The organism is Oceanobacillus sp. CFH 90083, from assembly GCF_009389585.1.
Taxonomy (GTDB): Bacteria; Bacillota; Bacilli; order Bacillales; family Amphibacillaceae; genus Oceanobacillus.
The window spans coordinates 1-57,671 of record NZ_VIYG01000013.1; the positions used below are offsets into that span (position 1 = coordinate 1).

Consider the following 57,671-nt stretch of genomic DNA (forward strand, 5'->3'; position numbering starts at 1 on the left):
GTACGATTGATTTTTATATTTTAATTATTGCTGGTGTGATTGGTTTATTGATGTGTATTCTGTCGTATCGTTGATTCTTACATTGATTGTAGGCGGAGATATGGAGCAGAATTTCCAGAGAGCCATGATTGTTTATGGTTCTCCAATGGATATTTTATTTGCTTCACCGATTGCTATTGTTCTGGTACTGGTATGATGTATTGATAAGTCCAGTTTTGTTTCGTTTAGATGCTAAAGTCAATTCATCTGCTTTCTTATCTAGAGGAAACATCGAAAAAAGCAGATCAAACAATCTGCTTTTTTCCTCATTAACCCTGAATAAATAATTCTATTTCATATCCTTCTACTTTATATGGTTTCATATCAACCTTTTTCTCAAAGTGGATAGAATCAAGGAGGAGATGCTTATGCACCAGCTTATCAAATTTTGTTAAAATGCTTTGCAAAGCTATATCCGAATGCACGAACAACTGCACACGCTGTTCAACGGGCAAATTCAATTCTTTGCGATAGGTCTGAACAGCACGGACAAATTCTCTGACAAAGCCTTCTTCTTTTAATTCCTCTGTTAAGCGGATATCCAACAGCGTCATAAATGTATTTCCTTCTGCTAATGCAAATCCATTTGTTCCTTGCTTTTCGATAAACACATCCTCTGTTGCCAAAGTGATGGTTTCTCCAGATTGCAGGGAAAATGAATATTGTTTGTCTGTCATAAATTTTTCTTTTTCAGCGTGAGATAGTGCCTCTACTTTATTTTTTAATTCATTGACAGCTTTGCCGATCTTTGGACCAGCAACAGAAAAGTTTAATTTAAAGACGAAATGTACGAGCTTATTATCTGTCCACTTGAATAGCACATCTTTGATATTTAGCTCTTCCTTGATAATCGATTTGTAGTTTGTTAATGCAGACAAATCGATATCTTCTTTTGATATTACAATCAGCTGAGATAATGGTTGTTTTGTTTTTATTCCAACCGTATTTCGCAGGGAACGCCCTTGCTCAATAATCTGTAATACAGCATCCATATCCTTTTCGAGGTCTGTATCAATTTGTGTTTGATCAGATGCCGGATAATCAGACAGGTGGACACTCACACCAGTTAAATCAGAGTATATTTCCTCTGTCACAAATGGTGTATAAGGCGCCATGATTTGCGTGAGCCTGGTCAGCACTTCAAATAAGGTATGGAATGCAGCCCGTTTATCCTCCGTCATTCCTTCACTCCAAAAACGCTGCCTGGAACGTCTGACATACCAGTTGCTGAGTTCATCGATAAATAACGAAATCGCTCTGGCACCTTTGGTAATATCATAGGCATCCAAGCTTTGAGTAACCTCTTGAATAACGGTATGCAAACGGGAAAGAATCCATCTGTCAAGCATGGTTGGATTGCCATCTGATTCTTTTTCAGGCTGAAAGTCATCGATTTTCGCATACATCTGGTAGAAGGAATACACGTTTAGCAATGTATCCAGCACTTTTGATTTAGCCTGACTGACTGTCTTTTTGGAAAAACGTTTATTATTCCATGGGGAGCTGTCAGCAAGCAAAGCCCATCTGAGTGCATCCGCGCCAAATTCATTGATTAGGTCGATCGGTGATAGGGCATTTCCTTTACTCTTGGACATTTTCTGTCCGTTTTCATCTAAGATATGTCCTAGTGACAGCACACGTTTGTAAGGTGCTTTACTAGTGAATAAGGTGGAAACGGCCAATAAACTGTAAAACCAGCCTCTTGTCTGATCAACACCTTCGATAACAACATCAGCAGGGTATTGGCTCTGGAATAACGCTTCATTTTCAAAAGGATAATGATACTGGGCAAAAGGCATGGATCCACTGTCAAACCAGACATCAATCACTTCACTCGTACGGTACATTTTTCCTCCGCAGTCACAGGCAAAATGGATGTTATCTACATAAGGCTTATGCAATTCAATATCCTCAGGGAGCGGATCGACAGAAAGCTCCCGTAATTCTTTGATAGAGCCTGGGGATTTTTGAGCGCCGCAGTCATCACAGACCCAGACGTTAAGCGGCGTTCCCCAGTAGCGGTTTCGCCCGATATTCCAATCGACCATATTCTCTAGGAAGTTGCCGAATCTGCCTTCTTTCATATGAGCAGGGAACCACTCGACGCCTTGGTTGTTCTCTATCATCTTTTCTTTTACTGCTGTTGTCTTAATAAACCATCCTTCCATTGCATAATAGAGAAGGGGAGTGTCACAACGCCAGCAATGCGGGTAGCTGTGTTCATATTTTTCTTTATCAAATAGAAGGTCTTTTTCAGCAAGCATTTTTATAATGTCTACGTCACAGTCCTTGACAAATTTTCCTGCAAGCGGCGCAATCACATCTTTATAGCGTCCTTTTGTATCGACAACCTGGATAAAATCAAGGTTATTTTCCTGAATTGCTTTATAGTCATCTTCACCGTGCGCCGGAGCTAAATGAACAATGCCAGTTCCGCTTGTATCTGTAACAAAATCAGCACCAAGCACCACATGACCATTAGAAACTGTTATAAAATCAAATGGCGGATGATAGGAGAGGCCAATTAAATCCTGCCCTTTGATAACTTCCAAAATATGATAACCTTCCTTCATAACATCCCGGGCTAACGGTTTCGCCACGATATATACGTCGTTTTCCTGTTGCACACGCACATACTCCATTTCCGGATTCACAGCAAGAGCCACATTGGCTGGCAGTGTCCAAGGTGTTGTGGTCCAGCCTAACAGATACTCATTATCTTTCCCCGCAATCTGAAACTTGGCAGTAGCAGATAAATCTGTAACAGCTTTATACCCTTGAGCCACCTCATGGGAGCTTAAGGACGTCTCACAATGCGGGCAATAGGGAACAACACGATGCCCTTGATATAAATAATCCCTCTTATGAATATGGGAAAGGATATGCCAGACCGATTCAATATAGTCATTATTCAGTGTGACATAAGGGTTTTTCATATCGACCCAATACCCGAGCGCCTCGGTGAATTGCTTCCATTCATTTTCATAGGTAAAGACACTTTTTTTACATTGCGCGATAAAATTTTCGATACCGTATTCCTCAATCTGTTCCTTGCCGCGGATGTTTAATTGCTTTTCAACCTCCAGCTCAACCGGCAAGCCATGGGTATCCCATCCTGCTTTTCGTAAAACCTGATAGCCGGACATGGTTTTGTATCTTGCTACAAAGTCCTTTATAGTTCTGCCAAGTGCGTGACCCGCATGAGGCAGTCCGTTTGCTGTCGGCGGCCCCTCGTAAAAGACAAAGGTTTCTCTGCCTTCTCTGTTGGAAATAGAACGCTGGAAAGTATGATCTTTCTTCCAATGATCTCGAATTTTTAATTCACGTTCTGAACTTGATTCCTTCAATTTTCTCACCTCTTCATAAATTTAAAAAAATCCCGATTCTGCGCAGGGAGAATCGGGATGCATCATTCTTGATAAAAATAAAAAACCATCATAAGCAGTGGTTTTCGGAATGGATTTTCACTACGTACTATCATACGCGTTCCGGATATCGGTAGAATGCCGTCAAAGTTTAATTTACTGTCTAGTTCCAAGCGCCAAAAACGAGGAGATTTCACGTCACGCCGTACGATAAGTCAACATCGGTTCGTCACCTCACCGTGTTTCCTTTATCTCAGTTGTGCCGCTCCAATCTCTACGTTTTTAAACGGACACTTTCCACTTTTCTCTTCAACTTTGCTTCTCAGGGAGGATTTTCATTATCTTTCTTAACGTTGACTTTCAGCACAGGGTCAACTCTCTGTAGATAAGAGGGAGATAACTACTCTGTCCCATCATTGAATTTGATTTTAAATTAATCACAATAGTAAACGATTGAAAATAAAAAGTCAACCTGTTTCAAAGACTGGCTTTTTAGTGAATCGGTAAGTAGACTGTATAATATGAAGTAGAAGTAAAGGAGGCAGACTAAATGGATATTCAAAAAATAATTATTGTCAGTCCTATGATAAAGGAACTGGCAGCATACTTAGAACATTATAATCTGGATAAAGAATTCCGTTACTTAACAGAAGACACTTTAACAGAAGATGATTTGGAATGGGCCGATGCTTTCTGCGGCTTTCAAATCAAGAAAAACACAGACTACAGCAAAGTAAAGTGGGTACATTCTTTAGGTGCCGGTGTGGATGGATTTTTGTATAGTCAGGATTGGGATGAAAATGTACTGCTAACACGGACCGTTTGCTCGTTTGGACAGCGTATTGGAGAATATTGTTTAAGCTATATTTTAAAAGATGTCCAAGCCCATCAGAAGTTTGCAGAGCAGCAGAGCGAGAAAGTATGGCGCCCAATTACCCCTGAATTATTGGGTGGGAAGCAGGCGGTTATTTATGGAACAGGTGAAATTGGGCAAAAGGTGGCTGGAATTCTATCGGCATTTGGAATGAAGGTTCAAGGTATTTCTTTAAGCGGGAAACCGAAGGCAGAATTTCATCAAGTAGCAGCTATTGATTCGCATGGATCGGTTATTAAAGAGGCAGATTATGTGATTAATACTCTGCCATTGACAGACAATACAGCAGATTTCTTTGATAAAAACCTTTTTGAGCAGGTGAGGAGGATTGGATTTATCAATGCTGGCAGGGGAAATTCGCTGGTTGATACGGATTTAATGGACGCGCTAGAAAAAGAACAGGTGCGGTTCGCTGTGCTGGATGTTTTTCGTGAAGAGCCATTACCTGCATCGCATCCTTTTTGGAAGCATCCTGACATCACAATAACACCGCATATATCAGCTGTGACGACAGCAAAGGAAGCGGTGGATTGTTTTGTTGATACGCTAAGAAGGGTTGAATCGGAGCAGGTATTAGAAAATAAGGTAGATATTCGAAAAGGATATTGAGGATAATGTTATAGTTGAAAAGCTGAATGAAAAACTTAATCCCTCAGCTATGCCGGGAGAATAGAGTAAGCAGTAGTGGTACACCGAACATAAAAAAAGCCTCCTATGCTAGAATGATAATGGTGTCGCAAGCCAATATCAGATGAATAGGAGGCGGTAATATCAATAGTTCAAGTTTATCACATACAAAATGGAAATGCCGATCTCATATTGTCTTTATCCCGAAGTACACTATTTGAAATAGTGGTTGCTGAACTATTCTCATTACGATATGCCTGCATTTTAATATCCAAATGAAGGAACTGCCAGCTCGCTTTAAGCCAACTGCTGAAATAGAACGGCGTATCAACGGCTGTTTGGTTGATACGCCTTTTGACTTTGAAATCACTTATAGCTACGGAAGTCATGTATAAGTTGAGTTATTTCATCAATAACTAGCTGAGGCTGATCTAAATGGATATCATGACCGGCATTCAAAGCAAAAATCAGCTTAGCATTTTTATAAATATCTGCCTGCTCCATAATCAATTGATGCCAGGTATCTTCCAAAAGTTCAGCTTCCTCTTTTGGAACTCCGTCAGCAATATGATTTGATAGACATTTTTTCTTATCTCGACCAATAATGGTTACTGGAAATTCTCCTTTAAATGATAAAGATTTAATGATGGAAGCATCCTGTTCCCAGCTTGTGATTTCCTGAAGCATTGTTTTATATAATGAAGGATTTGTATAGAATGCAATTAATTTCTCTTGTATATAGTGTGGCAGCTGTTTTTGTTCTTCTGTTAAAATAGGATCTAACTGTTTAGAAAGCTCCTTGGGAGATAAGGCGGCATATTCTTTACACTTTTCAATCCAGGCAGCATCCGAATCATTTTCATCGAGATAGGGTAAATCTAATTGGTCCAGCCTGTGTAAATCAACAGAAGTCGAATCCAGGAGTAATAAACCTCTTATTCTGGCTGGATATAATTTTGAAAAATGCTGTGCACACAGTCCGCCATAGGAGTGACCAATAAGAATGATAGGCTCTGTTATATTCAATTTGGTTACTATTTGCATAATTTCATTTGTAACATTTTCGGTGGCTCTTGTAACATCTATGTATTCGCTGCCGCCTAATCCCGGACGATGATACATGATAATTTGATATTTTCTTGCCAACGCAGACGATATTTCCTCCCATTCATAAAAGGGAGACCCCATTCCAGAGAGTATACATATTGTCGGTTTACTTGTCCCTTTACATAGAATTTCCAGATTCTGATCGTTTATATTAATCAAATTCATAAATGCACCTTCCTTGAAAAAAGTCGGAATATTCATTTTTTATATAATACCAGTTTAACACATAATAAAGCAATATTTACGAATACAGCTATGTAAAATTAAGAAGGTATTCACCCTCTTAATAGTCTTTGGTTTAAATTTACATTTGATACATCATTAGAATTTTCGATCCAATGGCTGTTCCCATGTTGAATCAAATCTTCAAGCTGTTTGATAGATCTCTTAAATTCACTGTTCGTAATTTGTTTTGTGGACAGAAGTGTGCAGAGCATAGCGTAGGCTATAGGGGTGGTATCAACTATTACCTTTACATCTACATCTGAATTACCACTATGGCTGACATGGGAAGTGGTTTCAATAGAATCAGCAAGAGATAAATTTCTAATCTTTTTCTTCAAATCATCACCGCCTTGAATACATGCTGAGGAACTAAGAAATCCCTCAGCATATAGTCTTAATACTTTCTTTTGCGATCATCCGAATCGGATTTAACATCTACATAAGAATTGCCGCTGTTACTTATTTTTGCAATAGCAAAATTTCGGTTTTTGTTTCTAAGGTCGTTGTCATTATCGTTATCGTTGTCATTGTCTACATAAATATCACTATCAAAATCGACATCCGCGTCGGCATTAGCTCGAGAAATACTCCAGCTTTGGTTTCCATTCTCATCAAAATTTCTTGAGTTATATTTTCTCCACATTTTAATTTCCTCCTTTAATGTAAGTTCTAGATATCTATATTCAAAAAGGGATTTAATGGATTGGCGGTTGTCTTGAGTGAAATGTTGATTTTATTAATTGTTGGCTTGAAAGCAGCTTATCTTGATATCTTTGTATGTATTTGCACTTTAGCCTGCTTCATAGTAAAGTGTTGATATAACAACTGTTATCGCATATATAGATGATAGTTAAAGTGAATAAGAGGCGTGATAAGATGACAGATAAGGAACCTAAATTAACGAAAAAACAAATAGCAATATTAGAAGCTGCTACGGAATTATTTGCAGAGCAGGGGTATGCGGGAACTTCAACAAGTGAAATTGCAAATAAAGCAGAGGTCGCAGAAGGAACCATTTTTAAGCATTTTAAATCGAAAAAAGGACTGCTGCTGGCCATTGTTTCGCCAATGATGGTGAAATTGATTGCACCGATGATAAAAAAAGACCTGAATAAGGTGCTTGATCAGGAATTTGAATATTTTCAGGATTTTATTCGGGCAATGATTGAAAATCGAAAAGAATTTATCCAAAAGAATCTGCCAATGCTGCGTATATTAGTGCAGGAAATTCCTTTTCACACCGATTTGAAAGAACAGTTTATTGAATATGTTGGTAAAGAAATTTTTGCCAAGCTGCGGGAGATTGTCAAATATTATCAAGACAAAGGTCAGCTGGTTGATATGGAGGCAGATACGATTATACGAACTGTTGCTACATCTATTCTATCGTATATTGTGGCACGTTATGTGTTTCTTCCGGAAGCCAATTGGGATGAGGAAGAGATTGAGACAGAGAGAATTATTCAAATATTGGAAAGTGGTATTATACGGAAAAAATAATGGGAAATATCTTTGTTTTTCTACTGCAAATATCCCCGGACCTCGATGTGGATGTGAAGGTTTGGGGATAGTTAGATTTTATCAAAAGAAAAAATCTTAACTTCTTTTTCTGCGATTTTCCTTTATTGGATATATAATGAAATAAAAGATAATCCCTGTTAAGAAGGAAAGAATGCCTCCAAATAAAGATAGCTGAGAGTAAAGTCCGTCTTGACTTGCCTCCGTTGTAAATAAACCAATTCCAAAGATATTGGTAAGCTGAGTTATACTTAATATATCAATTAATTTCAGGATTAATGGTGAAGAAAGGATAATCAAAATATAAATCAAAACAAAGCAGAAACCATATAACACACTCTGTAGTATTTTCATTTTGATTCGCCTTCTTTCAATAAATAATTTAACGCTATTTATTGGATGCTTCACCATTTATATACCCTGAAATGATTTATGCTACACATACATGAAGCGTTCTTCAAGCTGTTTTTCTCATACATGAAGAGAAGTTACAGATTTTCCAAGCAAGCAGATATGATATGGTTTCCTGTACCGTAAGAAAGCCCTTTAGGGGGATTGGAGAATGTGCGTCACTTAGATAAAACTTCTCTTAATTATTCTTTTAACATATACCATGTATAAAAATCCTTACACCATTCAACTGGAAGATGATTTATTTTTGTATACATGACAGGCTTTGCATGATTACTTACCATAACAGAAGCCAGTCCAAGCTTTTGTTGTACGATATTGCTTGTCAGCTGTAATTCTGCTATCTTATCTTTCTTTGACAGGAAAAGTCTTGTGTTAAACCCGCCGGTCTTAAACTGTACAAATTGATTGTTCACCGTATAGCGAGTCTGATAGAAATGAAGCAATCCTGACACCATTATCAATATGAAAATAAGGGTTGAAAGTATCCACCAGGGTATTTCAAATCCTAAAAAGTCAGGTCTGAAATAATATAAAAATCCTGTAGCAATCATCCAAAGCCAGCTAGGTTTTAATATCTGAATCCATACAGCTTTTTTAGGCAAGCGATTCATTACCGGAGTTACCTGATAAGATGGTAATATCTCATGAATCATCGTATAAGCACGTTGTACGGGAAGAAATGGATAAAGTCTGTTAGCTTCTAAATCATCACTGCCTGTATCTCCAGCACAAATCAATTTTACTTCCGCAAGACCAAGGATTCTTTTTATTAATGACTGATGTACACTGACAGCTTGAACATTTGCTTTGAACAGGCTGAAAGTGGTTCTCTCCGAAAATCCTTGCGTAATATAAATCTTCTCGAAATCAGAAGCAATTTCATATTTACCGTATCGAAATATTGTTAGAATAATGCCGCCAGCGATAGCTGCCAGTATAATTAAAATTAGCGAGAAGAGAAACATCCACCACGGCCAGGAGTGTAAGATATTCGTGAAAGCATCTTCCAGCTGTCCTCCAATAGGAAATACTTGTATAAGGTTTGACATTAGTGACCATGCAATGGGAATCACTGCAATAAAACTAAATGATGCCAGGGCAGCTTTGAAAATATCATATTTTGTTGGCGAGAAATGGATGATTTCATACTTATCATTTTCTTTTTTGATTTTAACAGTTTCATTTGCTTGATCAAGATCTTCTTTATATGAAATCTCTGTACGATTATCTTTCTCATTTGTACGAATTTGTTTTTCTATTTCCTGTGCTTCTTTTTGAGTCAGAACATGAAATGTAACTGTACTATTATCTCCTGCAGTACTGGTTTCCAGTGTAAGTGAGGTTATGTTGAACAGGCGATGGAATAAAGTATCTCTCCGTTTGATATGTTGGATATTTACATAAGGCACGGTTCGGCTGCTTGTTATCAGGAGACGCCGGTTTAGCTGCAGGTTTTTATTTTCGATTTTATATTTACTTGTAGCCCATCTAACCGGGATAAATAACAGAACAACCAGAAATAACAAAGCGATTGCAAAACGTCCATATGTAAACAGCCAAAATCCGGAACTCGCCTGAACAACAAATAAGAAAATGAATAAGAAGAACGTATTTTTAACAAGGTGCCAAACATCATAAAGCATAAGCAGTGGATGATAATGTTTTTCTTGATTCATGCTTCTGGCTCCTTTACATTTGCATAACTAGCAATTTGTTGGCGTACTTCCATTGCTTCTTTCCCATGTAAAACTGGAATAATGTGCGTGGTCGTTATTGTGTTCACCTTCACCTTATAAAGATTATATTTCCTTAATAATGGACTCTGGTGAATGGATACGGCTTGTATTTTAGCCATCGGTATAATTTGATGCTTTTGATAAATCGATCCCGACTTTAATTGTAAAAACTCCTCATTAATTCCAAAACGCCAATACTTATAACGCCTTTTAATTTTAAAAGGAGAGAAACTCATATCGATAACTGTTAAGATGATGAGTCCAATCATTATCAGGCCTATCCATTCTTTCCATGAAAAATAATAGGAAAGATAGAGTGATAGAGCAAATATAAATAAGCCGATAATATTCGACAGGATGTCATTAATAAGCCAAACTTTGATACTTTCTTTGGATAGACTGCGTTTTACGGATGGAATATCTTTTATCAAATTCAATCACCTTTCGTTCTTCCGCTTTATTTGGCAGTTAAGAAAGAATGTTTATACTTTCTTAACTGCATAAGTGCAACTAAGGTTGCCACCTGAAAACTTGGTAACAACCAAGTTTTCGAATAAAATCGTTCTAAGTTATGCCGACTTTGTTTACTCTAAATTTAGAAAAATTTCCTCAAGTGACGGTTCTTCTACCTCTAGCCGGAATACATCTATGTCCTGCCCTACAAATAGTTTATTTACTTGCGGAATGAGTTCCTTTGATGGCACAGTGATTTCTGAAACAGTTTCTCCAATTTGGATTTTCACGGTAAGCCCTGTGAAGGAAGTCTGCAAGCGTATCTGCTCTTTTTCAGAGAGGGTGCGATGATGGATATGAATCACAATGTTCTGTTGATACTGTGCCCGCAGCTGCTCCATCGTTCCCTGAGTTTGAATGCTTCCATGGTTCATTATCGCAATTTCATCACATAGCTTCTCCACTTCATATAAATTATGAGATGTTAAGAAAATCGTCGTTCCTTGTGCAGCAATTTCCTTGATTAAAGAATGGATATTTAAAACGGCATTGGCATCCACACCGGATGTTGGTTCATCAAGGAAGAGCAGTTTAGGCTGATGAATGATGCTTTGGGCAATTCCCAGTTTCTTTTTCATTCCAAACGAGTAATTTTTCACTTTTATATGCATAGCCTCCTCTAAACCGACTTGTGAGAGAACACGTAGAATATCCTGCTTGGAAAGAGATTGTTTTAATAATTTCTGAAAGTAGTTTAAATGACTGAATGCAGTCAGATCATCATAGAATGTGGAGTAATCCGGCAGTACGCCAACTTCTTTTTGAATAGACTCCAGTCTGTTTTCAGAATGCCCTAAAACTTTAAAGGAACCGGAACTGGGTTTAATAAGTCCGGTTACCATATTGATGAAAGTGGATTTACCTGCCCCATTTTTACCGAGAAAACCAAATATCGCTCCCCGGGGAATGTGTAAATCAACCGAATTGACAACGGTTTTCTTTCCATATGTTTTGGTTAACTGATTTGTTTGCAGAGCATCCATTATAAATCCCTCTTTCTAAAAATAAATAAGCTTAATACAATAAATAAAATGGGGAAAAACGCTACGAAATAGGTATAGTAATGATCGTTTTCTTCCTGCATGTAGTAAAAATAAGGTGTTACGTAACCGAGTGTTTTAATAAAAAGGTTATCTGTCCCTGTACTCCATAAACCAAGCACCGGCAATGCAATCGAAATAATGATTCCTAAAAACATACTTAAAGATGGCTTTGAAATGATAGTTGATAGAAACAGCGTCAAGCCGATAAAGTAAGATACAAAAATAATCGCTTGAATCAGATTTAAAACAGAAAACGATTTTGAAAATGGAATGATAAGTAACAAAGCAACGGTAATACATACAGACCAAAATAAAAAGCTTCCGATAAATTTGCCGAGGATAATATTACTCCGGCTTGTCTTTGTTGCTAAAAAACGGATGGTTCGTGTATCTATTTCTTTATTGACAATGCTGTGGGATAAGCTGGTTACAAACAAAGGCGCAGCTAAAATCAATAAAAGCATTAATCCCATCACATAAGCATCCTGTCCAAGCCCTAATTCCTGAAGGGGCGCTTCAAATTGGCGGACTAATCTGGCAGCTCCCACTGTTACACCAAATAGTACGGCAATAATTAAAATAGAGCGGATACTTGTAAATAAACTTCTAAATTCTCTTAAACCGACTGTAAACATAAATAAAATCTCCTTCTCACGTTTCTTGATTATTACTCTAGCAAATGCAGCTGTCTTCCGATTGAACAGAACTTTACCAATAAATAAAAAAAGCTTTGATTTGTTCAACTGTTGGTAAACTTGCTGTGTTACGATACCTATTGGAGGTGTCATATGTGGAGGAACAAACAGATATTTTGATCGTGGATGATGAAAAGGCAATTGTAAATATGCTTGAAATGATGCTAAAGAAGGAAGGATTTCAGCATGTACATAAGGCTTATACAGGGAGGGAAGCTATTGATATATTAAAAGAAAATAAAATAGCAGTGATTATTTTGGACGTGATGCTGCCGGATGGAAGCGGCTTTGATTTTTGTCCAAAAATCAGAGAGCTTACGGATGCATATATTCTCTTTTTGACCGCAAAAGTGTCGGATCTGGATGTATTGACGGGTTTTGCAACAGGGGGAGATGACTATGTTACCAAACCATTTAACCCATTAGAAGTAGCGGCAAGAATCAAAGCTTATTTAAGAAGGTGGTCAACCAGACAAGAAACCTACACACTTGAAAGGTCCGATAAATATGACTTTGGCCATTTTACATTGGATGAAAGCGCAGGAGAACTAACGGTTAATGGAGAAAGTGTTCCATGTCCGACACAGGTCTATTTACTGCTTCTCTATTTATGTAAGCATCCGAACAGAATTTTTTCCAAAGCGGATTTACTGGAGGCTGTTTGGGGTTTTGAGCATTATGCAGATGAAAATACCGTATCGGTACATATTAGAAGAATCAGGGAAAGAATTGAAGTGAATCCAAGTAAACCGGAATTCCTGCTGACTGTTCGAGGATTGGGATATAAATTGGTGAAAGGGAAGGTCACATGAAGAAATTACGGAGCCGGTTGTTTTTTCATTTTTCGATTCAGTTTGGTTTTATTTCTTTGTTAATGATTGTTGTGGTTGTCTTAGCTTTTTTTATCGGGTTGTACTACATTTCCATGGAGGAAAGAGAAGCGGATTATTATCAAACGCAGTTAGAGGAACTTGCAATTGAAGTTGGTGACCCATACGAATATAAAGAATTGGGAAACTATATTAATGATGTATTACCAGAGAACATGTGGCTGCAAATTATAGATGAAGAGGGAAAAGTGATTGAGTCTGAAAATGTGCCTGAAGATTTAAAAGAGAGTTATAATAGTTTTGACATTGTACAAATGAAGGAGAGAGCGCAGCTGGGGGAGTTTGCTATAAAATACACATTAGAAGAACCTTTGTATGCAAATGGGAACACATATTTATTTGTATTAGGTTATAAAGATCCGGGAACTCTCCTGCTGAATGAGATGGTAGAAAATGTCAATACCAACGGCAGTATTCTGGAGGCAGACCAACCTGAGGTAGAAGAAAAATTAAATCAACTTGAAGGAACACTTGCTATTTATGATGAAACGGGTAGTTTGGTTCAACAGTTTGGCAGTAATGAACAAATGGAAGAACCGCCATTGGAAATGATTAGAAGAGAGACTTCACCAGATTATTTCTCTGAAAAACAGTACACCTTCTTAGATAGAGATTCTAGAAACTCGTGGATTTTATCTGTGCCGAATGAGCAAAATCAAGATTTGCCATTAACATTGTATAGAAACATTACACTGGGATTTGGTGTTTTAGCTGGAATGATATTGTTAATAACACTCTTTATATCTTTTTGGAGCAGTTTTCGATATGGAAGCCCTCTGTTTATTTTTGCTAATTGGCTAAACCGGATGGGAAATGGCAGCTATGAAGAAGTCCTGACAGAGCAGGAAAAGAAAAAAGTATATCGTAAAAACGGCAAATTAAAAAGAAGGTATAAATTATATAAAGAGGTTTTCCAGGCATTTGATGATATGGCAGCAAAACTGGATGCGTCTCGAAAAGAAAGAGCGCAGCTGGAAAAAAGCAGAGAGGAATGGGTCGCAGGGATTTCCCATGATTTACGTACACCTTTAACTACGATGGAGGGCTATGGACGACTGTTGGAAAATAAGGAATATGACTGGTCGAAACAGGAGCTTCAGGAGATCGGAAAGACAATCTATGAAAAAAGTGATTATATGGTTGATTTAATTGAAGACTTTACGCTCAGCTTTCGGTTGAAAAATGATGCCAGCAGCTTAACTTTTAGCTTAATGAATATCAATGAATATATGGAACAAATTTTGGTGAAGTTTCAAAAGGATATAGCCTTCAAGGACTATCCGGTTGTATACGAATCCATTTATCCGGATAGAAAAATAGAAATCAATGAGCGGCTGTTTGAAAGAATGATAGATAATCTGGTATATAATGCCTGGAAGCATAATCCACCTGAAACAGCTGTTAAGATAGAGACAGCTGAATTTGAAGAAGGTAAAGGATTGGAAATCAGAATTATCGATAATGGAATTGGAATGGATGAGGAAACACAAAAGCATCTATTCACCCGCTATTACAGGGGAACAAACACAGAAGAGAGAAATGAAGGGACAGGGCTTGGCATGAGCATTGCTTTACAAATTGCTAAGCTGCACCAGGGAACGATTTCTGTTCAATCAAAAAAAGACCTGGGCACCACCGTAATAGTGTTTTTGCCATATGATAGGGATTAATTAAAGGGGCTGTTGCACAATGAGGTAATTGATTGTGCAACAGCCCCTAAATGTGATTATAAGAAAATATCATTAGGTAGCAATCCATATTGAGAATCTATTGTCGAATTAAGGAGCTTAAACTGAACTTGTAGCAGCGTTGACTATAGAATCCGTATAATAAAACGAAATCAACATTTAATGCTTTTTAATTAAATATTCCCCGGTCCAGTATATTCAGAAAGAGGCCGGAAAATCCGATTGTTTTCTGCCTGTTCAAGAACATGAGCACACCAGCCGGCTGCTCTGCTTGCAGTGAATGTTGGGGTATACAGCATCTCAGGCAGATCTACAGCCTTGAATACAGCAGCTGCATAGAACTCAACATTTGTATAAAGTCTCCGTCCAGGTTTATATTCTTCCAGCAGACGGATGGCTGTATCTTCCACGTGCCTTGCAAGTAAAAACCAATCATCATCCGCTGATAAACCTTCCGTTACATCTCTTAATGCTTCAGCCCGGGGATCATTGGTTTTATAAACACGATGACCGAATCCCATCAGCTTTTCTTGTTTGTTCAGCTTGTTTCTAAGACAGTCCTCGGTATTTTCCATCGTTCCTATATCGTTTAGCATCGAGATAACACCAGTCGGTGCACCTCCATGCAATGGTCCCTTCATTGCACCGATAGCTCCGGAAACGGCAGAAAACAAATCAGATTCAGTAGATGCAATCACTCTTGATGTGAATGTGGCAGCATTCATGCCATGTTCTGCTGTAAGGATAAAATAAGCATTCATCCCCCTTACATGTGCATCTTTTGGTTTTTTACCAGTAAGCATATATAAATAATTAGCAACATGATCTAAACGATGATCCGGTGGAACAAATTCTAAATGATGTAAAGATCTGTAACGATAGGCAAGTATGGTTGGTATCACAGCTGTTATGCGGATTGCCTCTTCTAATGTCGGCGGCCATTCCGGTTTCGCCTTTAATGCAGATATGCATGTTCTTAAAACAGCCATCATTTCCATGTCTCCCGGTAATTCATCAATCATACGAACGATGTACGCCGGTAATTTCCTTGCTTCATGAAGCTTCTTTTTTAATTTTTCTAATTCATTTGGACCGGGTATTTCCCCATACCAAAGTAAATAGACAACCTCTTCAAACGTATGATTGCGAGCTAATTCATCTGCACGATCGCCACGAAAAATCAAGCGGCCATTTTCTCCGTCAACAGAGCTCAAATTGGTCTGTGCTGCGATAACACCTTCAAGACCAGGCCGAAAATCCATAAAACCCCTCCAATTTTATTATTGTTTATATTATAAATGAAATATATAATAATGAATATTAGTTATTTATTCAATAAAAGATTAAAAATCATAATCAATTGGGTGATAATATGAATATAAATTGGTTGCGGACTTTTATCACAGCTGCAGAAACTGAAAATTTCAGAAAAACAGCAGAAAAGCTGTACATGGCACAGCCAACTGTAACAGCACATATTAAGCAGCTTGAAAGAGATATAGGCACACAATTTTTTAGGCGATCTGGACGAAGTATCGTTCTTACAGAAGCGGGGCGCCGATTTTTACCTCATGCGCGATCAATATTGTCCTCCTATGACCGGAGTACACACGATTTACTGGCCTGGGAACAAGGTTATAAAAGAAAACTGAACATTGCTGTTTCGCCATTGCTGGCTGTCACGATTCTTCCGTATATTGTTAGACAATTTATGGAGCGGCATGTAGATGTTGAAGTTACCGTGCAAGTAAAAGATTCTAAAGAAATTAGTGAAATGATTGAAAAAGGAGAAGCTGATCTGGGGCTGCTACAGATGAAACCTTTACAAAAGACATTATTTGTGAAAAAAATAAAAGAAGATGATGTAATATGTGTATGTCCACATGACGGTGGAGATATAGAAAGCAGCCCACCTATTGATGTCCGCAATCTATTCGAAAATCAGACATTGTTTACTTATAACCATCCAGAATATTGGGATGATCTATTAAGTGCCATCCATGCAAAGTATCCTAAGATACGTACGATGGTTGTTACACAGGTTCATATTACGAAAAGATTTATTGAAGAGGGGCTGGGTTTTTCTTTTCTTCCAAAAATATCTTTGAATCGGGAACTGATGGAAGGACGTTTGCTGGAAGTAAGAACACCTGAATTAAAGCTTCCAAAGGCATCTACTTATATCATTATTCGTGAGGATACAGAAGAAAACAGGTTGTTTCAAGTTTTTCTCAAAGAATATTTCTCATACTAGTATTACAAATTAGAGGATTAAACAGGAGGAAATACAAATGGAAGCATATCAAGCAACAATGGAAGATTTAGAAGGAGTATCGAAGTTATTCAATCTGTATCGTGTGTTTTACCAACAAACATCAGATTTAGAAGGTGCTAAAACGTATATAAAGCAGCGTTTAGAACGCAAGGATTCAGTGATATTTGTAGTTAAAGATAATCAAAGATATGCAGGATTTACCCAACTTTATCCGACATTTTCATCCATATCTATGAAAAAGACATGGATATTAAATGATTTGTATGTAGACGCTGAAGCAAGAAGAAAAGGAATAGGAGAAATGCTTTTACATAAGGCAAAAGATTTTGCTATGGAAACTGGTGCTAAAAGTATTAGTTTGGAAACAGCACCGGATAACGATGCCTCTCAAAGATTATATGAAAAAAATGGATACATCCGGGACTCGCAATTTTATCACTATGAATTAGCTTTGACTTAATCATTATTTGATCCAGTATTCAAATTTAGAAAAATGGAATAATAAACAGATTCTTTATTGGTACCCATATAAACAATAGAAAAACTCTTTCCCACGAAAGCAGGGAAAGAGTTTTTCCTAAAGTTTTCAGGTATTAAAACCTGAATTAGTCTATCATCAAACCGCACCATACAATAAGCACACTATTTTCACACCTTCCGATAACGCCGCATTCCAACAATATTCAGCGTTACAAAAATGACAATAAATAAAATTAAAATGGATAAAGGAGCGATTATCTCTCCAAGCGTGAACCCTTTTAAAACAACATCAATCATCGTATTTCCTGCATAATACAATGGCATAATCGGTGCAATCCATTGCAGCCAAGGTTCCATTGTATCTACATTCAGCATTCCAGAGAAGAATATCTGCGGAATAATCACGAGTGGAATGAATTGAATCATCTGGAATTCGCTGCTGACAAATGTAGATAATAGAAGACCAAGCCCAAGTGCAACAAAGCTTAATAGAATATTGATAATAAACATGTTGGTAATGGAGCCGACGATTTCCATATCTAAAATATACACAGAATATAAAATAATAACAGCTGTCTGCAGGATAGCAAAAATCCCATATCCGAATAAATAGCCGAATACTATCTCAGACTTTCTAATTGGTGTAGACAGCAATTTCTCCAATGTGCCGCTGCTTCTCTCCTTCAGCATGGACATGCCGGCAATTAAGAAGACAAAAAAGAATACAAAGAAGCTGACTAAAATCGGATTTAAAATTTCAAAAAAAGTATAGCTTTCATCGCCGTAAATATATTCAACAGTAATCGGGTCTTCATCCATATCGATTTCGGAATCGATGTCTGTATCGATATCTGTGTCATCCATGTCCATATCTAAATTTATATTCATGTTCTGTGCCACTTCGGGTGGAAGCTGTTCCATCATCTCATGGATACTTTCTATCATATCCTCTACATTTGCTGACATGTCTTCCATATTCGTGATCATGTCATCGATATTATCGGAGAGATCATTTAAATTTGTTTCCATTACTGCCTGTGAACTGCCCTGGATAGCAGGTCCTTCATCCATCGGGTTGTCATTGAGGATGGTTAATGTCCATTCTCCGGCTTTCTCCTCCAAAACAGCACTGGCATTTCCTTCCTCCAGATAAGATTTTATATCCATCGCTTTTTCTTGTTTTACAATCATATCATTGTCTTCCAAAATATCGATCACTTCATCACTGACATTGACAGCAGCAATGGTTACCTCATCATCCGGGTCCGGAAAAATATAATTCAATAATGTGATAACAAAAATAGGAGCCAGAAATAACAGGGCAAGGGTGCGTTTATCACGGAGCACCTGTTTGCAAATTCGTTTAATTAACTGGAGCATTCTCATATTCTTGTTCCTCCAATCTCAAAAAGACTTGATCAATATCACTGACACCAAAGTTCTCCAGTATTTCCTGAGGGGTGCCGCTTGCTGCAATTCCTTTATTTTTCATTAATAACAGCTGGTCACATTTCATGGCCTCATCCATAATGTGCGTGGTGATTAACAGGGTACTGTCCTTTTTTAAATCATGCAGCTGATCCCAGATGTTTAATTTGAGAACAGGGTCGATCCCGACAGTCGGCTCATCTAAAATCAAATATTCAGGCTGATTAATCAGGGCGATAGCGAGAGATAGGCGACGTTTCATTCCACCAGAATAATGCTGGACTAATTTCTTTTTATGCTGTTCAAGCTGGACGAGATCGAGTGTGGACTGAACAGCCTTTTTGGGAATTTTCCTTCCGTACATATGGGCGAAAAACTGGATATTTTCTAGACCGGTTAAATCATGGTAGAGTGAATCACTTTGTGCCATATAGCCGATTTTGTTTAAGAGCTTGCGGTTTGGGACAGCTGTATCATCTATCTGGATGGATCCAGTATCATATTTTTCCATTCCCATCAAGCATTTAATCAGCGTTGTTTTACCAGTACCTGATGGACCAATCAAGCCGGTAATTTGATTCGTATCAATATCTACAGACACATCCCGCAGAATAGTTTGTTTTCCAAAGCTTTTGGACATGTTGCTTATTTGTATCATTTTTATCTTGCTCCTCTCTAAAATAAATAAAGTGAGTAATCACTCATTATAATAACAAAAAAATAAACTGATGGCAATTCTTTTTTGGAAAATCAGGAAAAATGAATCAAAGCTGTTGATACGGGGTGAGAAGCAGGATACTAAAAAAAGCTGTTCCAGTATCCTGTTCATACCGATTGTAATCATCATTTCAGGTGCTGATGAAGTGTAAATCTCTTATTGATCGGATATGACATCTTTCGGGAAAAACCATAGAATCACAAAGGTCAGACTACCTATTAAAAACAAACCGAAGAACACGGTATGAAATCCATAAGCTAATCCATCCTGCATCAAAGCGAGTATATCTGGCGGGATGGTTTCTCTCAAGCCTTCATTTAAAACAGCATCTGTATCTGGCATAGTCTCATCGATTGCCTGCAGCTGGTAATATTGGTGCAGGCGCAGATTCAGGATACCGCCTAAGAGAGCAGTACCAATCGCGCTGCCAATAATGCGCATAAACATATTTAAAGATGTAGCCGAACCTCTTACTTGCCAGGATACATTATTTTGAATGGCAACAATAAAGGTTGTCGAAGTCAGCCCCATACCAATTCCGACGATAAAAGAACTGAAACCGGCATAAATGGGCCCTTTTTCCGCATCAAGCAAGAAAAAGAGAAACGTGCCGGCAAATAATGCGATACCACCTAGAAATGCTGTTTTGCGAAAACCGATCCGTAATACCAGGTGTCCGGCAATGGTGGAAGAAATAGGCCAGCCAATGGATAGGGTACTTAAAGTAAAACCGGCAACAATAGCAGATTCTCCCATTACTCCCTGTACATAAGTAGGAAGGAAGCTGGTTAAACCTAAAGTAATCATGCCGGAGAGCAGGGTGGCGATATTGGCAATGACCATTAATTTATTTTTCCATAAATCTAAAGCCATCATTGGTGCAGTACATCTTTTCTCCTGCCATATAAATAAAGAGATACAAATGACAAACAGGATGATCAGTCCAAGTGTTTTCAGAGACATCCAGGCCCAATTTGTTCCGGCTTGAACAAAGATGATAATCAGCGAAGATATCGCTATAAAGAAGAAGCCTGTGCCAAGATAATCGATGGTTTTCTTTTCTTTATCCACTTTTTCATGAAAGAAGAAGATAACCCCGGTTAAACCGATTAGACCTATAGGGATATTAAGCCAGAATATCCAGGCCCAATCCATGTATTGGACAATCATTCCCCCTAATAGTGGCCCGGCAACGGAGGATATTCCCCAGACACTTGCCAAATAACCTTGTACTTTAGCGCGTTCTTCTATGTTATACATATCTCCGACCATGGTTGTTACCATCGGGTTAATCGCCCCGGCACCCAACCCCTGAATAAGCCGGAAGATAATAAGGGCAGTCATTGATTCTGCCAATCCGCATAATAAGGAACCAGTCAAAAAGATAATAACACCTATGATAAAGACAGGCTTGCGGCCAAATAAGTCAGCCAGTTTGCCGTATATCATAATTGTCACTGCCTGCATTAATAAAAAGCTGGAAAAGACCCAGCTGTACAACGTAAATCCGCCTAAGTCGGACACAATGTCTGGCATAGCGGTGGCGATAATTGTTCCTTCAATCGCCGACATAAACATAGATAATACCAGAGCAATCAGTACAATAGGCCGTTTCGTTTGTTTATGTATCATCGGTTTCCCTTCCTTTATTATCAACTAATTGTTTCTTTAAAATGTTATAATCATCTTGAAAACAGGAGGTGCTTTCAACTGATAGAAATTAACTTCCTTAGGGAATTTTGCTTTATAATCTAACTTTATTGTAGCAGATGTTTTCTTAATTTTGTCAGACAAGGGCTGTTGATGAATCATCTGAAAATATCCGGGAAAACGGCAGGAATACTGTGTCAGCACAGGAATTCTATCTCCTCTAGGTTCCAGGTATTGCAGTGAAAAACAAATTTCTTATTTTACACATTAGGAAAGTATAAAATTTTAGCGACGGTTTTTGATGGGACGAGTAATCGCAGTCCCACAGAAGTGATTTGACGTAGTAAAAATTTTTAGGTGCCAAGTATAAGCGCAACTAAGGCAATCCCGCGCCTTTCAGGCTTGGCTTGCCAAGTTTTATTTAAAATAGAAAGAAGGGAATGGATAATGAATCTGCCGGAAGTAAAATGGAGGGAGTTAAAGCTGGAGGACGCAGCAGATCGTTACAGGTGGTGCTTAGATAAAGAAGTAACAAGATTTTTAAATGTTCCTGATACATCCCCGCCATTCACTATGGAAGAGACAGAGAATTGGATTAGAAAATGTATAGATAAAACAAATGGTTATGAACAAAAAGCAATTCTCACTGGTAATGGAAAGCACATTGGCTGGGTGGATTTAAAAAATATTGATACATTCAATAAGCAAGCTGAACTGGGAATTACTATTGGGGAGAGAGAATTTTGGGGGAGAGGATATGGAATAGCTGCCATGATGGCTATGCTGCAATGGGGATTTCAGGGATTAAATCTCCATAAAATTTGGTTAAGAGTAGATATGGATAATCAAAGAGCGATTAAGTCATATAAAAGATCGGGTTTTGTAGAGGAAGGCGTTCTAAGAGAAGACCGTAAAAGAGGTGATGGATTTGTTGACAGGTTAAGAATGAGTATCCTACAATCTGAATTCTTTAAAGAGGGATAAAGCAGTATACTTAAAAAGATTTGATATTCAATTATTGGTAAACGAAAAGCTATCCGTAAAAATGACACAGTACCTGTATTTTTAAAAGAAATGATTATTTCTTAACAACAATAAAGGGCTGTACAGCCCTTTATTGTTGTTTAAGTCAATTCAATCTTATAGACTCCCCGATCTGTTGTAATAAAAAATTTTTTGCCATTAAATTCATATAAGGAATCCTCCTGTAAGGGGATTTCATAATTAGATGATGGAAGTGGCTCATTGTCCATCGCAGTCAATATTTCTATTTGCCCGTCACCGTTCAAAAGTAAACTGTGTTTTGGTATATAGCTGTCGATTCTGCGTATGTTCTGGTCATAGGATATACTTTGCAGATTTATTATCGTTTGATCGATATCATCTATTTCGTGTTTGGTAATTTTGATTCTTTTTCCGTTCCATTGTTGAATCAGCGCATCAAACTCTTCAATAGATAAAAAGCCATTCTCCATAGAACCATCCCTCCTAAGTATAATTTTTCCTGAATTCAACGGAAATATGCGGGGAGGGCAGTGGAAATAAAGGGGGAAGCACAACAAAGCGATTCCATTTAGTTATGAATCGCTTTGTTGCGCTATGAATTATTTCTCATGTGCCCGTTTATCAGCAGCGCGGCTTCTTGCTTGAGCTTCTCTATCTTCTGCATCAGCAAGTTCATCTGAAAATTCGACATCAATACCATCTGTTTTTTGATTTTGAGGAGTTTGTGATAAATCATTATTTTTTCTCTTTTTATGCTCATCTCTGCCCATTTAGATCACTCCTTTTTAATTGTATTGCAAAGTTAGTCTGTTGTTGTCAGAACCGGAAAGTTAAACATTGCAGCAAATCAAACATCTTTATGTGATGACAATCATACTGCACCTGTATTGTTCACAAACAATAGAAGGAAACCTGTGTCGATACATCTGTATTTTTGACCGCTTTACTATATTTATTCATTTTATTCTGGAAAAAACCATCATATGTAGATGACTGCTTCTATAATAAAGAGAAAATAACTAATAATTATTCAGAACCACGAATAATTATTAGTTATTTGGATTCATTTATTTTTCTCCTTTCCGTGGTAAAATAGGGAGCGTATATAGTATATTGATTAGCAATTATTATAGTTAGGAATCCATATTTGTTTTATGATATTACATAAAGTAGACAATGAATATTTATTACAGATATCATTCATTCGTAAATCGTATGGTAAATGTATCAGGAGAGAAGGGAAAAAGATGGAACACATGGGATGGTTAGCGCTTCTTCCACCAGTTTTGGCAGTTATTTTAGCGATTATTACAAAAAACGTTATTATTTCATTATTTTTAGGAACTTTTGCTGGTGTTCTTATTATTGTAGGGGGAAATCCATTAACGGCGACAACAGAAACAATAGGTAATTTCTTATTTCCGCAAGTAGCGGATGGCTACAATGCAGCTGTGCTTGTACTGTTGTTTTTTATTGGCGGCTTTGTTGCCTTAGTGGAAAAGTCAGGAGGTGGAGCCGCACTTGCTGCAAAGACAGTTAAATCTATTAACTCCAGGGTAAAAGCACAGCTGTCCGCCTGGTGCGGCGGGTTGATTATTTTCTTCTCAGATTTAGGTACACCTTTAATTGTTGGACCTATTTTTGAAAAAATCTTTGATAAAGCAAGAATATCCAGAGAAAAATTAGCGTATATCATTGATTCTACATCTTCACCAGTTGCGGTATTAATCCCTTTTATTGGCTGGGGAGTATATATCATGGGGCTGATCAAGAGTGAATTTGACGGATTGGGAATTACGGCATCAGAATTTGACACATTTGTGCAAGTTATTCCGTTTCAGTTCTATGCTATTTTAGCAGTTTTAATGGTACCGTTGATGGCTGTTTTAAAATTAGATTTTGGGTCTATGGCTAAAGCAGAACGAAGAATTAGAGAGACTGGTCAGTTGTATTGGGAGAATTCCAAACCGCTGCGCAGGTCAGACAATGAAGCAGATGCCAATCAAGAAAGTAAAGCTATTTTAATTTGGCTGCCTTTATTGGTATTGTTTATTACTTTATTCGGCTTACTATCAACAAAAGGTTTTCCTTTTGAACCGGTAGATGGAAATGATTTCCGGGTATCTTTAATAACTGCTTACTTATTTGCAGCAATTACTATTTTTATTTTATTAATGGTTTTCCGTTTGAAAAAGTTTGGAGAGATTTTTGATATTTATACTTCCGGAATGCAGAAGATGGTCTATGTTGCTGTGACACTTGTACTTGCATGGTCGCTCGGGACAGTGATTGGTGAGATGGGGACAGCAAATTATATTGTAGAATTAATGCAGGGGAGAGTTCCGGCATTTATTATACCAGCGTTGCTGTTTGTTATTGGAGCAATTGTTTCTTTAGCATCCGGTTCTTCATGGGGAACATTTGCGATTATGCTTCCGATTGCTATTCCAATGGCAGTAGCGCTTGATGCACAGCTGCTTGTCTGCATCGGTGCTGTACTATCAGGTGGGATTTTTGGAGATCACAGCTCGCCGATTTCTGATACGAGTATTTTATCATCAACCGGAGCTGGCTCAGATCATATTGATCATGTGAAAACACAGTTTCCATATGCGTTGACCAATGCAGTAATTGCGTTAATCGGATTTATTGTTGCTGGGATGACTGGCAGCCCATGGACAGTATTATTAACGGTTATACTGCTTGTTTTAGCAGTATTTACCCTATCTAAGCTCACAAAAAATAAATATGAATCGAATATAAATGTATAGCAAAAACATGTCTTGCCGGCGATGCAAGGCATGTTTTGGTTTGTTTTGTATAATACAATAAAGGGTATTAATATGTTACTATGCTCCAATGTTTTTAGAAATGGAGGAAAGATATAATGAAATGGAAAAGGGTGACAAATGAAGATTATACCAGCTTAATTCTATTGTGGGAGAAATCCGTTTTGGCAACACATGATTTTTTAAAGCCAGAAGATAGAGTTGCGATTAAAGCGGAGATTCCTGCTTATTTTCCGCAATTAGATATGAAAATGTGGTATCAAGATGAAAGGTTGCTTGGATTTTCAGGTGTGAATGACGGTCAGTTAGAAATGCTGTTCTTAGATCCTGAGCAGACAGGCAAAGGGTATGGCAGCAGTATTTTAAAACATTTAATAAAAAAGGATAGTGTGAAATCCGTCGATGTAAATAAGGATAATCAAGCAGCGGCAGCTTTTTATCTTAAAAATGGATTCCAAATAATCAGTGAATCAAAACATGATGGTCAGGGGAGAGATTATCCGATTCTGCATTTAGATTTGAAAATGCTATAAAAGTTGGAGAAATAGAGTTAATGCATAACCTGGAGACCATTGATTATTTTTATGAAACCTCTTAGAAAGGAAAGACGTCATATGAAAGATTCAGTAGTAGTAAAAAAAGGCGGACTTTTTAATAAATATAGGACGATACAGCAAGGGATAGAGGCTGTTATAGATGGCGGAACAGTTTATATTGAAGGTGGTGAATATAAAGAAAACCTGGTATTGGATGGCAGAGATATTACGTTGATAGGAAAAGGATCAGTAGTAATTTCAGGGACTAAAAATATTCCATTAATAAAGACAGTAGATGCAAAACTGTCACTTCAGGGGATCAGCTTTCAGCAGGAGGGTCATACAAACGCCATCTATGTAAAGGAAACCTCTGAAGTTAAAATGGAAGATTGTCAGATTGAAGGGGAAAATTATCAGGATGTAAAGACAACTTATCCGGCGCTGTGGGTAGGTTTGGAATCAAAGGTGCATGTGAAAAACAGCACCCTTATTGGTCACACATCCAATTCACTGCATGTTGAGGAATCTGTGATAACGCTTGAGGGTTGTAATGTGAAAGGCTTTGGGATATATGCCTGCTTAGGCAGCAAGCTTACTGCTGAGAAGCTGACGATCAAAAATCCAAGCAGTTATGGAATTTTTGCAAAAGAAGCAGAGCTTGATTTAAAAGAGATAAGTATGACTGGCGGCGGTGTGGCTGTCATTCTCGAGGATAATAGTAAAGGCTATATTAACACACTTTCGACCAATCATACCTATCGCGATGTGCTTCGAGTGAACCATAGTGAATTAACGGTTGAAAAAGCGGAAATGAAAAACTTCTGTGAGATAAAGAAAAAAGACAAGAAGGCAGGCTATCCTGCTGTTTATATAACAAATAATTCTGTCGTGAAGCTGGATGATGTACATATCCAAGATTCTCTGTTTGATGGAATCCAAGTTTATCAGTCACAACTCGAGGCTTCCAATACTTTTTTCAAAAAACTGTTTATGGGCATCTATATTCGAAAACAATCTGCTGTGAAACTGGAAAATATCAAAATGACTCAGCTGGAATATAATGCTGTCAGTGCTGGGGAACAATCCAATGTAATAATAAGAAATAGCTTGTTTGATCATTGTGTGGATGAACATGAAAAAAATTATCCGGTTATTTTTATGAAGGAACAAGGGAGCCTGCATCTGGAGGGTACAAGCCTTAAGGGTTCACTCCATGATGCTGTCTATTTAGATGACGTTCAAAGCGCATACCTGGATGATGTGACATTTGATGCAGTAAATACAGGTGTCTATGTACAGAAATCTATTTTAAATGCCAATCAGCTGACGATAAAAAATTGCTATAAAAATGCGGTGATCATTCAAGATGGTGAGGCAGATATCCGCAACAGCTATCTGGAAAATAATAATCTGAACAGCTCGCCGACCTATGAAGCAAACTCAGATATACCAAAAGCAGTAGATGCAGCTATTTTCATTGCTAATGCCAGAGTGGCACTGGATAGTATAGAGGTCATTGATAAGACAGCATCCATTTCTTTGCGGGAGCGAAGCAGTCTGCATGCCAGTTCACTACAGCTTTCCGGAGGGATTTTTTCGATGGATAGTGTGATTGATATGACTTTTTTAACATTTAGAAATATCGAAAAGGAACCTGTCCACTTTAAATTATTAGCAGGAACAGATGCAAAAGTTCAATTTAATGATCCAAGTGTAAGAGCCTGGCTGGAGAAGGATAAAAGCAGCCGATTTTCATCGAATTTAATCCATTCACCGCATATGGTTATTCCGCATTACGATATTGCAGGAAAGGCACCGGGATTTTTGCCGGTTAATCCGGTTGTTCCTTTCGAAAAGGAGAAGAAAGAAGCACAACTGAAGGAAAAAGAATCGATGCAGATTGACAGCTTGATTGGTCCGACAGCCTATAAAGAATCCATGAAAAAACTTTTGAAAGAAATAACTATATATAAGATTCGCTCTGCACAGGGGATTTCGATGAATCGGAAATGGAAACTGCTATGGCTGCAAAAAGGAATGGATGATTTAACGCCATTTTTTGAGCAAACCCAAAAGCTGCTTACGAAAGCCGGGGTAATAAAGGAAGGTGAATACTTCCGGTTATCTGAAATGACATCATTAAGCAATTCAGATCAGATAAATAGCGGTTTATTGTGGATAGATCAGCTGAATGGAATTGAATATAATACCAATCTCAGAGCATTATTAGAGGATACTTTTTCTAATCAGGAATTAGTAATCATTATTTCTGGAAAAGCTTCGGAAATAAATGTATTAAAATCCGTTGCTCCCAAACTGCTGGAACAAATAAGTGATGAGACTGTATTTGATTTTTATACGGCAGAGGAAATAGCAGAAATGATCTACCAAAAATTAGTGGAACATCAATTTGTATTTGATTCAGCCTATCTAAAGGAAGCTATTAAGAATCATTATCCGATATTAGTCAATGAACGTGTTAATCAATGGCCGGAAGAGATGGTTAAAGCGATTATTCAAGCACAATCTGACCGGTTATTAGAACAACAAGAGGTGTCTCTTGAAAAAGAGCAGATTATCAGTTTAACACAGACCGATATATTGACGGGGGTTATGGCTGTGAAGTAATGAGAAGCCGTTTAATACCTGTTTCCAACAGTAAATGCCACTTATAAAAAGCCGCTTCGATACATTATACGAAGCGGGCTTTTTAAATTGTGCTAAGAGATTTATTGCAGATCCATTCCTGATGAAATAAAGGACCTTCACCCGGAATGACAGCTTACTTTATGCGATTTTATGTTTTTTCACCGGTACAACCCGATCAAAGCTGGCATGCTTTTCCCGGACGGTAATAAAGCAAATGGCTCCAATCAGACTTGGAACCGCAAAGGCCATAAATGCATGCTGCGGGTCTAAATTGGTTGTCAGCAGCAGAGCAATCGCTACTGGTGCCATAATCCCGCCGATTCGTCCGACACCAACGGCTATACTTAAGCCAGTCGTCCGAATTTCTCTCGGGTAAAATTCCGAAATATACGGGTTCACTAAATTCTGTGTTCCTACTGTGCAGGCACCTGTTAATGTAATAATTAAATATAAAAGGAGAGAATTGGATGTAATACTTAATAATACAAAACATAGTGAACCGATAAAAAACATCAGGATTAAGACGGAACGATGTCCCAGTCTGCTGACTAACATGCCTCCAAAGATCGAACCGGAAATTTGACCGACAGCGAGCATTAAATTGAAGGATAAGCTGGACGTCAGCCCGTGTCCCGATTCTACCATAATTTGCGGCAGCCAGGTTGTCAATCCGGAAATAACGAGCATGGAGCAGGTCACTGCAATCCAAAAAGCAATGGTGCTGCTGGTCCGGTTATTGGAGAATACCTTTTTAATTGGAAATTCCTTTGTACTTTCTTTGAATGTTTCATATTCGAAGTTATCGGATGCCTGATAGTTGCCGGCCGGATTAATTTTATTTAAAATCTCAGCAATTTTATCTCCTTTTTTCTTAGAAAGATAATAAGAGACGGATTCGGGAAATTGCTTTAAGAACCATGGCAATGCTAATAGGGGGATAATACTAATCCAATATAATAGCCTCCAGCCCATCATTTCCATTAAATACATGCCTATTAAAGAGGCAATAATTGCACCAATCGAATAGCCGCAATACATCGTAGCAATTGTTAATGCCCGCTTCTTAACCGGAGAATATTCACCCATAATTGCAACAAGGATCGGCATGATTCCGCCTAAGCCCAAGGCCGCTATCACCCGCATGATCATAAATAGGGTAGGATCCTGCGCGAAGCCTGCTAAAAAGGTGAATAGACTAAATAATACGAGGCAAATAGCGATTGCCTTTTTACGGCCAATAATATCTGAAATAGAACCTAGCAGGAATGTGCCAATCATCGCACTGATCAAGGTGTAGCTGCTGATTGCTCCAGCTTCCACTCTGCTGATATTAAAATCCTCCATCATTAATGGCAGCCCGATTCCGTAGATGGCAACATCAAAGCCATCAAAAGCAATGGTGAAAAAGCACCAAAGAAAAATAAGTAAATGAAATTTATTAAATTTGCTGTTACCTAAAACCTGTGTTGTTTGAACGGTTCGCATATTTTTAAAACATCCTTTCGTTTAAATGATCGAAGTGTAAGGGTTAAAAAGAATCTTACCATGAAATAGTAGTTATAAGGTAATTGTAAAAATGTATCGTTTGCTATAGGAATAAGCTATATCGAGAGGAGATTGAAGTGTAAAAAATGGAATCACATGGAGGAAGTGAGAGGGGAGAGAATCGTTAAGGAATAAATCTATGCCATGATAGTCCTGTCATTTATTTTATTGCCCATGAAAAAATCATCTGTCTGGAGAATTTTCCAGCATCAGATGATTTTAAGGTTAATTATTCTGTTAAAAGCGGATAGTATCCCTCTTCATTATGTGTTTCCGTTCCCACTAAAGGCGGATTGAATACACATACCATACGCATCTTGGTACGTGCGCGGAGGCGATGCTTATCATTTTCATCTAGAAGATACATGGTTCCTGGTTTAATTTGGTATACATCACCCGTGGACACTTTTTCAATTTCTCCTTCACCCTCGATACAATAAACTGCTTCAATATGGTTTTTATACCAGAAGAAATTGTCTGTACCTGCTTTAATGATCGTATCATTCATGCTAAAGCCGACCCCATCTTTCTTTAGAATAAAACGGCGGCTTTCCCAGTTTTCTGATTTTGTTTCATCCTCTGTACCAATTAAATCCTCCAGTGATTTTACAATCATTTGTTTATTCTCCTCTCTATAAACGGATTCTTTACTTTATTGTTTTAGTACATATTTTATGCTCTCTTCTAAGATTTTCAAGCCTTTTTCCAAACCTTCCCGATCAATAATCAGCGGCGGCAGGAATTTTACTACTTCATCGTCAGGACCAGAGGTTTCCACAATCAGTCCGTTGTTAAATGCTTCCGCACAAATTTCACTTGCTAAACCTTCTTTTTCGATTGCAATACCCTGCATAAGACCTCTGCCCCTGGCTTCTCCTTTTAATTCCGGATATCTTTCAATGAGACGGTGTACTTCTTTTTTCAAAAATGCACTTTTTTCTTGTATGTCGTTGCTGAAATCATCATTTTCCCAATTTTTCAGAGCTTCTGTTGCGGCAATAAATGCCATATTGTTACCTCGGAAGGTTCCGTTGTGCTCGCCAGGTCCCCACTTGTCATATTCTGGCTTAATTAACGTAATTGCCATAGGCAGCCCAATTCCTCCAATTGATTTAGACAGGCAGACCACATCCGGCTCAATTCCTGCCGGTTCAAAGCTGAAGAAGGTGCCGGTCCGTCCATTTCCAGCCTGTACATCATCTACAATCAGAAGGATATCCCAGCGTCTGCAAAGCTTTTCTACCTTTTTCAGCCAATCCATGCGTGCAGCATTTATACCACCTTCTCCTTGAACCGTTTCCAGAATGATTGCAGCAGGTAATGCTACACCACTGCCACTGTCTTCTAAAAAGCGATCCAGGTAAGCAATGGAATCATGATCCTCCACATAGTTATCAAACGGCATCGAAACGGCATGATGTAACGGAACACCGGCACCGTGGCGTTTAAAGGAATTTCCAGTCACAGAAAGCGATCCAATCGTCATACCGTGAAAGGCATTGGTGAAGCTGATAACTGTCTCCCGGCCAGTGACCTTTCTGGCAATTTTGAGCGCACTTTCTACGGTGTTCGTACCGGTAGGGCCTGGAAACATAATTTTATAATCCAGATGACGGGGCTGAAGAATTACATTGGTAAAGCGCTCCAAAAACTCTTTTCGTGGTATAGTTCCCATATCCAGGCTATGAATAATACCGTCATTTTTAATATATTCAATTAATTTCTTCTGCATGACATCATCATTGTGACCATAATTCAATGTACCTGCGCCTGCAAAGAAATCAATATATTCGTTTCCATCTGTATCCCACAGCTTGTAACCTTTTGATTTTTCAAAAACTGTAGGCCACCCTCGGCTGTAGCTCCTTACTTCTGATTCTAATTCTTCAAACGTTTTCATTTTCGCATCATTTAATGTTGCTGTTGTCAATGAAATCATTCCTTTGATTATTTATTTTTTGTAGCAATCGGTCCAATTGTAAATAATAACTCATCTTCGTGTTCTTCCTCTTCATCCGGAAAATCTTCTGTTATGAAGTAATCTCTGATATGACAACCCGTATCAAGCTTTTTAGCGAGACCTTTAAATAAAGATTGGGAAGGGTGATTGGATGGAGAAACGGTTGCTTCTACATAATTAATCTCTTTACAAGCTCTGCGCTTTAATAGCTGATAAAGCATTTTCGTTGCTAATCCGTTACCCCGAGCAGAAGCATCTACAGCAACCTGCCAGATAAATAGTTTATTCGGATTATTCGGATTTTTATACCCGGAAATGAATCCGAGTGTCTTCCCGTCTTTTTCTGCAACGATGGAGGTTTCAGAAAAGATATCACACCACATTAAATAACTGTAAGAAGAATTTAGATCAAGTACCTTGGTATCTTTAATCAGTTCCCAAACAGATGCCCCATCATCTTTTGAAGGCTCACGAAAATGAAAATCAGATTCCATTTCAACAGTTAATGTCATTTCTTTGGTTGTATTTGTATTAATGCTCTCACCTCCCGCATGGATTTTTTCTTACCATATTAGATTAACATAAGCAGAAATGACGTCAAAACGCATATAATGGAGAATTCCATGATTATTCGTGATAAGAGAGGGTGAGCATCAAATGATTGCGATTGACTATAAAAAGCTTTGAATAAGTTAGAAATATGCCGCTTTTCAAACGGTTAAGGCCGGAATTCCTATTCCAGCCTTATTCATTTCTTTTTAATTTTTCATCTTTCTCGATCATTTCCGATACTGTAATCATTTCATACTCATTTTCGGTCAGGTAATCCAGAATAAGCGGAAGAGCTTTTACCGTTTCTTCTCTGTTACCCCCTGCATCATGAAAAAGAACAACATCTCCCGGAGAAACATTCTGGATGACATGGTCTGCAATGGCTTTATAATCCGTGTCGCTCCAATCTTTTGTATCCTGATCCCAGGACCATAAAACAACGGACAACTGATTTTCTTTAGCTATACGAACAATCGTATCACTATAATCACCGCCAACAGGCCGGAAGAGCTTTGGCCGGGTACCTGTTATGGCATAGATGATATCTGAAGTCTCCTTCATTTCCTGACGGAGTTTGTTTAGATTTGTTGTGTGGTCGTAAGTATGATTACCAATTTCATGCCCCTCTGAAAATTGCCGGTAAAGAATATCTGGAAATTTTTCCGCATGGGCGCCAAGAACGAAAAAAGTAGCTTTTGCCCCGTAATCCGCTAAAATATCCAGCATTGCAGGAGTATACTTTGAGTGCGGACCATCATCAAACGTTAAGGCAATTACTTTTTCGTCAGTTTCAGTATCCCAAAAAATATCTCCATCTTTTTCATAGTCAAATCGATTTTTCGCATTCACTTGCTCTTGGAGTTGTACGAAAAAGCAAGCAGACAGAAGCAGGTAAGTAACAGTACGCCGTATTTTTTTCTTCATTCAACACCTCTGAATTCTGATAAAAAATTAAATCCAATTTTTAAGACATTAATATTTTTTCTATTATTTTCGAAACATCGGTTTTTTCAAGACACTTACAAAAGGCCTCTAAACGTTTATTAAAATCCGACACATCGTTCATTAAAATATCAGTTATCGTATCCTCTATGTTACTTACTGAATTCCAATTATCTAAATGAAATATTAACCCTTGACTTTTCAAATAATTTAAATTGAATTCCTCCTGTCCGGGTAATGCCTCAAATACAAATATAGGGATTTTTTTCCACAAACATTCTGAGATAGTTACGCCCCCAGGTTTAGTAATAATTGCATCTACTTCATCGTATAATTGATTCATTTCTTCTTTTGAATTTAGGTAAGGAAGCGGTTTAATGAATGGATAATTTAGCTGCTCTATATGTTGAAATAACATTTCATTTTTTCCACATAATACTTTATAAAGAATAGAACCTGAGGGATTTAAAGTTTGCAGCAGCTGTTGAATGGAACCAGCACCCATGTTACCTCCGCTTATCAAAATATTCAATTTGTCATTATTTTTGGATGTTTTTATTTCCTTTTTAAATGTGGAATCAATAGGAATTCCTGTAACGAAAATTTGCTTCGGTTTTATTCCGCGTATTATCAATTCCTGCTTGTGGTACAAACTAGGTACGAAGTGATAGTCGATACGTTCCATTCCCCACAAGTCATTTATAAAATAATCGGTGTACACATTAATAACTGGTTCAGTCCATATCTTCTCTTTTTTTAACCGGTTTAGAAGGTAGGATGGCAGGGCATGTGTACAAATAATTATATCCGGCTTGGTTTGTTTAATTAAATTTTTTATTTTATTCAAAAATAAGACTTCGTATATATAATAGCTTTTGCTGCTTTTTCTTCTTTTTACGACAGCTTTATAAATTTTGCTATATACCCTTGGAAACTTATCAATCCATTGTAAATAAAAGGAAGAAGTAAACATTTCCACCTTACCATAACAATGTGATAACATTTCCACTTTTTCAAAATGATAGTCGTTTGATGATTGATTTAATTGATTTTTTATCGTATCAGCAACATGATGATGTCCTGAGGGAATTTGTAAAAAAGGCATAAATAAAATCCTGTACATCACGCTTTCGCCTCCTTCAAGATGTAGTTTGTGAAATAAAAGAATTTTGATTCGTGATACCTAATTTTTCCGGTAATAGTTGAGCAACGTTTAATTAAAAATAAAGCTGTCACTTATATCATTAAGAGGGGGAACAGAATGAGTATTAATTTTAGAAAAACGGGACTTTTTCTTTGGAATGTCATTGATCCAATTTATTTCCATTTTACGCGTTTAGATTATGTTGAAAGTAAATTTGGCAATCGGACAATTATGCGTGTCCGTTTAACAAAATACAAAGGAAGAAAAATAACGTTATCGGATGGCACAGAAATTAATAAAAACGATTTACTTCTAAAAATTCATTTACACAATATTAAAATATTAGGGCAAACCCAAAACAATGGTAATGAAGTTAGAAGAGCATTAACAATTTATAAGAATGTACAGGAATCACTTCCAGAAGTCATCTATTATATTCAAAAAAGAGGTTATACGAATGAAATTAAAGGGTTAGTTGGTATCACAATGTTGCATAGAGGTTGTAAGAAATTAGGATTTGAAATTTATCCTATTCATAACCGATACTACAAATTGTTTAAACAAATCGCTCTTTTACCAATTTATTTATTATCGTGCAATAAAATAAAGAAAAAAATAACAACTCCTATGTATTTATTCATGTCAAAGGATCAGTTATTTAACAAATATCAGAAGGGTTAATAGAAGACGAATTCTGCATAGATAGACAGCAAGACGTCATGTACAGGGGGAATAGTCAACCAAAATTGTAGTCAAAACCTTCTGTAAGTCCATAAATATGTTTAAAATTGGATGTGTTAGCAAAAAATGTATGAAATCCACCTCTTTATCCATAAATTACAACTGAAAATTCTACCTGAATTTTATTATAATGTTGGATAGGAGGGGGAAAAATGTTATATTTCGTCATCACTATATTTACAGCACTAATAGGGTGCTTTCTATATAAAGGTTATAAGAATACACATTCGGTAGCAATCAATCATATTAAACTAGGAAAAGATTTTTCATCAACTGATTCCACTTCATTGCGTGTACTTCATATTTCTGATATGCATATTGAAAACATATCCATTACACCAGAACAGTTATTTGCGGATTTGAAAGATCAGCCTATTGATCTTATCGCCTTGACAGGGGATTTTCTTGATCGAAAACGAAGCATCCCAAAGCTTGTTCCATATTTAGAAGTACTAAATAAGTTGAATCCTGTTTATGGATCCTATGTTGTTTTTGGCAACCATGATTATATTTTGCGTGATGTAAATTTTAATCAGTTAAAAGAATTATTAAATGAATATGGATTTAAAACGATGCAAAATGAGCATGAAAGTATAGAGGTTGACGGGAAAAGTTTAAATATCATTGGGATTGATGATTTTAGTACAAGTCGCAGTAATATAGATAAATCCTATAAAGAGATACAAAAAGGCTACAATTTAGTTCTAACCCACGACCCGAATATTGTTCTTACAATGTCCAATCATGATTTTGACTATCTTTTGTCTGGTCATTTTCACGGTGGGCAAATACATTGGCCTAAACCGTATCACCTTGTAAAAATGGGAGAATTGGTTCGAAAGAGTATGATTAAAGGACTACATTACCAAGATGGCAGACCATTTTATATAAGTGAAGGGCTAGGTCAAACAGGAGTAAACATCCGAGTTGGAAGCCGTCCGGAAATCACCTACCATGATTTGCAGCTGCATGCTGAGGTTGAAAAGAATAACGCAGAATTAAAACACACTACAATAGCCGGATAATTAATTATCCGGCTATTGTAGTGTGTTTTAATTGGATGGTGACACTTGAAGAGATGTTATATTACCTTCTGCTTTATCCATCTATTGCATACTTTGATTATTGTTCCCCATTTGCTGTAATTTACTTGCACCTTGCTGCACTGCATTTGTTAATTGTTGACCGCCTTGGTTGCCCATCATATTTTGTATGGGTTTTGTTAATTGTTGAACATTTTGATTATTTAGTGCGTTTGAAATGGTTTGAGGCAGCTTTTGAAATGTCCCATTTTGAATTCCCTTTGTAACTCCATAAGCAGCGACTCCAGCAGCTCCAAGCGCAAGCAGTGAAGTCATCATGTTGCGGTTGTTCATCCTATTCACCTTCCTTTTATTCGTTGTTTATCTATTTGATCCTAAAAAATACGTTTAGAATCTATGTTAGTTTTTATTAATTCGGCAAAAAATATTCGGTTCGATGCTTTCCAAATTTTCGTATCTATATAAACGGATTGGGTAAGGTAATAAATAATAATGCTTGTGCAAATGAGGAGGTATGCTTTTTTGCTGCTTAACGTTATGACATATAACATTCATCATGGTGTGGGAACGGATAAGTTATTAGATTTATCAAGAATCGCTGAAGTAATTAAAAAAAGTGATGCGGATATTATTGGCCTTAATGAGGTGGATAAACATTTTTCGAAGCGGAGCAACTATGAGGATCAAATCAGCTTTCTTGCCGATCAATTACATATGGACAAGGCTTTTGCCTCATCTGTTTCTTTAAAAGCGAACAAGTCATCCTCTTCGAAAAGACAGTATGGAAACGTACTTTTGTCCCGATATCCAATCATTCATCAAGAGGTTTTTCATTTTCATTTTATTTCTGGTCTTGTTGAAGGAAGGTCACTTTTGGACACGACAGTTGAAGTAAATAAGAAGCGAATGAAGGTTTATGTCACTCATTTGAGCATTAATCCATATCTTCATCAGCTGCAAATCAATTATATCAAACAAGCTATTTATAAACAGTCACAGCCGATTATCCTAATGGGAGATTTCAATATGAGGACCGGATCAAGAGGGTGGAAGAAACTTCATCATACATACAAGGATGTATGGTATGAAACTAATCACAGACATGGATACACGTATCCTTCTAATCATCCAAGGTTAAGATTGGACTATATTTTTGTTAATCAAAAAATGAAGATTATTGAAGCAGAAGTGATGAAATATCTGCCGCAAGCTTCTGATCATTTGCCATTAAGAGCTCAGCTTCTTATTTAATGGTCATTTTATTGTCCAGGAAATTATAAAATTGTTTGCGTGTAGATAACTATTTATAGAATAACAGCCGCGTCCAGCTCCAAGCGCCAAAAACTAGGAGATTTCACGTCACGCCCTACGATAAGTCAACATCGACTCCTATCGTCGTCGTGTTTCCTTTATATCTAAGGGAAGGAAGTTCGACTGATGTCGAACCAGCCCACAGTTCAGGGCGCAATCTCTATGTTTTTAAACGGGCGCTTTGTGCTTTTGGTTCCCTGTTTTTAGTGAGTATAAGCGCTTGTTCAAATATAGGTTGTGAAAATAAACTATTTATATTCCTTATAATTAAAGTTATTAGTAATAAGCAACAACATCAATTCGATAATTCCGTTGCAAGATTTCTGTTATATCTATTAAAGAAATCTTCTGTGAATTAAGAGTTAAATCATTAATTTGTACTAATCAAGAAAATATAATCTAAATCCTTTTAAATCTTAAACAGAGGATTAAACTGAAAGAGGACTAACAGTAACTCTAGGTTTTGTAGCTTTAAACCATTGAAAGCAAAGGATAATAATCAATACAAGATCAATCATGTCACCTCCATAGTACATTAACATCGCACCACTTTGTGCTTGAGATTCGGGAACTCCATTTGGTGGATAAGCATAAATGTATTTGGAAAGGATGCCATGTCCAGCTAAAGCCAACACTAAAACAATTGAACGAAAAAGAAAGCTGGTTCGATGGGCTATTGGATCAATATAAATCAATGATGCTGTAAAAAAGTAACCAGCTAAAAAAACATGTATATGTACAATTACATGCAAAAAGATATTTTCATGCATCATAAAAAATAAATCGGTTGAATAAAGAATCCATAACCCGCCAACATTAAGGATCGAAGTAATAATAGGGTTACTTATAACACCTAAAGCTTTACTTCTCAAAATCCGAGTGAGTTTTCGTGCTTGCTGTACACTTAAAGCACGTAAAATAAGCGTCATTGGTGCTCCAAGAACCATGAGAAGTGGACCCAGCATACCGAGCAGCAGATGACCAGCCATATGAACTGTAAAATCCATGTGGGCACGATCTGCTAAAGGACCGGCGACGGCAGTAAGACAGCAGAAAACGCCAATTGTCCAAAAAACAGTCCTATATAATGGCCATGGTCGCTCGCGACGAATCGAAATGAATATAGAAACGAAATAACTGACAAGAGCCAGTATAAAAGGTGTGGATAAGATAAGTTCGCCTATGTGCTGAATAGAATCTCCAGTTTCAAGTGAAATATGATTATGCATGTGCATGAAGCTCACGCTTTAATTTATTTTGTATGTGAATTGTGATGATAATGCCTATTATCAGTATAATAGCCGCAGCTATGTTCCAGACCAAATCGTAAGGCAGGATATCTACATTGTAGCGAATTTGATGTATTCTCATTAGTTTATGTTGAATAATGCCATCATATAAATTAAATCCTCCCGCTCCAATGAGTACACCACCCTGCCATCTCATATACCACCAAGCGCTTCTCCGCTTAAGGTCGCCAACCATAAATAAAGCTCCAACAGTTGCCAGCCAACTAAAAGCATGAAAAAGTCCATCTGATATTAAACCGATGCTAGTCGTTGATCTATCGTAGAAATGATGCCAATGTAATAGTTGGTGAAAAACAGTTTCATCGATAAAGGCTACAAAACCAAGACCGAACAGAAAGCCCGACCATAGATTACGATTTGAGTAGGCGTAGCGATTTGAATAATTAGACTTCATACTTGAATTTACATTTTTAGTAAACATATTTTTCTCCTTCATATGAATTTATTTCAAATTTCCCGATATAAAGCTTGGAATAAGTATGAATAGATATTTAATTCCAGCGAGAAGAGCAACAGCTCACTGTGGTATTCCTGTAATAAAGTGGATTTTTTAGTTGTAAAGGTTTATTTTAAATATGGTTCCAAAATAGATTGAACCTGATCCATATTTTTACTGCATGTCTGATAAATTTCTTTAGAGTTTTGATTATCTGAAGCTAAAGCAAATATTTCCAAATCTGCTTGACATTTCTTAATCGTAGCTAGTAATAATGCAGATTGCGAAGCTTCAGCAACAGCTAGGTGGTCATCGTATAAATCTAAATACAATTGGCCTTGATCATCTACTTGTCCTAAAAACACATTCTCCAAGGCTACATCCTGTTTTTCTAACTCTGTTCTCAGCCAATCAGGATTTAGAGAAGCGTTGGCTAATGATTCCAGCATCATATTTCCGTCCATAATAATCGTCTGAGGTTCTTTATCTGGAGCTATCGTTAATCCCAAATCCTTTGCAGTTAAAGGTCGGTTTTCTTTTTTAGGTAGTACATTTAATGTACCCGTCGGCTCCAATACAGCAAATTCAACATCAGAAGCTAAAAAAATATTTTTATCTCTTAATTTTTCCATCAATTCATCAGTAGAGTATCCTTCTTTTTTTAAGTTTTCTTCCATGATTTTACCATCTTGAATAAATATAGTAGTCTTACCTTCTGTAAAATCTCTCACTCGTTTACTTTTCAGTGATAATTTTTCTATTCCGAACGGTACAATAAACCAGATAAACATAGCAAGTATTGCGTAAAAAAAGTTTGTTTCAGGATCCATTGTATGAACTGCAGCAATTCCTCCAAGTACGATACCTGCAATGGTTTCAAAGATATTCAGTTGAGATAATTGCTTCGTCCCTAACCATTTGACCAAAGAAAAAAGAAATAGAATCAGAATAAAGGAACGAAGGATGACAATAATCCATTCTGGCATAATGATCCTCCTATGATTTAAATTGTGGCTCTTTTTTCATTAATTCAATCACTTGATGATGCATAGCATTTTTTACTTGGGCAACAAGCTTATTCGCATCTTCAATTGCAGTTTGTAGAGATGGATTTCTAGTTGTTTCATGTAAAGACTCTAACGCACCTTCAATACTTTTTATGGAAGCATAGCAACTTTTTACTTGTGTCCCTACAGTCATTAATAATCGACTCCTATCCCTTTGGTTTAAATATTAAAAGCTCCAATGACATCAAAGATAATTGCAGCGGATAATCCAGTTATTACACCAATAAGTCCATGTTAATACGCATTATTATTTTGCAGTAACACAAGCTTTTTATTCTTTTGACTTATTTCCACTTAATTACATTTGTGAAAATAAAACTTTTTAGTACAACTTATATTGTAGTGAGAAGGGTTAGAGGGAAAACCATGTTTACGTGGAAGTGTATACTTTATGGATTTTGGTATTGTTAAGTTTGAGATTACTTCTTAAAAAAAGACGTATAATTATCCATTAACTTAGTCAACATATTATTGAAAGAAAATTAACTAGGAGGATTCTGATGGAAAATAACCAAATGCAAAATGAGCAAATAAATACAAGTGCTGTCCCGCCACAAATGAATCATGGTGGACATGAAATGTTTGATGTCCACGAGGTGCTATCAGGAGCAATTAATACGATGAACACTTATACAATGCTAAACGAACATGTAAGAGACCCGGAGCTTCGTGATATTTTAGAACGTCAGAAAGCGTTCATGCAAGATGAATATAATATTACGTTAGAATGTTTTAAAACGGGACAAGATCCTGCAAAGCCGACACAAAGTTATAAAATGAAGCAAGATAATCATTTCACTTATGGATTAAAAGCTTCTTCTCAACCTCAAAAACCAATGCAAGCATCAACAGAAATAAATGATGAAACGATTTCTAATGGCATGTTAAGCGCTGTTAAATCGACTGTACCAGCCAAAGCTGGAGCAGCACTAGAGGTTACGAATCCCGTTGTACGCAGAGTTCTTGCAGATTCTGTTCCAAACTGTATTGAAATGGCTTATGAAATTTCTCTGTATCAAAACAAACACGGATACTATCAAGTACCGCAACTTACGCCGCAAGATATGATGCAGATGCAGGAAGGTTATGCACCTGCTGCCGTTCCATCGCAAGAACCTCCATTACATTAAAGAACATGCCCTTTCATTTTTGAAGGGGCTTTCTTATTTTTCAGCTGCAATTTTAATCGATTATTGATCAAAACAACAATAAAATATAACTACATGTTGAAAGGAAGTTCATCCAAACTATGAATGAAGATAATAAAATAAATGAAAATAGTAAAAACGAACAATTAGAATATTTTCGGAGTGCAGATAGCAAGGAGAACTGACCACGAACCAAGGTGTTAAACTAACGGAAGATGAATTATCTTTAACAGCCGGAGAAAGAGGACCAACCTTAATGGAAAATTTCCATTTCCGTGAAAAAATGACCCACTTCGATCATGAGTGTATTCCAGAACGTGTTGTTCACGCACGTGGTTTTTCTGCTCACGGAGAATTCGAGTTATATGAGTCAATGAAACCTTACACGAAAGCGAAATTCCCGCAAAATCCTAATGTGAAAACACCAGTCTTTGTCCGTTTTTCTACCGTTGCCGGTTCACGCGGCTCCAAGGATACACCGAGAGACGTTAGAGGATCTGCCACGAAATTCTATACAGAAGAAGGAAACTTCGATTTAGTGGCAAATAACATGCCCGTCTTTTTTATTCAAGACGGTATGAAATTTCCTGATGTTGTCCATGCCATCAAACCTGAGCCACATAATGAAATGCCTCAGGCAAGTGGAGCTCATGATACGTTCTGGGATTGGGTTTCACAAAATCAGGAAAGTGCCCATATGGTTATGTGGCTGATGAGTGATAGAGCCATCCCTCGCAGCTTTCGCATGATGGAAGGGTTTGGTGTTCATGCATTTCGATTTGTGAATGATGAAGGGAAAGCTTATTTTGTTAAGTTTTATTGGAAACCGGTATTAGGGACACATTCTCTTGTATGGGACGAAGCGGAAAAACTGGGCGGGAAAGATCCTGACTTTAATCGGCGTGATCTCTGGGAATCAATTAATAAGGGTAACTATGCTGAATACGAGCTCGGTGTTCAAATTTTAGAAGAAAAAGATGAGTTTAAATTTGATTTTGATATTCTTGATTCAACGAAACTTTGGCCGGAAGAGGATGTTCCTGTACGCATTATTGGAAAACTGACCTTAAATCGAAATGTAGATAATGTCTTTGCAGAGAACGAACAAGTTGCTTTTCACGTAGGGAATATAGTACCTGGGATCGGATTTACCAATGATCCATTGCTGCAAACACGCTTATTTTCCTATACGGATACACAGCTGTTCCGTCTTGGCGTTCCAAACTTTCATGAGATACCGATTAATCGCCCGGTTTGTCCGTTCCATAATAATTAACGGGATGGATTTCACCGGCAAACGATTAATAAGGGACAAGTCTCTTATCGAAATAATGCTTTAGCAGGTAATTAACCACATACGGTAGATGAAAAGAATGGCGGCTATGCTCATTATCAGGAAAAAGTTGATGGAAGTAAAATTCGATCTCGAAGTAAAAGTTTTGAAGACCACTTTAGTCAAGCAAAACTATTTTGGAATAGCATGAGTAATCCTGAAAAACAGCATATTATTGATGCTTTTAGTTTTAAAGTTCGCCGTTTCTATCCATTTTTCCCAGCTGTTGCTGTTTTGGTGAAAAAAGATTTTACATGGAATAACTTCCATTTTAAAGAGGGGACATTAACTTTATTGGATTTATACGGTACGAATCACGACCCTGCCATTCGAGTGTATTCGATCCAAATCGATTTGCTGATTGGGCAGGCAGTCCGTTTAAATTCATCCCTCAAGGCGGCGGAGATTATTTCTTAGAACACTGGTGAATGGGCTACGATGGAAATGATGAAAGTAAGTCTTCAATACTTAGCTAATTAAATATCTTATGAAGTTCCTGACAATCAAGACTTAAGCTTTAGTATGGGGAAGATACCAAGTATCCCGAAAAGTGGAATCATTTTAAGGAATATTAAGAAAAAAGCCTCGTATTAAATTCTTGCTTCTGTCACGTAATAAACTATGAGCGCATAGCATATAAAATAAAGAGCTCCCTGATATCTAAATCAAACTAACTTTGGATGTACCTGTTTCAGGTATAATATGAATGGAAAAGGGGTTTATGATGCGGGGACTAAGAATTTTTCAGCAATAGCTAATCAATTGAAAGGAAAGTTGATTTTAAGTACAAATGACCTCCTTTTTGGCTCGTTGGAAATGTTAACTTGCTAATCTTTTGTATTAAGAACCTGCTTATAGACATTACTCCTTTTTGCTAGTTACCTCTCATAAAGCGGGACAAACTCAATGAACAAAAATAAACATGGTGGTTATCACAATAAATTGGTGATTACCATGCTTATTTTTTATCTGGATTATATTCATGAAGCCTTCATATCTAAAATGAAGGCTTCATGAATATCAATTATTGATTTCCATTTCCATTTCCATTCATTTCGTTTTGCTGTTGTTCAGAAGGTTCTTCAGATGGATCTGGTTCCTGTTCATCTTGTACTGTGCCACACCCAAACAATAACCCAGCAGAAAGGATTGAAGTAATCATACATAAAGTTAACTTTTTGAATTTCATCGCTATCACCTCACTTAAGTAATATTTATTACATCTTATTTATTTCCTTTATCTTGAATCTTATTCTTAGAAAGGAGCATTATAAAAAGGTTTTAAAATACCTTATTATATAAGTGCATGTTCAAAAAGTTCTATAAAAAGAACCAAGAAGTTCAAGGCACGGGATTTTTACGAACAGGCTTTCACAGGATGTGATGACTTCTGTGTTTTCCACAGGACGTGAACGGTCTTAACAGAAGTTCCCCTATGCTTTGAAATACGTGAGTAACGCTTTTGGTGGGGCGAGTAATCGCAAAAGCTCTCCGGTGGGACGAGTAATCGCAGTCCCAGTCCCATCGGAAAAATCACGTCAACGCAGAAATTTGCCATGTCATTTTTATTGGACTTTTTGAACATCCTCTTAAAGGAGTTTTTGCATGTACAAACCAGGGTTTACGATATGGTACAGTGTCAGTAATGTTGAGCGCACGTTGAAGTTTTCCACGGAGCTGTTAGGTTTTGAGGTGGATTCCTATGACAAAGAAAATGGCATGGCAAGTGTACACACGAATACGAAAGATTGCTATATTGGATTTTCAGAGGCCGAGCAAGTTGTTCCTTCCACAGCAACTACTGTTTTCGAAGTAGAGGACATTTATGCTGCAGTAAAAGAATTAAAGGAGAAGGGAATCACGTTTAACGGGGAAGTTTCCACTATGGTAAAGTGAAGACGCAGGTTCGCCAATGGTATCAGAATTTCCTCTTTAAGATAAAATTTTAACAGTCAATTTCTTTATTTAGAACTTCATCTTGCCTCCATGAATATGTTATGAATACTCCCGCCCCTTCATTTTCTAACAAAAGTTTGAAGTGGGGGTTTCTAACGTATCGAACATTGATGAACGCTTAACGTTAGCGGAGTTGACACAGTGGCGTGCTGCAAACGTCCAGCCCCTCTATTTCACCCTACACATTCCTTGAGGTTGGGAGTGCTCTCGCCTAATTATGATAGACAGGGAGGAGATAGTTTTGTTTGAGACTGGATTAATCAGTTATGTATCAGATCGTGGAAATGCTTACGATATTTGGCTATATGACCCGTGTGACGGAAGACATACTCAGCTTACGGAGGGATTGGCAGATGTCTTTTCCATTCCTTACTGGTCTTCAGACAGTCATCGAATTGCTTTTGTTGGTCGATACAGGATTATATACGTGTTCGATCTTCTGACTGGGCAAATTGCCGAAATCGACCAACTGGCAGAAGGTGAGATCCATACATTAGACTGGTCACCTGATAGTCGAAGATTGGCTTATACAAAACAAGAGCAAATCATTTTATACGACATCATTTCCCATGAAGTCCAAAGCTTTACCCAACCGGGAGCTTCGGATGTGCAATGGTTTCCTGATGGAATTGACATTCTCTTTCAAGCCCCTGATGCAGCCAGCATAAGCCAGTTATATCGTATGAGAACAGATACGGCAGAAAAAGATCAGATCACCCGTAACGAAGAAGGACGTCTTAATTATGTACGTCTTTCCCCTGACGGTCAGTTTGCTCTGTATACGACACCCGGTGCGAGTATTTCCATCATCCACACGGTTGACCTTGCCACAGGCCAAGTGTTTGAAGTAAGAGGAGGGCCGCTTGCCAGGAATTATTACCCTGAATGGTCGCCTAATTCAACAAGAATCGCATATAGCGCAAACGCTTTTGAGGAAAATGGATATTTTTCTCTTATCAGAATAGCAGAAAGAAAAGGGGGGAAGGACCGTACTTGGGCCATTTCAGATTGTTTTGCGACTCCGGTCACCTGGTCACCTGACAGCAGAAAAGTCGTTTATCTTTCCGGATGCAATGATGCACCATTTGGAAGTGAAATGTGGTACATTGATCTCAATCATCCTGTGCCTATACAATTAATGAGCAGCATCAGGATCACTGTTGCCAAGTGGTCTCCAACACCCATTCAACTTTCCAGAAGAACATATACTAATCTGGTATATAACGTGACATTGCAATATCCGATGAATTGGAGAGAGGTGAGCTCGGAAAGATACGAGGGGGAGGACGGCTTTTTTCAAATCTCCGCTATTTCTGCAGGTCTTCATATCGATAAAGTCTGTCAAAACGAAGCCTTACATCCATTAATGCCGTACGGTTCACAACCTCGAATCATACAAACTCGCATTCAAAATCAGGAGGCATGTTTTATATTTCCTTCCACTAATCAGCCACCGGAAATGAGAGAACAGGCTGCTTTGATTGTAAGATATCCAAGACCGGTTAACATTCAAGGAATAATGTACAATTACTTTGTATTGTGGGCTAGCCAAAAGCATATAAACGAGTTAGCTGCTTCATTGAGATTTCTATAACTATTTCCCGGCACGCCCAAGAATGTGCTTATGAGTGAAGTTCTTTTTGGGGATAGATCAATGAAAGCAAAACAATATGTAAAAGATTTTGGCGCAGTAAAGGGTTCCGCATGCATGTTTTTCGTTTAGAAGAAGATCAATCTTCCGTTAAAGGGTGAAAACTTAGATTTAACTGCCGTCTTTCAAATAGAGGGGAAAACAAATCTATTTAGGCGGGAGATCAGATAGGTTAATTCCCTGATTCATGAAGCCATCATATCATATCATATCATATCATATCTAAAATGAAGGCTTCATGAATATCCATTATTGATTTCCTTTTCCACCCCAATCGTTTCGCTGTGGATGTTCAAAAGGTTTGTCTTGCTCCTGCTCCTCTTGTACTGTACTACATCCAAACAATAACCCGGCAGAAAGAATTGTAGTAATCATACATAAAGTTAGCTTTTTGAATTTCATCGTTGTCACCTCACATAAGTAATATTTATTCCATCTTATTGATTTCCTTTTTCTTGAATCTTATTCCCTACACATTGCTTGAGGTTGGGAGTCCTCTCGCCTAATTATGATAGACGATGCTCAAGCTTTCGATGTAAATATTTTAGTGGGACGAGTAATCGCATCACTCCGGTTGAATCCTTGCTTAATTGGCAATCATGATAAAAGATTATTGGATTGGAGTGGACACATATGAATTTTATTGCATTGGCAGTAGAACTGGTTACTGGATTTGTCGTCCTGTTTATTTTAATTAAAATACTTGGCAAAAAAATCATTGAACAAATTACACCATTCACCTTCATCGCGGCGATTGTTTTTGGTGAGCTGCTTGGGAATGCGCTCTATGATAAAGAAGTCGGGGTCGAATATATTATTTTTTCCATGACATTGTGGGCAGCCATGATTTTTACTGTGGAAGTTCTTGGTCAGAAGTTCCTGCTGTTCCGAAAAGTTTCTGAAGGTAAGCCATCGGTTTTGATTCACAATGGCATTATAAATCGTGACCAGCTTAAAAAGAATAAAATGAATATTAACCAGCTTCAGAGTCTCCTGCGTCAATCTGAAACTTTTTCAATACGGGAAGTTGCGTACTGCTACCTTGAGGCAAACGGATCAATCAGTATCTTAAAAAAACACCGAAGCAGAAGCTGCAGCAGGAGGATATGCAATTGCCTCCGAAAACAGTGTATGTTCCAGTAACTCTAATTCGGGATGGGGAATTACTGCATGATGAACTAGTGGAAATTGGTAAGAACTCTGACTGGTTAAAAAAAGAGCTAAAAAACCAAGGAGTCGATAAATTCCGCGATGTTTTCCTGGCAGAATGGCTGGAGGGAGAAGGGCTTTTTGTGCAAGCTATTAAACAGGTATCAGGCGGTTAATTACTTATTTGACAGAAAGTTATTTGGAAGGAAATATAGAAGGTCTATTAGCTTATTCCTGAAGAAATTGATGGAGAACCAGCAAGGGTTAGCCAAGAAGATGTAACCAGACAATTTAGTTATGATTTTGACGATTATGATGATTACGGTCGTCCATTCAACCATTTTTCAATACTTTGTTTCCGATAGCGCCTTCACAACATATATTATTATATCTTGTTTGTTGGTGGTGTGAATATGGTAAAAATAAGTCTTTGCATGATTGTGAAAAATGAAGAAGAGGTGCTGCGTCAATGTTTGGACAGTGTAAATGCAATCTGTGATGAAATCATTATTGTAGACACAGGTTCAACAGATGATACGAAGCAAATTGCAAGTGAGTATACAGAGAAAGTGATGGATTTTAAATGGATCGATGATTTTTCAGCTGCCAGGAATTTTGCTTTTAAACAGGCGGCTTCAGACTACATTTTATGGCTCGATGCTGATGATATTTTAAAAGAGGAGGATCAGAAAAAATTAAAAAAATTGAAAGAAGAGCTGGACGCTTCCGTTGATGCAGTTTCCATGCTCTACCATATTGCTTTTGATGAATTTGATAATCCGACCTTCAGCTATCGGAGGAATCGTCTGGTAAAACGGGAGCGGAACTTTACATGGATAGGTCCTGTTCACGAATATCTGGAGGTATCTGGAAACATTATCTCTTCTGATATAGCTGTGACCCATCGGAAGGCGGATAAGTCTGATGTAAAGGCAATTAATGATCGTAATTTGAAAATTTATGAAAAAAGATTAGAGCAGGGAGAGGAATTCAGCCCGAGAGATTTATTTTATTATGCCAATGAATTAAAAGATCATCATTTGTTTCAAAAAGCAGTTATTTATTATCGGGAGTTTTTAGCAACAAAAAAAGGCTGGGTGGAAGATGAAATTCGTGCATGTATCAATATGGCGGAATGCTACCGGCTGTTAGGGAATGCCGAAAAAGAGATTGAGGCACTGGTGCTTTCCATTACTTATGATGTACCAAGACCAGAAGTATCCTGCCGAATTGGAGATTTATATAAGGAAAAGCATTTATTTCAAAAAGCAATTATCTGGTATCGGCTGGCTACAGATGTAGAGCTGGATGATTCACAAGGTTTTCAGCAGCATGGATATAGCACCTGGTATCCACACTTGCAGCTCTGTGTTTGTTATTGGCAGTTAGGAGAGAAGAAGCTGGCTCAAAAGCATAATCAAAAAGCAAAGCACTATCACCCAAATAATCCTCAGGTACAGTATAATGAAAGGTTTTTTAAGGAATATAAGGGGGAATAATTTGAAAATCTTTACGGATGTGAAAAAAGGATTACTTTCGTTTCGGCTGTAATCCTTTTTTTATCCACTCCAACAGCATCTCTGCCCGATGCTCGTAGGTATGATACTTTAACAGATGCTGATAGCCTGCCGATGCAATCACCTGTGCTTCGTCCACATGCGTTAAATAGTATTCTATTTTCTCTAAAAGGTCCTGATGAGAATCAAACAAAACCAGATGCCTGCCATCTTCAAGCAGTGTATCCAACTTCGGGACTTTGTCGCTTAATACCAGGGCACCGCAGCCTATTCCTTCAAAGATACGAAAATTAAGGCTTTTAATCGTATCTGCGGCATGATTGAACACGATTTTGGATTGACCGTATGCGCTGGCAAGATCATGTAGGAATACGCGTTTGTGAAAGGATAATTGATAATCAGAGTGGAATTTCTTTGTAATTTTTTCGATTGCCTGTACCCGTTTTTGATACAGGGAATGGTCCAATGTCCCGACGGATGTAATATCAACTGGTCTGTTTTGAAGAAGCGTATCATCATTAAAAACATTCTTCGCCATTGCAAATGGAAAGAACTTAACAGGTATCGGGAAATGCTTGGCTAAGTGTAAAGAATGTGCCATTAATATCAGATCCGGCTGATACTGCTGCGCCAGCACTTTATTTGTTGCCAGCCTGTTCTCTCCATGATGAATCAAGAATAGCTTTGGAATGCTGACAAACTCAATATGCTTTACCTTTACGGGCGGAAGAGCAGGGCTTTCCACAAATAAAACAGCGATATAATCCTCCATAGTAACCGTAGAAAAATCAATAAATGACGGATACACATCCACTTTTACGCCGATATTCTGAAATGCATCCTCTAAATATCTGCCGGGGGTGAAGCTTGTTTTCCCATAACACATTAATATCTTTTTTGGCTTCATGCTGATGCCACCTGCCTCGTATTTAAGATTATGCTTGCATTACCAATGTATGTATCAACTGAAAAAAAGGATGTATGCTTACCTGTGCCGGGAAAGAAATAAGCAAGAGTGGAGAAAAAGAGAAAGCTTGTTTTATTGTTAATTTTATAGGATAAATCCATGTGTTCCAGACTCATCCTATTTATCAACCTTTTTTGAACTCGCACTATTAGTAAGTTCCTTGCATTAAAATAGCTTCAATCTCTGCCAAAAATTCCTTTGCGCGCTTTTCGGTCGTATGCCGCTCTTTTGTCAGCATCATACCATTACGGGCAATGCACTCTCTCTCCTCCTGATGATGCAGATAGTAATCAATTTTTTCTTCAAAGCTCAGCTCATCGATTGCAACAAAATGGACCCCGGGCACAAACCCTAAGTCACCTAATTCCTTAGAATAGCTGGCTAACAGCAAGGTATTGCAGGCAGTAATTTCAAAATATTTCATGAGCGGATATTTGAAAATAGAGTCACAGGACAAGACAATTTTAGATCGATTGAGCTCTTGGGCATAGCTCTTACCGACAAAAGCATCCTTCTCATCAGCATGAATGGTCCGGTAACCCGGATGCAGGTGGTGAACAAAATCTGCTCTGTTTTTCAGCCGCATTTGCATGATGGCACGTAACGGATAAAAATCCTCCAAAACAGGTCCCGTTAATAGAATCGGAATATCTTTCTGGTGTTGATAGTCTTGGTAGATTTCCTGATGTGCATGGTGTGGAAGCCAGTGCATACGGTCATTGAATTCTGGATACCATTGCAGGAATTTATCCCGGTAAAAAGTAAATATATGCTGTATGTTTTCTTTTTCAATGATAGCTTTTCGCAGCGCTGTTTGAAAATGTAAGTCATGCAAACCAACTGCAAAGGGGATAGTGAGGTTTTTAAGTCCTGTAATAATTGGTGATCCATTTTCTAAATAATCATTAAAAAAGATAAAGTCCGGTTTAAAAGAGATGGAATCCAGAATCTGTTTAATATCACCAGCTTGATGAGATACAAATAAATCGGTTATTTTTCGCAGCTCTTGAATAAAGTAGTAGGACGCAGGGACAGTATAGGCATGATCATCACGCGTCATAAATAATATTTTTAATTTTGTCATTTTAACGGTCGCTTCCTTTATTGATAATACTTTAAATATATAAACCGTGCTCAAACGGCTCCAGCAGCTGGGAACGATAGAATTGATGCTGTTTAGCCATCGTGTTGACCAGTTCTGTATAACTGCTGTTTATTATTTCAATGAGATCCATTATTTTGCGCTCCAGTTCTGCATCATCTGTAGCAATAGCCAACTGATCCAATCCAACAGAACGGACAAAATCAAATATTTTAAACCGGTAGCCTAAAGCAATAAAAGGGACTCCCGCTGCGAGAGATAAATAATTGGCATGCAATTTAAAATTAATTGTAAGTGTAAAATGCTTGATTAAAGCGATAGACTCTGCTGCAGTGTATACATTGTTATCCAGTTGATAAGAAGAGGGATCGTTCAGTTTTGCGGCGAGCCGTTTGGTAGGCTCCGAATCTGCATCCCACATCAGATAAAAATAAATTTTATAGCCTTGAGAGATAAGCTGATTTAAAGCAGCTGCTAGCTGATTTTCCAGCGTAATTTCATTTCTTCCATAAATATTATCAAAGGAAGTCCCCCAATTGACCCCAATTATTTTATCATTTGATGAAAAATTGTCAGAGAATGGGTCTGTATCTAATGCATTCGGCAGTAAGAATGCCGGATCTCCACTAACTTTCACTTCATTTGTAACACCGGCATCCTGTAAGAACTGCTTTGTTAATGGACCTCTGACACCGCTCCAGACACATTCATGAAACACGGTGTTCAGATTTTTATGAAATGTATCGGTCATATTAGCGGTAATAACGTTTATGTTCTGCCTGTCAGAAAGATAATCCTTTGGCACCCAGTCAATACCGCTGCCCCAAATCATAACTTTTTTATTCATTTGCAGTGCTTGATAAAGTGTCTCCATAATATAGGGCTGAATGGGATAAGCTGCACCGCTGAGAATAGAACCGCCGCCCAGTACGATTAAATCGTAATTTTGCAGGGCTGCATTATCCAGATAACGTTTTTCATTATTTACTAAATCCAATTTATAAGTATCGCCAAGTTTAAAAAATTCTTTCTTAAAGCATTCAAACATTAATTCATCGCCCAGATTGTTGTAGCCAATCCAGCCGATATATATAACATGCTTCATGACGCTCCTCCTTCATTTGATTCTTTTAACTGGTCTAAGCAGGTGTCCCGGTACTGCTCGGCTCGAAAACTCCCGACACCTTGAAGGATTAAGTAGCCGGGATGATTTTCACCAAGCTCTAAGCATTTTTCAAAGCATGCTTTTGCATCCTGAAAATCTGCCTGCCGGAAAAGAATCAGCCCTTTATAAAAATGTAAATCAACATAATCGGGATAAAGCAGCAGCGCCTTTTCAATGCCCGGCAACGCTTGATCGAGACTGTTTGTTTGAATGAGCATATCGTACTTTAATTTATAGAGAATGGAAGGAGGTTTTTGCCCGCTTAATAAAAAGTTAAAAATAGATCGATTGACGTATTCCATTGCTTGATCGTATTCATGATTGCGGTAATATTCACTGGCAAGGTGATATTCAATCCAGGGACTGTGCTGTGCTTTTTCCGCCTCTAATTCCAACAGCTTTCTATTACGGGCTGATTTATTTTTCTGGATGGTTATCTCACGAATATAGCCATAATGAAGAATAGGAAGCTTTAGTGTATCCGTAGTCATTTGACTGGGATCTCCATCTAACGTTTCATGAATTCGGTGAATAAATGTAATCCCGCAATGATTACGAAATAAGCGGGGCTGATAATGCATATAGGAGGCTTGATTGGAATCATTTATATGCTCCCCGATAAAATTTGTTATCGGCAGGGAAAGTATATTTGCAGTTTTCTTTTTTAAAGCTATCTTCTGACCTTCAGGATTCTGTACGTCCAGACATTCGTCAGCATCCAGCCATAATATCCATTCCCCTGTTGCTTTAGCTAATCCTGTATTTCTGGCATTCGCAAAATGATCATCCCATAGATAATGATAGACCTTTGCATGAAATTGATTAGCAATGAGAATGGTTTGATCTGTTGAACCAGTATCTACAATAATGATTTCGTCTACAAAGTCCTGCACGCTTGATAAGCATTTTTCCAGAAAAGCATCCTCATTTTTGACAATCATACATAAGGTAATGGTTGGTTTTTTATCCATTTGATTTCCTCCTGTTTAAATAGGTGTCAGGAACGGTTTCCCGCCTTTTTAGAGGAAAACCAGGGACCGCGCGGGGAAGTATCACGAATAATCGTGACCTTGGGATAATAGCTTAGTAATAAATGTAAACAGTCCAGACAGCGGTTTTTATACGTATCTAAAGAAAAAGAGTGCTGCTGAATTTGTTTTTTGAGTTCGAATATTTCCTCTCGAATAGCCTCTTTAACAAGTTTTTTGGAAACATCCTTCTGTTCCATGAATGATGTATCTGACTGGTGATAAATTTCTTCCAACAGCTCCTGTTGATGAAAAAAATGATAATGCAATTTTTCAAGGGAAGTAAGAGATGAAAGCAACTGTCTTTCAAAGCGCTGTTTTTCTGGAATCTCTCCTATTTGTGTATATTTACGGACCTCCTCCATGTAATCGGTAAGGAAGTATAAGAAAATGTGCGTATAGGTTAGATAATTGGATTCGCATTTATCTAGTTTCTCCTCTAGTGTGGAATTACTGTATGCCATTTCCTGTTTCCCTCCCTTTCACCATTTAGTAATCAGAGTAAGGTCTATTGTTCTCACATTGCTTACATCTGCAACCCTGTGAATGACAGCAGCATTCTTCACAATGATGATGACAGCAGCCTCTTTTTTTGCCTGTTCCTTCCTGATGCTCACATGTGCATACGCAAGAACATATAGAAGTTTCATCCAACGCAACAACATCCTCCAATTTAAACTGCAGCAGCATTTGTGATTTAACAATGGTACGCAGTGTTTTATTTACACTATCATTTATACGCAAATAGTCGTTTAAGCAATGATCGGATTTTTCTAAGAATGCTTGAAGCTTTTCTCCTTCCGCATTCAGAATATGAGATAAGCCAATTTCCTCTAAAGCGATGGAAGATAATAGTAAATCAATTGTTTCACAGCGATCTAACGAGATAATAGGAGTAATATTGGGGATATTTGGCATTGACATGGTGTGTCCTCCTTTCGTTTAACATAGGTATTAATAGTAACTTGATTTTGTGAAAGGCTAATATAGCATGAACCAGCATACTGTCTTACGGAAAGCGTGATAAGTATTCTGGTGATAAATGAACCATTACCATACAAATCGCTTTGTTTATTTAGAAAGGACATTTTTATAGGAGGATGTTCAAAAAAGTCCAACAAAAATGACACAGCGGGAAAAGGAACTCTGTTAAGAACGCCTGCAGGCAGCCCGGAAGTCATCGCATCCTGCAAAATCGTGTTGGCTTGCTTTTTCGTTTCAGGACGTGCTAGTGTCGGCGTTGCAACAAGGACGCCTAAAACCTAAGTCTGCCTATTCCTTTTTATCGTCTCTTTTGAACATGCACTATAAGTAGCTGAAAAACTGTTATTCAATTATGTCCATGACATTTTTTAGTTTAGTTTGCAATAGGAGCTCTTTCTTTAATACAGTCTCCAGAGTGCATTGGACACTCTCATTTATGCTGATTAAGTCATCTAATGATGCGATACCCTCTGGAGATGTTGCCAGTGTACCTAATACGTATTGGATCTTTTCTCCTTCTGCATTAATAATATGAGCCAGTCCCAGCTCTTCTAATGCAATAGATGCTAACAATAAATTAATGACATCATCTCGGTTAATAGAAATTTCCGGTGTAATATTTGGGATGTTTGCTTGTGACAAGGTGTTTCCTCCTCATTTTAGACATAAATCTATTGGCTATACATTTATCGTATGACTGCCTCATTTAGGCTGTTCCATAATTGGGTAATGGTCTATTTTAGAACGAATAAAAGTGTGAAAGATTTAGTGAGAAAGACAGATGTGATGAAAGCTTTTTTCGATTTCACATGCGCTATGTAATAAAGAAATCTGAAGTGTGTACACACTCCAGATTAAATAGGCTATGCAATTTGATTGATTGACCAATAGATACCTTGCTGATCGCTGCCCCCTAAGTTTAAGCCAATGTTTAAACCATCAGCTATATAGAATAGACCAATCTGATCCCCGGCATTAAGCTGGACTTCTCCTGCTAAGGTTACGGTTCCGTTTCCTAATACAGCTCTTAAGGTGAGGAGCAGTGCAATGTTTACATTCAGTACAGGGAATAAGCCGGTTATTAATGTTGTAGGGTTTGGTGTAATCCGTTGAACTGCAAAAGCAGGGTCTATTCCCGCACCAAGAGAAATGGTAAGTGCGGCAGTTGTTTGGTAGTTTATTGTTGCATCAATGGAGTACCGACCTGTCACAGGGACGGTAAATATTCCATCTAAAGCGTTAAAGTTAGGACTAGGGTAAGAAGGAGGTAAAGTAGACCAGCTGACTAATTGCTCTGAACCAGTTACAGTCATTGTTCCTTGACGTGCTGCAAATCCGTTCTCTGCAAACGCGGGTCCAGTAGCACCAGTAGGTCCAGCAGGTCCAATAGGTCCGGTAGCACCAGCAGGTCCAGCAGGCCCGGTAGCACCGGCAGGTCCAATAGGTCCGGTAGCGCCGGCAGGTCCAGTAGCACCGGTAGCACCGGCAGGTCCAGCAGGCCCGGTAGCACCAGCAGGTCCGATAGGTCCGGTAGCACCGGCAGGTCCAATAGGTCNAGCAGGTCCGATAGGTCCGGTAGCACCGGCAGGTCCAATAGGTCCGGTAGCGCCAGCAGGTCCAGTAGCACCGGTAGCACCGGCTGGTCCAGCAGGCCCGGTAGCACCGGCAGGTCCAATAGGGCCGGTAGCGCCGGCAGGTCCAGTAGCACCGGTAGCACCGGCTGGTCCAGCAGGCCCGGTAGCACCGGCAGGTCCAATAGGGCCGGTAGCGCCGGCAGGTCCAGTAGCACCGGTAGCACCGGCTGGTCCAGCAGGCCCGGTAGCACCGGCAGGTCCAATAGGGCCGGTAGCGCCGGCAGGTCCAGTAGCACCGGTAGCACCGGCTGGTCCAGCAGGCCCGGTAGCACCGGCAGGTCCAGCGGGTCCAGTAGCACCAGCAGGTCCAGCAGGTCCAATAGGTCCAGTAGCACCGGCAGGTCCAGCGGGTCCGGTAGCACCGGCAGGTCCAGCAGGTCCTGTTGGGCCAGGCGGCCCTGGAGGTCCAACACTTCCATCAGGCATAATACTGGTTACCTGTTTTAACTTGTTATCTAATAAAAGTTCTTTTTTCATCGCTGTTGCAAGCATATCCTGAACAGCTTCATTCACTTCAAGTATTTCTGGTAAAGTTGCTGGTGTTGTTAAGCCTGGGATTGTACCAAGCGCATATTGGATTTTTTCCCCTTCTGCGTTAATGATGTGAGAAAGTCCTAGTTCCTCCATTGCAATCGAAGCAAGAAGAAGATTAATCGCGTCATCTCTAGTAAAAGTTATATTGGGCGTGAAATTTGGCAGGCTGGGCTGGGACATTATGATTCCCCTTTCTTTATAAAATGTTGGAGTAGAAGTATTTGTAGGAGATGTAGATTGATAAATACGACGTTCTCAACTAATATATTCTGAGTTAGCTGGATGGGTATAGACATATCACTAAAATTTTTAGCTATAAAAAACAGGCCGGAAACCTTCTGTGAAAAATGTTTGAAATAGTGTTTCCAGTATTTCGGTATTTTAGTATAGCAGTCCCACAAAAACCTGTTCTGCGAATATTTATAAAGTTTCGGTTTGTCTTCTATATAAAATAAGGAAGCCTTTTAACTCTATTGCTTACTATAAATAAATTCGTTTAGCGAACAAAAAGAGCGTACTCTTCATATCAGCTTTTGGAACCGAAAAGAGAAACAGTCCAAAGTCCATAAATGAAAAGCTCCCGTTTTTGATGCTTTCCCGGCTTCTCCCCAGCCCTTTATTTCTTGAAAACACTATTTTAATGAATATGTACAATCTCGCTAATTAAAAAAACATAAATTATTTTATAACAAGAAGAAAGGAGTGTGAATGATAGGTCATATAGACTTTGTTCCAATTTAAGGAATAAAGTATAAGCACAACAAAGGCAAACCTGCTATTTTTCAAAGCTTGGCTTGCCAAATTCCCCCCCCCATAAAGTTTATTCCAATGGGAAGCAAGCTTTATGGATGCTGATCTGAGACTGAGAAAAATCAAAAATGTAAAAAACACGATGGCAGTGAATATAGTTTCAAATACTAGGACAAACACTGATAAATGTAAGAATAAAGGCTATGACCAAAAGAAAAATAACAAAAAAATCCGATTTCAGAAAAGCACGCAATATGACCAATGTAAAAAGGTGCGTGCTCTTAATCATTGTGATAATAACCGTTAAAATGGTGTGACCATAAAACAAAATGAATTAGTCTGTCTATAGTAATCCAGTCTCAGGGGGAGAGATAATCGTTAAAGAATCTGAAGACGTCGGAATGATGCCGGCAGACTTCTAAGCAGCTGTGATTTTCC

General features: G+C 38.0%; 56 protein-coding genes and 1 pseudogene. 21 read left to right on the top strand and 36 right to left on the bottom strand.

Annotated features, from left to right (window positions below):
- Positions 1 to 52: 52 nt before the first annotated feature.
- A complete protein-coding gene (locus tag FLK20_RS21690) occupies positions 53 to 196 on the top strand; it encodes a hypothetical protein (protein ID WP_194165656.1) in 144 nt (47 codons plus the stop codon).
- A gap of 112 nt (positions 197 to 308) precedes the next feature.
- On the opposite strand, the gene ileS is transcribed toward FLK20_RS21690, so the two are convergent.
- Entirely contained in the window at positions 309 to 3,386 is a 3,078-nt protein-coding gene (gene ileS / locus FLK20_RS16940) for an isoleucine--tRNA ligase (protein WP_370453203.1), read from the bottom strand.
- Between the two features lie 568 nt (positions 3,387 to 3,954).
- Here ileS and FLK20_RS16945 point away from each other — a divergent pair.
- Positions 3,955 to 4,887, top strand: coding sequence for a D-2-hydroxyacid dehydrogenase (locus FLK20_RS16945; RefSeq protein ID WP_152657780.1), 933 nt, complete (start codon positions 3,955 to 3,957; stop codon positions 4,885 to 4,887).
- Positions 4,888 to 5,271: 384 nt separating this feature from the next.
- Here the strand turns inward: FLK20_RS16945 and FLK20_RS16950 are convergent, their stop codons facing one another.
- From FLK20_RS16950 to FLK20_RS16960, 3 genes are all read right to left on the bottom strand, one after another.
- Positions 5,272 to 6,177, bottom strand: a complete 906-nt coding sequence (locus FLK20_RS16950; protein WP_194165657.1) for an alpha/beta fold hydrolase — start codon at positions 6,175 to 6,177, stop codon at positions 5,272 to 5,274.
- A gap of 110 nt (positions 6,178 to 6,287) precedes the next feature.
- The gene (locus tag FLK20_RS16955; RefSeq protein ID WP_152657782.1) at positions 6,288 to 6,575 is read right to left on the bottom strand and encodes a hypothetical protein; all 288 of its coding nucleotides are present in this window, start codon (positions 6,573 to 6,575) and stop codon (positions 6,288 to 6,290) included.
- 56 nt (positions 6,576 to 6,631) lie between these two features.
- Positions 6,632 to 6,880 (bottom strand): hypothetical protein, encoded by a 249-nt coding sequence (locus tag FLK20_RS16960; protein ID WP_194165658.1) that lies wholly within the window; start codon positions 6,878 to 6,880, stop codon positions 6,632 to 6,634.
- 233 nt (positions 6,881 to 7,113) lie between these two features.
- On the opposite strand from FLK20_RS16960, the gene FLK20_RS16965 reads away from it, so the two are divergent.
- Positions 7,114 to 7,737: a TetR/AcrR family transcriptional regulator gene (locus FLK20_RS16965; protein ID WP_152657783.1), complete on the top strand. Its 624-nt coding sequence runs from the start codon at positions 7,114 to 7,116 to the stop codon at positions 7,735 to 7,737.
- A 96-nt stretch (positions 7,738 to 7,833) separates the two neighbouring features.
- Here FLK20_RS16965 and FLK20_RS16970 read toward each other — a convergent pair whose 3' ends face one another.
- The 5 genes from FLK20_RS16970 to FLK20_RS16990 form a co-directional block, all read right to left on the bottom strand.
- Entirely contained in the window at positions 7,834 to 8,109 is a 276-nt protein-coding gene (locus tag FLK20_RS16970; protein ID WP_152657784.1) for a hypothetical protein, read from the bottom strand.
- A gap of 239 nt (positions 8,110 to 8,348) precedes the next feature.
- On the bottom strand, positions 8,349 to 9,845 hold the full coding sequence (locus FLK20_RS16975; protein ID WP_152657785.1) for a PH domain-containing protein: 1,497 nt from the start codon (positions 9,843 to 9,845) through the stop codon (positions 8,349 to 8,351).
- Complete coding sequence (locus tag FLK20_RS16980) at positions 9,842 to 10,336, bottom strand: PH domain-containing protein (protein WP_227995102.1); 495 nt, start codon at positions 10,334 to 10,336, stop codon at positions 9,842 to 9,844. The genes FLK20_RS16975 and FLK20_RS16980 overlap by 4 nt, the downstream gene beginning before the upstream one ends.
- A 153-nt stretch (positions 10,337 to 10,489) precedes the next feature.
- A complete protein-coding gene (locus FLK20_RS16985) occupies positions 10,490 to 11,401 on the bottom strand; it encodes an ABC transporter ATP-binding protein (protein WP_152657787.1) in 912 nt (303 codons plus the stop codon).
- The gene (locus FLK20_RS16990; protein ID WP_152657788.1) at positions 11,401 to 12,096 is read right to left on the bottom strand and encodes an ABC transporter permease; all 696 of its coding nucleotides are present in this window, start codon (positions 12,094 to 12,096) and stop codon (positions 11,401 to 11,403) included. The genes FLK20_RS16985 and FLK20_RS16990 overlap by 1 nt, the downstream gene beginning before the upstream one ends.
- A 155-nt stretch (positions 12,097 to 12,251) precedes the next feature.
- Between FLK20_RS16990 and FLK20_RS16995 the strand changes: the two genes are divergently transcribed.
- Together FLK20_RS16995 and FLK20_RS17000 are read left to right on the top strand one after the other, a co-directional pair.
- The gene (locus FLK20_RS16995; protein ID WP_227995104.1) at positions 12,252 to 12,968 is read left to right on the top strand and encodes a response regulator transcription factor; all 717 of its coding nucleotides are present in this window, start codon (positions 12,252 to 12,254) and stop codon (positions 12,966 to 12,968) included.
- Complete coding sequence (locus FLK20_RS17000) at positions 12,965 to 14,716, top strand: sensor histidine kinase (protein WP_152657789.1); 1,752 nt, start codon at positions 12,965 to 12,967, stop codon at positions 14,714 to 14,716. The genes FLK20_RS16995 and FLK20_RS17000 overlap by 4 nt, the downstream gene beginning before the upstream one ends.
- 191 nt (positions 14,717 to 14,907) lie before the next feature.
- Here FLK20_RS17000 and FLK20_RS17005 read toward each other — a convergent pair whose 3' ends face one another.
- Positions 14,908 to 15,996 (bottom strand): citrate synthase/methylcitrate synthase, encoded by a 1,089-nt coding sequence (locus FLK20_RS17005; protein WP_152657790.1) that lies wholly within the window; start codon positions 15,994 to 15,996, stop codon positions 14,908 to 14,910.
- 110 nt (positions 15,997 to 16,106) lie between these two features.
- Between FLK20_RS17005 and FLK20_RS17010 the strand changes: the two genes are divergently transcribed.
- Together FLK20_RS17010 and FLK20_RS17015 are read left to right on the top strand one after the other, a co-directional pair.
- Positions 16,107 to 16,988 carry a LysR family transcriptional regulator gene (locus FLK20_RS17010; protein ID WP_152657791.1) on the top strand — a complete coding sequence of 294 codons (882 nt, stop codon included), beginning with the start codon at positions 16,107 to 16,109 and terminating at the stop codon, positions 16,986 to 16,988.
- Positions 16,989 to 17,025: 37 nt separating this feature from the next.
- Complete coding sequence (locus tag FLK20_RS17015; protein ID WP_152657792.1) at positions 17,026 to 17,469, top strand: GNAT family N-acetyltransferase; 444 nt, start codon at positions 17,026 to 17,028, stop codon at positions 17,467 to 17,469.
- Positions 17,470 to 17,657: 188 nt separating this feature from the next.
- Here FLK20_RS17015 and FLK20_RS17020 read toward each other — a convergent pair whose 3' ends face one another.
- The 3 genes from FLK20_RS17020 to FLK20_RS17030 all read right to left on the bottom strand — a co-directional run bounded on the left by FLK20_RS17020 (position 17,658) and on the right by FLK20_RS17030 (position 21,267).
- A complete protein-coding gene (locus tag FLK20_RS17020; protein WP_152657793.1) occupies positions 17,658 to 18,875 on the bottom strand; it encodes an ABC transporter permease in 1,218 nt (405 codons plus the stop codon).
- Positions 18,853 to 19,575, bottom strand: coding sequence for an ABC transporter ATP-binding protein (locus FLK20_RS17025; RefSeq protein ID WP_152657794.1), 723 nt, complete (start codon positions 19,573 to 19,575; stop codon positions 18,853 to 18,855). Before FLK20_RS17025 ends, FLK20_RS17020 begins: the two co-directional genes overlap by 23 nt.
- Before the next feature lie 216 nt (positions 19,576 to 19,791).
- Positions 19,792 to 21,267, bottom strand: a complete 1,476-nt coding sequence (locus FLK20_RS17030; protein WP_152657795.1) for an MDR family MFS transporter — start codon at positions 21,265 to 21,267, stop codon at positions 19,792 to 19,794.
- A gap of 465 nt (positions 21,268 to 21,732) precedes the next feature.
- On the opposite strand from FLK20_RS17030, the gene FLK20_RS17035 reads away from it, so the two are divergent.
- On the top strand, positions 21,733 to 22,269 hold the full coding sequence (locus FLK20_RS17035) for a GNAT family N-acetyltransferase (RefSeq protein WP_152657796.1): 537 nt from the start codon (positions 21,733 to 21,735) through the stop codon (positions 22,267 to 22,269).
- Positions 22,270 to 22,409: 140 nt separating this feature from the next.
- On the opposite strand, the gene ymzB is transcribed toward FLK20_RS17035, so the two are convergent.
- Positions 22,410 to 22,760, bottom strand: coding sequence for a protein YmzB (gene ymzB, locus FLK20_RS17040; RefSeq protein WP_152657797.1), 351 nt, complete (start codon positions 22,758 to 22,760; stop codon positions 22,410 to 22,412).
- 129 nt (positions 22,761 to 22,889) lie between these two features.
- On the bottom strand, positions 22,890 to 23,060 hold the full coding sequence (locus tag FLK20_RS17045; RefSeq protein WP_152657798.1) for a YfhD family protein: 171 nt from the start codon (positions 23,058 to 23,060) through the stop codon (positions 22,890 to 22,892).
- Positions 23,061 to 23,537: 477 nt separating this feature from the next.
- Here FLK20_RS17045 and FLK20_RS17050 point away from each other — a divergent pair, with 477 nt between their 5' ends.
- The 3 genes from FLK20_RS17050 to FLK20_RS17060 all read left to right on the top strand — a co-directional run bounded on the left by FLK20_RS17050 (position 23,538) and on the right by FLK20_RS17060 (position 28,243).
- Entirely contained in the window at positions 23,538 to 25,061 is a 1,524-nt protein-coding gene (locus FLK20_RS17050; protein ID WP_152657799.1) for a Na+/H+ antiporter NhaC family protein, read from the top strand.
- Between the two features lie 116 nt (positions 25,062 to 25,177).
- Positions 25,178 to 25,612, top strand: a complete 435-nt coding sequence (locus FLK20_RS17055; protein ID WP_152657800.1) for a GNAT family N-acetyltransferase — start codon at positions 25,178 to 25,180, stop codon at positions 25,610 to 25,612.
- Between the two features lie 81 nt (positions 25,613 to 25,693).
- On the top strand, positions 25,694 to 28,243 hold the full coding sequence (locus tag FLK20_RS17060; RefSeq protein WP_194165660.1) for a right-handed parallel beta-helix repeat-containing protein: 2,550 nt from the start codon (positions 25,694 to 25,696) through the stop codon (positions 28,241 to 28,243).
- A gap of 159 nt (positions 28,244 to 28,402) precedes the next feature.
- On the opposite strand, the gene FLK20_RS17065 is transcribed toward FLK20_RS17060, so the two are convergent.
- From FLK20_RS17065 to FLK20_RS17090, 6 genes are all read right to left on the bottom strand, one after another.
- On the bottom strand, positions 28,403 to 29,749 hold the full coding sequence (locus FLK20_RS17065; protein ID WP_152657802.1) for an MFS transporter: 1,347 nt from the start codon (positions 29,747 to 29,749) through the stop codon (positions 28,403 to 28,405).
- 289 nt (positions 29,750 to 30,038) lie between these two features.
- Positions 30,039 to 30,425, bottom strand: a complete 387-nt coding sequence (locus tag FLK20_RS17070; RefSeq protein WP_152657803.1) for an ectoine synthase — start codon at positions 30,423 to 30,425, stop codon at positions 30,039 to 30,041.
- A gap of 36 nt (positions 30,426 to 30,461) precedes the next feature.
- On the bottom strand, positions 30,462 to 31,709 hold the full coding sequence (gene ectB, locus FLK20_RS17075) for a diaminobutyrate--2-oxoglutarate transaminase (protein ID WP_152657866.1): 1,248 nt from the start codon (positions 31,707 to 31,709) through the stop codon (positions 30,462 to 30,464).
- Positions 31,710 to 31,756: 47 nt separating this feature from the next.
- Positions 31,757 to 32,281, bottom strand: coding sequence for a diaminobutyrate acetyltransferase (gene ectA / locus FLK20_RS17080; RefSeq protein ID WP_152657804.1), 525 nt, complete (start codon positions 32,279 to 32,281; stop codon positions 31,757 to 31,759).
- A gap of 232 nt (positions 32,282 to 32,513) precedes the next feature.
- On the bottom strand, positions 32,514 to 33,245 hold the full coding sequence (locus tag FLK20_RS17085) for a polysaccharide deacetylase family protein (protein WP_152657805.1): 732 nt from the start codon (positions 33,243 to 33,245) through the stop codon (positions 32,514 to 32,516).
- 40 nt (positions 33,246 to 33,285) lie between these two features.
- A complete protein-coding gene (locus FLK20_RS17090) occupies positions 33,286 to 34,386 on the bottom strand; it encodes an MGDG synthase family glycosyltransferase (protein WP_152657867.1) in 1,101 nt (366 codons plus the stop codon).
- A gap of 138 nt (positions 34,387 to 34,524) precedes the next feature.
- On the opposite strand from FLK20_RS17090, the gene FLK20_RS17095 reads away from it, so the two are divergent.
- Both FLK20_RS17095 and FLK20_RS17100 read left to right on the top strand, forming a co-directional pair.
- Positions 34,525 to 35,088, top strand: coding sequence for a YkoP family protein (locus FLK20_RS17095; protein ID WP_152657806.1), 564 nt, complete (start codon positions 34,525 to 34,527; stop codon positions 35,086 to 35,088).
- 212 nt (positions 35,089 to 35,300) lie between these two features.
- Positions 35,301 to 36,173, top strand: a complete 873-nt coding sequence (locus FLK20_RS17100) for a metallophosphoesterase (RefSeq protein WP_152657807.1) — start codon at positions 35,301 to 35,303, stop codon at positions 36,171 to 36,173.
- An 81-nt stretch (positions 36,174 to 36,254) separates the two neighbouring features.
- On the opposite strand, the gene FLK20_RS17105 is transcribed toward FLK20_RS17100, so the two are convergent.
- A complete protein-coding gene (locus tag FLK20_RS17105; RefSeq protein WP_152657808.1) occupies positions 36,255 to 36,524 on the bottom strand; it encodes a hypothetical protein in 270 nt (89 codons plus the stop codon).
- Between the two features lie 189 nt (positions 36,525 to 36,713).
- Between FLK20_RS17105 and FLK20_RS17110 the strand changes: the two genes are divergently transcribed.
- Positions 36,714 to 37,442: an endonuclease/exonuclease/phosphatase family protein gene (locus FLK20_RS17110; protein WP_227995107.1), complete on the top strand. Its 729-nt coding sequence runs from the start codon at positions 36,714 to 36,716 to the stop codon at positions 37,440 to 37,442.
- Positions 37,443 to 37,930: 488 nt separating this feature from the next.
- Here the strand turns inward: FLK20_RS17110 and FLK20_RS17115 are convergent, their stop codons facing one another.
- From FLK20_RS17115 to FLK20_RS17130, 4 genes are all read right to left on the bottom strand, one after another.
- On the bottom strand, positions 37,931 to 38,731 hold the full coding sequence (locus FLK20_RS17115) for a cytochrome c oxidase assembly protein (protein ID WP_370453206.1): 801 nt from the start codon (positions 38,729 to 38,731) through the stop codon (positions 37,931 to 37,933).
- On the bottom strand, positions 38,724 to 39,233 hold the full coding sequence (locus tag FLK20_RS17120; RefSeq protein WP_370453207.1) for a DUF2243 domain-containing protein: 510 nt from the start codon (positions 39,231 to 39,233) through the stop codon (positions 38,724 to 38,726). The genes FLK20_RS17115 and FLK20_RS17120 overlap by 8 nt, the downstream gene beginning before the upstream one ends.
- A gap of 143 nt (positions 39,234 to 39,376) precedes the next feature.
- Positions 39,377 to 40,234 carry a DUF421 domain-containing protein gene (locus FLK20_RS17125; protein ID WP_152657811.1) on the bottom strand — a complete coding sequence of 286 codons (858 nt, stop codon included), beginning with the start codon at positions 40,232 to 40,234 and terminating at the stop codon, positions 39,377 to 39,379.
- Between the two features lie 10 nt (positions 40,235 to 40,244).
- The gene (locus FLK20_RS17130; RefSeq protein WP_152657812.1) at positions 40,245 to 40,448 is read right to left on the bottom strand and encodes a DUF1657 domain-containing protein; all 204 of its coding nucleotides are present in this window, start codon (positions 40,446 to 40,448) and stop codon (positions 40,245 to 40,247) included.
- A 367-nt stretch (positions 40,449 to 40,815) separates the two neighbouring features.
- On the opposite strand from FLK20_RS17130, the gene FLK20_RS17135 reads away from it, so the two are divergent.
- Entirely contained in the window at positions 40,816 to 41,445 is a 630-nt protein-coding gene (locus FLK20_RS17135) for a spore coat protein (protein WP_152657813.1), read from the top strand.
- Positions 41,446 to 41,564: 119 nt separating this feature from the next.
- Positions 41,565 to 42,994 (top strand): annotated as a pseudogene (locus FLK20_RS17140) (catalase); the annotation flags it as partial.
- Between the two features lie 826 nt (positions 42,995 to 43,820).
- On the opposite strand, the gene FLK20_RS21695 reads toward FLK20_RS17140, so the two are convergent.
- Positions 43,821 to 43,985 (bottom strand): hypothetical protein, encoded by a 165-nt coding sequence (locus tag FLK20_RS21695; RefSeq protein ID WP_194165661.1) that lies wholly within the window; start codon positions 43,983 to 43,985, stop codon positions 43,821 to 43,823.
- Between the two features lie 416 nt (positions 43,986 to 44,401).
- On the opposite strand from FLK20_RS21695, the gene FLK20_RS17150 reads away from it, so the two are divergent.
- Positions 44,402 to 44,692 (top strand): VOC family protein, encoded by a 291-nt coding sequence (locus FLK20_RS17150; RefSeq protein ID WP_152657814.1) that lies wholly within the window; start codon positions 44,402 to 44,404, stop codon positions 44,690 to 44,692.
- Between the two features lie 301 nt (positions 44,693 to 44,993).
- Positions 44,994 to 46,346 carry a WD40 repeat domain-containing protein gene (locus FLK20_RS17155; RefSeq protein ID WP_227995109.1) on the top strand — a complete coding sequence of 451 codons (1,353 nt, stop codon included), beginning with the start codon at positions 44,994 to 44,996 and terminating at the stop codon, positions 46,344 to 46,346.
- Between the two features lie 306 nt (positions 46,347 to 46,652).
- Here FLK20_RS17155 and FLK20_RS21700 read toward each other — a convergent pair whose 3' ends face one another.
- Positions 46,653 to 46,805: a hypothetical protein gene (locus tag FLK20_RS21700; RefSeq protein ID WP_194165662.1), complete on the bottom strand. Its 153-nt coding sequence runs from the start codon at positions 46,803 to 46,805 to the stop codon at positions 46,653 to 46,655.
- 231 nt (positions 46,806 to 47,036) lie between these two features.
- Between FLK20_RS21700 and FLK20_RS17160 the strand changes: the two genes are divergently transcribed.
- The 3 genes from FLK20_RS17160 to FLK20_RS17165 all read left to right on the top strand — a co-directional run bounded on the left by FLK20_RS17160 (position 47,037) and on the right by FLK20_RS17165 (position 49,051).
- Entirely contained in the window at positions 47,037 to 47,546 is a 510-nt protein-coding gene (locus FLK20_RS17160; RefSeq protein WP_483310481.1) for a DUF421 domain-containing protein, read from the top strand.
- On the top strand, positions 47,516 to 47,728 hold the full coding sequence (locus FLK20_RS22410) for a YetF domain-containing protein (RefSeq protein ID WP_483310482.1): 213 nt from the start codon (positions 47,516 to 47,518) through the stop codon (positions 47,726 to 47,728). The genes FLK20_RS17160 and FLK20_RS22410 overlap by 31 nt, the downstream gene beginning before the upstream one ends.
- A gap of 237 nt (positions 47,729 to 47,965) precedes the next feature.
- Positions 47,966 to 49,051, top strand: a complete 1,086-nt coding sequence (locus FLK20_RS17165) for a glycosyltransferase family 2 protein (protein WP_152657816.1) — start codon at positions 47,966 to 47,968, stop codon at positions 49,049 to 49,051.
- 31 nt (positions 49,052 to 49,082) lie between these two features.
- On the opposite strand, the gene FLK20_RS17170 is transcribed toward FLK20_RS17165, so the two are convergent.
- From FLK20_RS17170 to FLK20_RS17205, 8 genes are all read right to left on the bottom strand, one after another.
- A complete protein-coding gene (locus FLK20_RS17170; protein ID WP_152657817.1) occupies positions 49,083 to 49,976 on the bottom strand; it encodes a glycosyltransferase family protein in 894 nt (297 codons plus the stop codon).
- 208 nt (positions 49,977 to 50,184) lie between these two features.
- A complete protein-coding gene (locus FLK20_RS17175; protein ID WP_152657818.1) occupies positions 50,185 to 51,120 on the bottom strand; it encodes a glycosyltransferase in 936 nt (311 codons plus the stop codon).
- Between the two features lie 31 nt (positions 51,121 to 51,151).
- Positions 51,152 to 52,243, bottom strand: coding sequence for a polysaccharide pyruvyl transferase family protein (locus FLK20_RS17180; protein ID WP_152657819.1), 1,092 nt, complete (start codon positions 52,241 to 52,243; stop codon positions 51,152 to 51,154).
- Entirely contained in the window at positions 52,240 to 53,274 is a 1,035-nt protein-coding gene (locus FLK20_RS17185; protein ID WP_227995112.1) for a glycosyltransferase family 2 protein, read from the bottom strand. Before FLK20_RS17185 ends, FLK20_RS17180 begins: the two co-directional genes overlap by 4 nt.
- Before the next feature lie 26 nt (positions 53,275 to 53,300).
- Positions 53,301 to 53,795: a hypothetical protein gene (locus FLK20_RS17190; protein WP_152657820.1), complete on the bottom strand. Its 495-nt coding sequence runs from the start codon at positions 53,793 to 53,795 to the stop codon at positions 53,301 to 53,303.
- Between the two features lie 25 nt (positions 53,796 to 53,820).
- Positions 53,821 to 54,255 carry an alpha-helical endospore appendage domain-containing protein gene (locus FLK20_RS17195; protein ID WP_152657821.1) on the bottom strand — a complete coding sequence of 145 codons (435 nt, stop codon included), beginning with the start codon at positions 54,253 to 54,255 and terminating at the stop codon, positions 53,821 to 53,823.
- A gap of 402 nt (positions 54,256 to 54,657) precedes the next feature.
- Entirely contained in the window at positions 54,658 to 54,957 is a 300-nt protein-coding gene (locus FLK20_RS17200) for an alpha-helical endospore appendage domain-containing protein (RefSeq protein ID WP_152657822.1), read from the bottom strand.
- A 221-nt stretch (positions 54,958 to 55,178) separates the two neighbouring features.
- On the bottom strand, positions 55,179 to 56,663 hold the full coding sequence (locus FLK20_RS17205; protein WP_152657823.1) for an alpha-helical endospore appendage domain-containing protein: 1,485 nt from the start codon (positions 56,661 to 56,663) through the stop codon (positions 55,179 to 55,181).
- Positions 56,664 to 57,671 lie beyond the last annotated feature (1,008 nt).

What these genes read in the sequence shown, in the direction of transcription:
- FLK20_RS21700 (WP_194165662.1), bottom strand. Translation starts at nt 46,805, where the DNA reads ATGAAATTCAAAAAGCTAACTTTATGTATGATTACTACAATTCTTTCT.
- FLK20_RS17170 (WP_152657817.1), bottom strand. Translation starts at nt 49,976, where the DNA reads ATGAAGCCAAAAAAGATATTAATGTGTTATGGGAAAACAAGCTTCACC.
- FLK20_RS17045 (WP_152657798.1), bottom strand. Translation starts at nt 23,060, where the DNA reads ATGGGCAGAGATGAGCATAAAAAGAGAAAAAATAATGATTTATCACAA.
- ectA (WP_152657804.1), bottom strand. Translation starts at nt 32,281, where the DNA reads ATGACATTAACTGTTGAAATGGAATCTGATTTTCATTTTCGTGAGCCT.
- FLK20_RS17090 (WP_152657867.1), bottom strand. Translation starts at nt 34,386, where the DNA reads ATGTACAGGATTTTATTTATGCCTTTTTTACAAATTCCCTCAGGACAT.
- FLK20_RS17115 (WP_370453206.1), bottom strand. Translation starts at nt 38,731, where the DNA reads ATGCATAATCATATTTCACTTGAAACTGGAGATTCTATTCAGCACATA.
- FLK20_RS17035 (WP_152657796.1), top strand. Translation starts at nt 21,733, where the DNA reads ATGAATCTGCCGGAAGTAAAATGGAGGGAGTTAAAGCTGGAGGACGCA.
- FLK20_RS17130 (WP_152657812.1), bottom strand. Translation starts at nt 40,448, where the DNA reads ATGACTGTAGGGACACAAGTAAAAAGTTGCTATGCTTCCATAAAAAGT.
- FLK20_RS17020 (WP_152657793.1), bottom strand. Translation starts at nt 18,875, where the DNA reads ATGAGAATGCTCCAGTTAATTAAACGAATTTGCAAACAGGTGCTCCGT.
- FLK20_RS17195 (WP_152657821.1), bottom strand. Translation starts at nt 54,255, where the DNA reads ATGTCAATGCCAAATATCCCCAATATTACTCCTATTATCTCGTTAGAT.
- FLK20_RS16975 (WP_152657785.1), bottom strand. Translation starts at nt 9,845, where the DNA reads ATGAATCAAGAAAAACATTATCATCCACTGCTTATGCTTTATGATGTT.
- FLK20_RS17190 (WP_152657820.1), bottom strand. Translation starts at nt 53,795, where the DNA reads ATGGCATACAGTAATTCCACACTAGAGGAGAAACTAGATAAATGCGAA.
- FLK20_RS17120 (WP_370453207.1), bottom strand. Translation starts at nt 39,233, where the DNA reads ATGTTTACTAAAAATGTAAATTCAAGTATGAAGTCTAATTATTCAAAT.
- FLK20_RS16950 (WP_194165657.1), bottom strand. Translation starts at nt 6,177, where the DNA reads ATGAATTTGATTAATATAAACGATCAGAATCTGGAAATTCTATGTAAA.
- FLK20_RS17105 (WP_152657808.1), bottom strand. Translation starts at nt 36,524, where the DNA reads ATGAACAACCGCAACATGATGACTTCACTGCTTGCGCTTGGAGCTGCT.
- FLK20_RS17005 (WP_152657790.1), bottom strand. Translation starts at nt 15,996, where the DNA reads ATGGATTTTCGGCCTGGTCTTGAAGGTGTTATCGCAGCACAGACCAAT.
- FLK20_RS16945 (WP_152657780.1), top strand. Translation starts at nt 3,955, where the DNA reads ATGGATATTCAAAAAATAATTATTGTCAGTCCTATGATAAAGGAACTG.
- FLK20_RS17015 (WP_152657792.1), top strand. Translation starts at nt 17,026, where the DNA reads ATGGAAGCATATCAAGCAACAATGGAAGATTTAGAAGGAGTATCGAAG.
- FLK20_RS17180 (WP_152657819.1), bottom strand. Translation starts at nt 52,243, where the DNA reads ATGAAGCATGTTATATATATCGGCTGGATTGGCTACAACAATCTGGGC.
- FLK20_RS17175 (WP_152657818.1), bottom strand. Translation starts at nt 51,120, where the DNA reads ATGACAAAATTAAAAATATTATTTATGACGCGTGATGATCATGCCTAT.
- FLK20_RS17065 (WP_152657802.1), bottom strand. Translation starts at nt 29,749, where the DNA reads ATGCGAACCGTTCAAACAACACAGGTTTTAGGTAACAGCAAATTTAAT.
- FLK20_RS16990 (WP_152657788.1), bottom strand. Translation starts at nt 12,096, where the DNA reads ATGTTTACAGTCGGTTTAAGAGAATTTAGAAGTTTATTTACAAGTATC.
- FLK20_RS17030 (WP_152657795.1), bottom strand. Translation starts at nt 21,267, where the DNA reads ATGATACATAAACAAACGAAACGGCCTATTGTACTGATTGCTCTGGTA.
- FLK20_RS17085 (WP_152657805.1), bottom strand. Translation starts at nt 33,245, where the DNA reads ATGAAGAAAAAAATACGGCGTACTGTTACTTACCTGCTTCTGTCTGCT.
- FLK20_RS17060 (WP_194165660.1), top strand. Translation starts at nt 25,694, where the DNA reads ATGAAAGATTCAGTAGTAGTAAAAAAAGGCGGACTTTTTAATAAATAT.
- FLK20_RS21695 (WP_194165661.1), bottom strand. Translation starts at nt 43,985, where the DNA reads ATGAAATTCAAAAAGTTAACTTTATGTATGATTACTTCAATCCTTTCT.
- FLK20_RS17150 (WP_152657814.1), top strand. Translation starts at nt 44,402, where the DNA reads ATGTACAAACCAGGGTTTACGATATGGTACAGTGTCAGTAATGTTGAG.
- FLK20_RS16965 (WP_152657783.1), top strand. Translation starts at nt 7,114, where the DNA reads ATGACAGATAAGGAACCTAAATTAACGAAAAAACAAATAGCAATATTA.
- FLK20_RS17025 (WP_152657794.1), bottom strand. Translation starts at nt 19,575, where the DNA reads ATGATACAAATAAGCAACATGTCCAAAAGCTTTGGAAAACAAACTATT.
- FLK20_RS17055 (WP_152657800.1), top strand. Translation starts at nt 25,178, where the DNA reads ATGAAATGGAAAAGGGTGACAAATGAAGATTATACCAGCTTAATTCTA.
- FLK20_RS17160 (WP_483310481.1), top strand. Translation starts at nt 47,037, where the DNA reads ATGAATTTTATTGCATTGGCAGTAGAACTGGTTACTGGATTTGTCGTC.
- FLK20_RS17100 (WP_152657807.1), top strand. Translation starts at nt 35,301, where the DNA reads ATGTTATATTTCGTCATCACTATATTTACAGCACTAATAGGGTGCTTT.
- FLK20_RS17000 (WP_152657789.1), top strand. Translation starts at nt 12,965, where the DNA reads ATGAAGAAATTACGGAGCCGGTTGTTTTTTCATTTTTCGATTCAGTTT.
- FLK20_RS17095 (WP_152657806.1), top strand. Translation starts at nt 34,525, where the DNA reads ATGAGTATTAATTTTAGAAAAACGGGACTTTTTCTTTGGAATGTCATT.
- ymzB (WP_152657797.1), bottom strand. Translation starts at nt 22,760, where the DNA reads ATGGAGAATGGCTTTTTATCTATTGAAGAGTTTGATGCGCTGATTCAA.
- FLK20_RS16985 (WP_152657787.1), bottom strand. Translation starts at nt 11,401, where the DNA reads ATGGATGCTCTGCAAACAAATCAGTTAACCAAAACATATGGAAAGAAA.
- FLK20_RS16960 (WP_194165658.1), bottom strand. Translation starts at nt 6,880, where the DNA reads ATGTGGAGAAAATATAACTCAAGAAATTTTGATGAGAATGGAAACCAA.
- FLK20_RS17135 (WP_152657813.1), top strand. Translation starts at nt 40,816, where the DNA reads ATGGAAAATAACCAAATGCAAAATGAGCAAATAAATACAAGTGCTGTC.
- FLK20_RS16970 (WP_152657784.1), bottom strand. Translation starts at nt 8,109, where the DNA reads ATGAAAATACTACAGAGTGTGTTATATGGTTTCTGCTTTGTTTTGATT.
- FLK20_RS17050 (WP_152657799.1), top strand. Translation starts at nt 23,538, where the DNA reads ATGGAACACATGGGATGGTTAGCGCTTCTTCCACCAGTTTTGGCAGTT.
- FLK20_RS17010 (WP_152657791.1), top strand. Translation starts at nt 16,107, where the DNA reads ATGAATATAAATTGGTTGCGGACTTTTATCACAGCTGCAGAAACTGAA.
- FLK20_RS17070 (WP_152657803.1), bottom strand. Translation starts at nt 30,425, where the DNA reads ATGATTGTAAAATCACTGGAGGATTTAATTGGTACAGAGGATGAAACA.
- FLK20_RS17125 (WP_152657811.1), bottom strand. Translation starts at nt 40,234, where the DNA reads ATGCCAGAATGGATTATTGTCATCCTTCGTTCCTTTATTCTGATTCTA.
- ectB (WP_152657866.1), bottom strand. Translation starts at nt 31,709, where the DNA reads ATGAAAACGTTTGAAGAATTAGAATCAGAAGTAAGGAGCTACAGCCGA.
- FLK20_RS17185 (WP_227995112.1), bottom strand. Translation starts at nt 53,274, where the DNA reads ATGGATAAAAAACCAACCATTACCTTATGTATGATTGTCAAAAATGAG.
- FLK20_RS17165 (WP_152657816.1), top strand. Translation starts at nt 47,966, where the DNA reads ATGGTAAAAATAAGTCTTTGCATGATTGTGAAAAATGAAGAAGAGGTG.